This window comes from Exiguobacterium sp. s168, assembly GCF_018619035.1.
GTDB classification, from domain to species: domain Bacteria; phylum Bacillota; class Bacilli; order Exiguobacteriales; family Exiguobacteriaceae; genus Exiguobacterium_A; species Exiguobacterium_A acetylicum.
Map to the genome: position 1 here is coordinate 1 of NZ_JACSNE010000021.1, position 57,351 is coordinate 57,351.

At 47.9% G+C, this 57,351-nt stretch carries 58 protein-coding genes and 1 pseudogene (1 of these 59 only partly in view); 25 read left to right on the forward strand and 34 right to left on the reverse strand.

All coding sequences use genetic code 11. The features are described from left to right. Positions 1-121: 121 nt before the first annotated feature. Positions 122-970, reverse strand: coding sequence for a VOC family protein (locus KNQ15_RS11845; RefSeq protein ID WP_214724902.1), 849 nt, complete (start codon positions 968-970; stop codon positions 122-124). A gap of 121 nt (positions 971-1,091) precedes the next feature. Here KNQ15_RS11845 and KNQ15_RS11850 point away from each other — a divergent pair, with 121 nt between their 5' ends. Together KNQ15_RS11850 and KNQ15_RS11855 are read left to right on the forward strand one after the other, a co-directional pair. Next, positions 1,092-1,442 (forward strand): winged helix-turn-helix transcriptional regulator, encoded by a 351-nt coding sequence (locus KNQ15_RS11850; protein WP_214729633.1) that lies wholly within the window; start codon positions 1,092-1,094, stop codon positions 1,440-1,442. Between the two features lie 103 nt (positions 1,443-1,545). Next, positions 1,546-2,328 carry a nucleotidyltransferase domain-containing protein gene (locus KNQ15_RS11855; protein ID WP_214729634.1) on the forward strand — a complete coding sequence of 261 codons (783 nt, stop codon included), beginning with the start codon at positions 1,546-1,548 and terminating at the stop codon, positions 2,326-2,328. Between the two features lie 51 nt (positions 2,329-2,379). On the opposite strand, the gene KNQ15_RS11860 is transcribed toward KNQ15_RS11855, so the two are convergent. The 3 genes from KNQ15_RS11860 to KNQ15_RS11870 all read right to left on the reverse strand — a co-directional run bounded on the left by KNQ15_RS11860 (position 2,380) and on the right by KNQ15_RS11870 (position 5,650). Continuing rightward, complete coding sequence (locus KNQ15_RS11860; protein WP_052169407.1) at positions 2,380-2,964, reverse strand: DUF4352 domain-containing protein; 585 nt, start codon at positions 2,962-2,964, stop codon at positions 2,380-2,382. 169 nt (positions 2,965-3,133) lie between these two features. Further along, positions 3,134-4,069: an NADP-dependent oxidoreductase gene (locus tag KNQ15_RS11865; RefSeq protein ID WP_214729635.1), complete on the reverse strand. Its 936-nt coding sequence runs from the start codon at positions 4,067-4,069 to the stop codon at positions 3,134-3,136. A 111-nt stretch (positions 4,070-4,180) separates the two neighbouring features. Then, positions 4,181-5,650: a methyl-accepting chemotaxis protein gene (locus KNQ15_RS11870; RefSeq protein WP_214729636.1), complete on the reverse strand. Its 1,470-nt coding sequence runs from the start codon at positions 5,648-5,650 to the stop codon at positions 4,181-4,183. A gap of 154 nt (positions 5,651-5,804) precedes the next feature. On the opposite strand from KNQ15_RS11870, the gene crcB (KNQ15_RS11875) reads away from it, so the two are divergent. After that, positions 5,805-6,203 (forward strand): fluoride efflux transporter CrcB, encoded by a 399-nt coding sequence (gene crcB / locus KNQ15_RS11875; protein WP_214729637.1) that lies wholly within the window; start codon positions 5,805-5,807, stop codon positions 6,201-6,203. Further along, positions 6,204-6,554 carry a fluoride efflux transporter CrcB gene (gene crcB / locus KNQ15_RS11880; protein ID WP_214729638.1) on the forward strand — a complete coding sequence of 117 codons (351 nt, stop codon included), beginning with the start codon at positions 6,204-6,206 and terminating at the stop codon, positions 6,552-6,554. A 53-nt stretch (positions 6,555-6,607) separates the two neighbouring features. On the opposite strand, the gene KNQ15_RS11885 is transcribed toward crcB (KNQ15_RS11880), so the two are convergent. From KNQ15_RS11885 to KNQ15_RS11935, 11 genes are all read right to left on the reverse strand, one after another. After that, positions 6,608-7,462 carry a DegV family protein gene (locus KNQ15_RS11885; RefSeq protein ID WP_058265493.1) on the reverse strand — a complete coding sequence of 285 codons (855 nt, stop codon included), beginning with the start codon at positions 7,460-7,462 and terminating at the stop codon, positions 6,608-6,610. A 70-nt stretch (positions 7,463-7,532) separates the two neighbouring features. Beyond that, positions 7,533-8,561 carry an aldose epimerase family protein gene (locus KNQ15_RS11890; RefSeq protein WP_214729639.1) on the reverse strand — a complete coding sequence of 343 codons (1,029 nt, stop codon included), beginning with the start codon at positions 8,559-8,561 and terminating at the stop codon, positions 7,533-7,535. A gap of 92 nt (positions 8,562-8,653) precedes the next feature. Further along, positions 8,654-10,330 (reverse strand): LytS/YhcK type 5TM receptor domain-containing protein, encoded by a 1,677-nt coding sequence (locus KNQ15_RS11895; protein ID WP_214729640.1) that lies wholly within the window; start codon positions 10,328-10,330, stop codon positions 8,654-8,656. Between the two features lie 178 nt (positions 10,331-10,508). After that, positions 10,509-11,825: a hemolysin family protein gene (locus tag KNQ15_RS11900; RefSeq protein WP_023466825.1), complete on the reverse strand. Its 1,317-nt coding sequence runs from the start codon at positions 11,823-11,825 to the stop codon at positions 10,509-10,511. A 36-nt stretch (positions 11,826-11,861) separates the two neighbouring features. After that, positions 11,862-12,230 carry a MerR family transcriptional regulator gene (locus KNQ15_RS16940; protein WP_149426685.1) on the reverse strand — a complete coding sequence of 123 codons (369 nt, stop codon included), beginning with the start codon at positions 12,228-12,230 and terminating at the stop codon, positions 11,862-11,864. A gap of 156 nt (positions 12,231-12,386) precedes the next feature. Continuing rightward, the gene (locus tag KNQ15_RS11910) at positions 12,387-14,522 is read right to left on the reverse strand and encodes a (Fe-S)-binding protein (protein WP_214729641.1); all 2,136 of its coding nucleotides are present in this window, start codon (positions 14,520-14,522) and stop codon (positions 12,387-12,389) included. Between the two features lie 178 nt (positions 14,523-14,700). Then, positions 14,701-16,035, reverse strand: a complete 1,335-nt coding sequence (locus KNQ15_RS11915) for an alkaline phosphatase (RefSeq protein ID WP_214729642.1) — start codon at positions 16,033-16,035, stop codon at positions 14,701-14,703. A 104-nt stretch (positions 16,036-16,139) separates the two neighbouring features. Then, complete coding sequence (locus tag KNQ15_RS11920) at positions 16,140-16,577, reverse strand: NUDIX domain-containing protein (protein ID WP_214729643.1); 438 nt, start codon at positions 16,575-16,577, stop codon at positions 16,140-16,142. 55 nt (positions 16,578-16,632) lie between these two features. Then, positions 16,633-17,052, reverse strand: coding sequence for a hypothetical protein (locus KNQ15_RS11925; protein ID WP_050677289.1), 420 nt, complete (start codon positions 17,050-17,052; stop codon positions 16,633-16,635). Beyond that, positions 17,042-17,464: a YwiB family protein gene (locus KNQ15_RS11930; RefSeq protein WP_353048917.1), complete on the reverse strand. Its 423-nt coding sequence runs from the start codon at positions 17,462-17,464 to the stop codon at positions 17,042-17,044. The genes KNQ15_RS11925 and KNQ15_RS11930 overlap by 11 nt, the downstream gene beginning before the upstream one ends. A 504-nt stretch (positions 17,465-17,968) precedes the next feature. Next, positions 17,969-19,669, reverse strand: a complete 1,701-nt coding sequence (locus KNQ15_RS11935; RefSeq protein WP_251137680.1) for a glycoside hydrolase family 13 protein — start codon at positions 19,667-19,669, stop codon at positions 17,969-17,971. 347 nt (positions 19,670-20,016) lie between these two features. Between KNQ15_RS11935 and KNQ15_RS11940 the strand changes: the two genes are divergently transcribed. From KNQ15_RS11940 to KNQ15_RS11980, 9 genes are all read left to right on the forward strand, one after another. Further along, on the forward strand, positions 20,017-21,453 hold the full coding sequence (locus tag KNQ15_RS11940) for an NAD-dependent succinate-semialdehyde dehydrogenase (RefSeq protein WP_214729644.1): 1,437 nt from the start codon (positions 20,017-20,019) through the stop codon (positions 21,451-21,453). After that, entirely contained in the window at positions 21,450-23,078 is a 1,629-nt protein-coding gene (locus tag KNQ15_RS11945; RefSeq protein WP_214729645.1) for an acetolactate synthase large subunit, read from the forward strand. Before KNQ15_RS11940 ends, KNQ15_RS11945 begins: the two co-directional genes overlap by 4 nt. Before the next feature lie 5 nt (positions 23,079-23,083). Next, a complete protein-coding gene (gene ytxJ, locus KNQ15_RS11950; RefSeq protein ID WP_214729646.1) occupies positions 23,084-23,410 on the forward strand; it encodes a bacillithiol system redox-active protein YtxJ in 327 nt (108 codons plus the stop codon). A gap of 259 nt (positions 23,411-23,669) precedes the next feature. Then, positions 23,670-25,205 carry a DHA2 family efflux MFS transporter permease subunit gene (locus tag KNQ15_RS11955; protein WP_214729647.1) on the forward strand — a complete coding sequence of 512 codons (1,536 nt, stop codon included), beginning with the start codon at positions 23,670-23,672 and terminating at the stop codon, positions 25,203-25,205. A 118-nt stretch (positions 25,206-25,323) separates the two neighbouring features. Then, positions 25,324-25,620 (forward strand): metal-sensitive transcriptional regulator, encoded by a 297-nt coding sequence (locus KNQ15_RS11960; RefSeq protein WP_029343220.1) that lies wholly within the window; start codon positions 25,324-25,326, stop codon positions 25,618-25,620. A 13-nt stretch (positions 25,621-25,633) separates the two neighbouring features. After that, the gene (locus KNQ15_RS11965; protein ID WP_029343219.1) at positions 25,634-27,763 is read left to right on the forward strand and encodes a heavy metal translocating P-type ATPase; all 2,130 of its coding nucleotides are present in this window, start codon (positions 25,634-25,636) and stop codon (positions 27,761-27,763) included. After that, on the forward strand, positions 27,760-27,966 hold the full coding sequence (locus KNQ15_RS11970; RefSeq protein ID WP_029343218.1) for a copper ion binding protein: 207 nt from the start codon (positions 27,760-27,762) through the stop codon (positions 27,964-27,966). The genes KNQ15_RS11965 and KNQ15_RS11970 overlap by 4 nt, the downstream gene beginning before the upstream one ends. An 87-nt stretch (positions 27,967-28,053) precedes the next feature. After that, positions 28,054-28,278, forward strand: a complete 225-nt coding sequence (locus KNQ15_RS11975) for a hypothetical protein (RefSeq protein ID WP_214729648.1) — start codon at positions 28,054-28,056, stop codon at positions 28,276-28,278. 171 nt (positions 28,279-28,449) lie between these two features. After that, entirely contained in the window at positions 28,450-29,751 is a 1,302-nt protein-coding gene (locus KNQ15_RS11980; RefSeq protein WP_214729649.1) for a protoglobin domain-containing protein, read from the forward strand. Positions 29,752-29,807: 56 nt separating this feature from the next. Here KNQ15_RS11980 and KNQ15_RS11985 read toward each other — a convergent pair whose 3' ends face one another. Together KNQ15_RS11985 and KNQ15_RS11990 are read right to left on the reverse strand one after the other, a co-directional pair. After that, the gene (locus KNQ15_RS11985; RefSeq protein ID WP_214729650.1) at positions 29,808-30,416 is read right to left on the reverse strand and encodes a class F sortase; all 609 of its coding nucleotides are present in this window, start codon (positions 30,414-30,416) and stop codon (positions 29,808-29,810) included. After that, on the reverse strand, positions 30,388-31,176 hold the full coding sequence (locus tag KNQ15_RS11990; RefSeq protein ID WP_214729651.1) for a DUF4397 domain-containing protein: 789 nt from the start codon (positions 31,174-31,176) through the stop codon (positions 30,388-30,390). The genes KNQ15_RS11985 and KNQ15_RS11990 overlap by 29 nt, the downstream gene beginning before the upstream one ends. 221 nt (positions 31,177-31,397) lie before the next feature. On the opposite strand from KNQ15_RS11990, the gene KNQ15_RS11995 reads away from it, so the two are divergent. Beyond that, the gene (locus KNQ15_RS11995) at positions 31,398-31,856 is read left to right on the forward strand and encodes an Lrp/AsnC family transcriptional regulator (protein WP_214729652.1); all 459 of its coding nucleotides are present in this window, start codon (positions 31,398-31,400) and stop codon (positions 31,854-31,856) included. Next, a pseudogene (locus tag KNQ15_RS12005) lies at positions 31,856-32,449 on the forward strand (LysE family translocator). The gene KNQ15_RS11995 and the pseudogene KNQ15_RS12005 overlap by 1 nt, the downstream one beginning before the upstream one ends. A gap of 50 nt (positions 32,450-32,499) precedes the next feature. Here KNQ15_RS12005 and speB read toward each other — a convergent pair. From speB to KNQ15_RS12020, 3 genes are all read right to left on the reverse strand, one after another. Beyond that, a complete protein-coding gene (gene speB / locus KNQ15_RS12010; RefSeq protein ID WP_214729655.1) occupies positions 32,500-33,372 on the reverse strand; it encodes an agmatinase in 873 nt (290 codons plus the stop codon). Positions 33,373-33,486: 114 nt separating this feature from the next. Beyond that, entirely contained in the window at positions 33,487-34,329 is an 843-nt protein-coding gene (speE, locus tag KNQ15_RS12015; RefSeq protein ID WP_023466799.1) for a polyamine aminopropyltransferase, read from the reverse strand. A 144-nt stretch (positions 34,330-34,473) separates the two neighbouring features. Continuing rightward, on the reverse strand, positions 34,474-35,145 hold the full coding sequence (locus KNQ15_RS12020) for an NAD(P)H-dependent oxidoreductase (RefSeq protein ID WP_214729656.1): 672 nt from the start codon (positions 35,143-35,145) through the stop codon (positions 34,474-34,476). A 378-nt stretch (positions 35,146-35,523) separates the two neighbouring features. On the opposite strand from KNQ15_RS12020, the gene KNQ15_RS12025 reads away from it, so the two are divergent. Both KNQ15_RS12025 and KNQ15_RS12030 read left to right on the forward strand, forming a co-directional pair. Beyond that, complete coding sequence (locus tag KNQ15_RS12025) at positions 35,524-37,080, forward strand: BCCT family transporter (RefSeq protein ID WP_047391880.1); 1,557 nt, start codon at positions 35,524-35,526, stop codon at positions 37,078-37,080. Positions 37,081-37,169: 89 nt separating this feature from the next. Further along, entirely contained in the window at positions 37,170-38,015 is an 846-nt protein-coding gene (locus KNQ15_RS12030) for a metallophosphoesterase (protein ID WP_214729657.1), read from the forward strand. A 35-nt stretch (positions 38,016-38,050) separates the two neighbouring features. On the opposite strand, the gene KNQ15_RS12035 is transcribed toward KNQ15_RS12030, so the two are convergent. Both KNQ15_RS12035 and KNQ15_RS12040 read right to left on the reverse strand, forming a co-directional pair. After that, entirely contained in the window at positions 38,051-38,545 is a 495-nt protein-coding gene (locus KNQ15_RS12035) for a YwhD family protein (protein WP_023466794.1), read from the reverse strand. Between the two features lie 65 nt (positions 38,546-38,610). Then, a complete protein-coding gene (locus KNQ15_RS12040; RefSeq protein WP_069940184.1) occupies positions 38,611-39,135 on the reverse strand; it encodes a hypothetical protein in 525 nt (174 codons plus the stop codon). 168 nt (positions 39,136-39,303) lie between these two features. On the opposite strand from KNQ15_RS12040, the gene KNQ15_RS12045 reads away from it, so the two are divergent. Beyond that, a complete protein-coding gene (locus KNQ15_RS12045) occupies positions 39,304-39,489 on the forward strand; it encodes a 2-hydroxymuconate tautomerase (RefSeq protein ID WP_023466792.1) in 186 nt (61 codons plus the stop codon). Positions 39,490-39,561: 72 nt separating this feature from the next. Then, entirely contained in the window at positions 39,562-40,206 is a 645-nt protein-coding gene (locus KNQ15_RS12050; RefSeq protein WP_069940183.1) for an NAD(P)-dependent oxidoreductase, read from the forward strand. 55 nt (positions 40,207-40,261) lie between these two features. On the opposite strand, the gene KNQ15_RS12055 is transcribed toward KNQ15_RS12050, so the two are convergent. The 3 genes from KNQ15_RS12055 to KNQ15_RS12065 all read right to left on the reverse strand — a co-directional run bounded on the left by KNQ15_RS12055 (position 40,262) and on the right by KNQ15_RS12065 (position 43,724). Then, on the reverse strand, positions 40,262-41,440 hold the full coding sequence (locus KNQ15_RS12055) for a NupC/NupG family nucleoside CNT transporter (protein WP_214729658.1): 1,179 nt from the start codon (positions 41,438-41,440) through the stop codon (positions 40,262-40,264). A gap of 122 nt (positions 41,441-41,562) precedes the next feature. After that, entirely contained in the window at positions 41,563-42,420 is an 858-nt protein-coding gene (locus KNQ15_RS12060; protein WP_214729659.1) for a phosphotransferase family protein, read from the reverse strand. After that, entirely contained in the window at positions 42,417-43,724 is a 1,308-nt protein-coding gene (locus KNQ15_RS12065; protein WP_214729660.1) for an HD domain-containing protein, read from the reverse strand. The genes KNQ15_RS12060 and KNQ15_RS12065 overlap by 4 nt, the downstream gene beginning before the upstream one ends. A gap of 145 nt (positions 43,725-43,869) precedes the next feature. Between KNQ15_RS12065 and KNQ15_RS12070 the strand changes: the two genes are divergently transcribed. Next, the gene (locus tag KNQ15_RS12070; protein ID WP_214729661.1) at positions 43,870-44,691 is read left to right on the forward strand and encodes a lipoate--protein ligase family protein; all 822 of its coding nucleotides are present in this window, start codon (positions 43,870-43,872) and stop codon (positions 44,689-44,691) included. A gap of 16 nt (positions 44,692-44,707) precedes the next feature. Then, positions 44,708-45,556: a DegV family protein gene (locus tag KNQ15_RS12075; RefSeq protein WP_029343204.1), complete on the forward strand. Its 849-nt coding sequence runs from the start codon at positions 44,708-44,710 to the stop codon at positions 45,554-45,556. A gap of 68 nt (positions 45,557-45,624) precedes the next feature. On the opposite strand, the gene KNQ15_RS12080 is transcribed toward KNQ15_RS12075, so the two are convergent. From KNQ15_RS12080 to KNQ15_RS12120, 9 genes are all read right to left on the reverse strand, one after another. Further along, the gene (locus KNQ15_RS12080; RefSeq protein WP_029343203.1) at positions 45,625-45,840 is read right to left on the reverse strand and encodes a hypothetical protein; all 216 of its coding nucleotides are present in this window, start codon (positions 45,838-45,840) and stop codon (positions 45,625-45,627) included. Next, entirely contained in the window at positions 45,833-46,243 is a 411-nt protein-coding gene (locus KNQ15_RS12085; protein ID WP_047391915.1) for a hypothetical protein, read from the reverse strand. The genes KNQ15_RS12080 and KNQ15_RS12085 overlap by 8 nt, the downstream gene beginning before the upstream one ends. Continuing rightward, positions 46,243-47,763 (reverse strand): flotillin lipid rafts scaffold protein FloT, encoded by a 1,521-nt coding sequence (locus KNQ15_RS12090; RefSeq protein ID WP_023466783.1) that lies wholly within the window; start codon positions 47,761-47,763, stop codon positions 46,243-46,245. Before KNQ15_RS12090 ends, KNQ15_RS12085 begins: the two co-directional genes overlap by 1 nt. Further along, a complete protein-coding gene (locus tag KNQ15_RS12095) occupies positions 47,760-48,281 on the reverse strand; it encodes an NfeD family membrane protein (protein ID WP_214729662.1) in 522 nt (173 codons plus the stop codon). Before KNQ15_RS12095 ends, KNQ15_RS12090 begins: the two co-directional genes overlap by 4 nt. Next, positions 48,271-48,498, reverse strand: a complete 228-nt coding sequence (locus KNQ15_RS12100; RefSeq protein WP_214729663.1) for a hypothetical protein — start codon at positions 48,496-48,498, stop codon at positions 48,271-48,273. Before KNQ15_RS12100 ends, KNQ15_RS12095 begins: the two co-directional genes overlap by 11 nt. A 152-nt stretch (positions 48,499-48,650) precedes the next feature. After that, positions 48,651-49,853: a multidrug effflux MFS transporter gene (locus KNQ15_RS12105; RefSeq protein ID WP_214729664.1), complete on the reverse strand. Its 1,203-nt coding sequence runs from the start codon at positions 49,851-49,853 to the stop codon at positions 48,651-48,653. Further along, on the reverse strand, positions 49,850-50,983 hold the full coding sequence (locus tag KNQ15_RS12110) for a YfbR-like 5'-deoxynucleotidase (RefSeq protein WP_214729665.1): 1,134 nt from the start codon (positions 50,981-50,983) through the stop codon (positions 49,850-49,852). The genes KNQ15_RS12105 and KNQ15_RS12110 overlap by 4 nt, the downstream gene beginning before the upstream one ends. A gap of 51 nt (positions 50,984-51,034) precedes the next feature. Next, positions 51,035-51,799 carry a TerC family protein gene (locus tag KNQ15_RS12115; protein ID WP_029343196.1) on the reverse strand — a complete coding sequence of 255 codons (765 nt, stop codon included), beginning with the start codon at positions 51,797-51,799 and terminating at the stop codon, positions 51,035-51,037. 164 nt (positions 51,800-51,963) lie between these two features. Next, positions 51,964-52,821: a TerC family protein gene (locus KNQ15_RS12120; RefSeq protein ID WP_029343195.1), complete on the reverse strand. Its 858-nt coding sequence runs from the start codon at positions 52,819-52,821 to the stop codon at positions 51,964-51,966. A gap of 329 nt (positions 52,822-53,150) precedes the next feature. On the opposite strand from KNQ15_RS12120, the gene folE2 reads away from it, so the two are divergent. The 4 genes from folE2 to KNQ15_RS12140 all read left to right on the forward strand — a co-directional run. Next, positions 53,151-54,056, forward strand: a complete 906-nt coding sequence (gene folE2 / locus KNQ15_RS12125; RefSeq protein WP_023466774.1) for a GTP cyclohydrolase FolE2 — start codon at positions 53,151-53,153, stop codon at positions 54,054-54,056. Between the two features lie 109 nt (positions 54,057-54,165). Then, complete coding sequence (locus tag KNQ15_RS12130) at positions 54,166-55,932, forward strand: LytS/YhcK type 5TM receptor domain-containing protein (protein ID WP_214729666.1); 1,767 nt, start codon at positions 54,166-54,168, stop codon at positions 55,930-55,932. Further along, positions 55,913-56,608, forward strand: coding sequence for a LytR/AlgR family response regulator transcription factor (locus KNQ15_RS12135; RefSeq protein WP_214729667.1), 696 nt, complete (start codon positions 55,913-55,915; stop codon positions 56,606-56,608). The genes KNQ15_RS12130 and KNQ15_RS12135 overlap by 20 nt, the downstream gene beginning before the upstream one ends. Before the next feature lie 139 nt (positions 56,609-56,747). Beyond that, positions 56,748-57,351, forward strand: partial view of a carbon starvation CstA family protein gene (locus KNQ15_RS12140; RefSeq protein WP_214729668.1) — the 5' portion only. The gene runs 1,190 nt beyond the window's last position; the window shows 604 of its 1,794 coding nt (coding positions 1-604); it begins with the start codon at positions 56,748-56,750; its stop codon lies beyond the right edge, outside the window.

A 57,351-nucleotide genomic window follows, 5' to 3' on the forward strand; every position in this document is an offset into this window, starting at 1 on the left:
TGCAAAAACACCTCCGATGTTAGTACTTTTTAAAAGTGTACCACTCCGAAGGTGTTTTATATTGTCTCAAAATTTTAGGTTAGCCCACACAGTGTTTTCACTGTAAGGGGATTTTTTTCGGTTACGTTGTCAATCGAGCGGTAATCCCAGCATCATCGGTGACATAGAAATCGCCTGCTTGATCGGTAACGGTATAAGCGGAAGACTTCAACGCCTCGATCGCTACTTGAAGCGTCTCTTGATTCGGATAACGCAGCGTCCAGTAGACAAGTCCGACCGCATCTTCTGGATTCGTTGGTGCATTGACACCCGACCAGACGTTCAGACCGATATGATGGTGGTAACCGCCCGCAGCAACGAACAACGCACGCATTCGCGAAGCGTCAGCGGCAACGTCAAAGCCGAGCGTCTCGACATAAAATGACCGCGCTGCTTCGAGTGTCTTGACGTGGAAATGGACATGTCCCATGACCGTATCGTTCGGCATGCCATACCAATCTTCTTCTCCCGCTTCGACGAGCATGCTTTGCCAATCGACGGGATCCGTCGTCATCTTGACGTCTCCGTTTGCTTCGTACGTCCAGGTCTCACGTGGACGATCGGCATAAATTTCGATCCCGTTCCCGTCTGGATCCGACAGATAAAACGCTTCACTGACGAGATGGTCACCTTGACCAATCTCGATCCCTTGTTCGATCAAATTCCGGATGACGAAACCGAGTTCTTTTCGGTTTGGTAGCAAAATCGCAAAATGATATAACCCGGCGACCGAGTTCGGTGGGAAACGACGGGCATTCGGATGGACTTCAAGCTCAACGAGTGGTGTATCTTGCGCGCCAAGAACTGTGAGCTGATCCGTTTGCGTCAGCACACGTAATCCGAGTGACGTTGTATAAAATGAAATAGAACGATCGAGATCCGTGACGCGTAAACGAACAGGACCGAGTGTAATCTGTGGGTGAATCGACATGTTGTTTCCTCCTTCAATGAAATAGCTCGTACCCCTATTATTACGCGGAAGCGATCGAAGCGGAAGTAGGCACGAATAAGTGGTATAGTATCCTAAACGATACCATGAAGGAGGAAGACCGATGGAAGAGACACCAAGCTGTCGCGTCGAAACAGCACTCGAAATTTTGACCGGAAAATGGAAGCCGTCGATTTTACTCGTCTTGATTACACACGGAACGCTTCGCTTCAGTGAACTGAAACGACAATTACCGAACATTACGCAAAAGATGCTGACGGCTCAACTGCGTGAACTTGAACTGAACGATATCGTCCATCGCGAGATTTATCAGGAAGTTCCCCCCCGCGTCGAGTACTCACTGACGGACTATGGACGGACACTGATTCCTGTTCTTGACGCGATCAATGCATGGGGTGAACAACATGTCATTCATCTTGAACATAAAGAAAAACTCGCTTCTGCTTCCCAATGAGGAATCCATTTCGATGTGATTTCTCATTTTTTATGGAATAAACTGTCTATTATCACGTATACTGACGTAATAGACTTCTGTTTTTGGAAAGGAATGAGTTCCTATGCATCAACTTCATGCGATCGAGCAACTGGTTGCTCGACTCAAACAAGATCCTGCAGTCGAAGCCATCTTCTTGAAAGGATCCTTCGGGCGGGGAGAAGAAGATGTTCATTCAGACATCGATTTGTACTGTCTCGTCTCAGAAGAACGTCAAACAAAATTCTTATCGCGTCGTTTGTCCCATCTTTCTACTTATCGTTCAATCATCTGGAAAGATGAGATCGACATCATCGCACCACAAATGATCGTCGTCTATGATGATTTGTTACATATCGATTTATTCACGGTGACGCTCGATTCGCTGAACCACAAGGATCAATTGCGTGTCTTGTATGATCCACAAGAACAGTTGATGGACTTTACTAATACATGTGACTTAACGCTTTCTGCTCAAGAAGCGACCGATGAAGCAATCGATGCTGTCTGGTTCTTGTTTCAATATAAAAAAGCAGCAGCACGGGGAAATGACTTATGGGCAGTCGAGATGCTCCGAAGCGCCTTGATCAAGTTCGCGAAAGTCTTGCTCCATCATCATGCTCCTGAACGAGCGCAACTCGGATTAAAGACGATTCCGACGACATTGCCAGACCATCCACGCTTTGCGCTTGAAGCAATCTATGACGTCCTGACACCCGCAACGCACGCTGAAGCGGCTCAACGTTATTTGGCTTGTTTAGAAACTGAACGAAACGCGCTCGACCAGACGCTTGCCTCTCATCCAGAGACGCTCGCTTTACTCGATCGATTAACGCCTGAACTCTCGATCCAACAATTAAAGCGATAACGACAAAGGAGTAGCAGGCATTTGCCCGCTACTCCTTTGTCTGCTCACTAATCATCGTGTCAATTGAATCTCCTTCGATTGTCCACCTGCCCAGCCAAAGCCAGATGAGACTTCAAGCATTGGATTTTTGACCTGTTTCGGTAATTCAAAGACGATATTGCCGGTTTTTTCGATGTTCGGATTGATCGTCTCTAAGAAGAAGCCCATCCCGTCTTCATTTGCATAGAGATCAAGTTCCGTATCGGCTGAGTATTCCGTATCGCCGACATTGACTTTAAACATATTGCTGTCGACGAACCGTTCTTCCTTGTCTCCATTTAGAATCGTCAACCCGATGACTAAGAATTGTCCTGACGTTTTCTTTTCGCCGAGGACGTTCGACAACGAATCGACCATCTTGACGTCATTGACGACATACGTCAGTTTCCCGACCTTCACCTGATCGTTGATGCCATAGGTTTTCTTGACCGGCTTCGCCGCTGCTTTTGCTTTCACGGGTTTTGCTTCTGATTTGACTGCTTCTTGTTCGACCTCTACTTTTTTCTCCGGTGCTCCTTGTTCTTCGTCATCTCCTAGATTCCCGAGAATGACTGCGCCAATCACGATAATTCCTGCCCACTTCAATCCTTTTTTCATGTTACTTCCTCCTTTTAATGTGGCTGACTCACGTCTGATAGCCCTAGTATAGGAAGAAGCAACCCCTTATCCTTTACACTTTTTTAACCAGGTCTTTTTTTGTTTCAGGTTAGAAAAATAGATTGACAACACAAAAAAAAGAGCGCTGAATTCAGCGCTCTCTTGCTCCTTATTCTCCTTTGACCCGGATGACGATTTTTCCTTTTGCGTGCCCTTCTTCGCCATAATCATGTGCTTCCTTGATTTGATCCAGATCAAAAATCCGATCAACGACAGGTTGTAGCTCGCCACGCTCGACCGCTTTAGCGATATGCCGCAAACGTTCACCGGTCGGTTGCATGAAGACATATGCAGATCGTGCATTATGTTGCTTCGCTTGCTCTTCATCCGGTGGTGTAGAAATCGAGACGAGCATGCCGTTCGGCTTCAGCATCTGATACAGTTCCCCTTGCTTGTCGCCGCCCATTGTATCGAATACAAAATCGACGTCGCGAACACGATCCGCCGGATTTTCCTGTTTGTAGTCGATGACTTCGTCGGCTCCAAGTGCTTTTACCCAGTCAACGTTTTTCGTACTTGTTGACGTAATAACGTACAAACCATTCGCTTTCGCGAGTTGAATCGCGACGGTTCCGACACCCCCTGATCCAGCACCAATGAAGATCCGGTCACCCGGCTTCGCATCCATCACTTCGAACATGACCTGCCATGCTGTATGCGAGACGAGTGGTAGAGACGCTGCTTCTGCGAAACTGAGCGATTCTGGTTTTTTCACAACTAAATGCGCATCGACTGCAACATACTCCGCATACGTTCCTTGACGAGCGATTTCCGGACGGCTGAAGACGGCGTCCCCGACTTGAAGATCGGAGACGTTCGCTCCGACTTCCTGAATCACGCCAGCAACGTCCCAACCGATGACGAGCGGCATTTCGTAGCTCAACATCTGACGCAAGTAGCCTTCGCGTAATTTCCAATCGACAGGGTTCACACTCGCGGCATAGACTTCGATTAAGACATCATCCGGTCCGATGACTGGCTTTTCCAGTTCTCCAATCTTGAATTGTTCCGATCCACCATACTGTTCAATGTAAGCTGCCTTCATCCGTTGACTCCTCCTTCAATATTCGTTCCCTATCTTCTTCCCCGTCCGTTCCACCGACAAACAGTCTGAAGATGCACAACAGCTCCCCATCGATCGATGAGGAGCTGTTTCTTAGCCATTCGTTTGCTGAAGGGTGGATGCCGTCTCGTTCAAGGCATGAATCGCCTGTTGCAGTTCCATGACTTGACCGACTTGGTGACGTGTCAGACCGGATAACGACTCACTTTGTGCGAGCAAGGCGTTCATGAACGTGTCGAGTTGACCGGCTGCTGTCGTGATAGCAACAAGACTGTTCGTCATCGTCGCGAACTGGGTCTGCGCCGACTGGATCGAACCAACGACTTCCGTTGCATCTGTTTCGATCGTTTGCAACGCTAACTGGCTCTCTGCCATCCGCTCTTCCTGCTCACGTAACAGTGTCGTACTGGCATGAATCGAGTTACCGGTTTGCGTGACGTCCTGATCAACACGTTCGATAATCGCATTGATTTCTTTTGACGCTTCTGCCGTCTGCGCTGACAGGTTGCGAATTTCTTGCGCGACGACCGTGAAGCCTTTTCCGAACTCACCAGCGCGGGCTGCTTCGATCGACGCGTTAAGACTGAGCAAGTTTGTCTGAGCCGCAATTGCATTAATGCTCGACGTAATCGCGACGATTTCTTGGAAACGTCCAGCGAGCTGTCCGAACGACGTGACCGACTCATCCATGCTCGTCGTCAATTGTTGCAAGGATTGTCCAGCTAGACCAATCGTCTGCCTGCTTCGTTCAGCGGTTGTCCGCGATGAGGAACTCCGCTCGAGGGCGCGATCGACTGAAACCGTCACATCCTCCATCCGGTTGACTTGCTGGTCATTCAATTGGCGAATTTCACGAATCGCTTGGACGCTTCCTGCTGCATCATGTGCCAGCTGTTGCATCGCCATATCAACCTGACTGAAAGAATCCTTCGCCGCGTCGACCGTTTCACTCATCTCTTCTGTGAACGTCGTTACTTCCGTTGCTGTTGCTGCCGTTTGCTCAAGGGCGACTTGCGACGTTGCCGCGTAAGCTTCCGATCGCTCTTGTTCTTGACGAACTGCCTGCATGACGTTTCGTCCAAAAACGGCAACGAAGACAGCCGCTGAGAAGATCATCAAATAGATGACATACGCGACGATCAAGTCGAATGTTTTCGTAAAGACAATCGTTCCGTTGGCTGTGAATAACGCCATTTCAAGTAGTCCGAAAATCCCAGCCAGAACGACGAGACGCGGAATCAAATAGACGATTGAAATCGTCAAATAAAGGTAAGCAATCGTCCAGATACTTGGGGACGGTAATGTCGTCAAAACCAAGGCGAGGACGAGATACGTTAATGTCACTTGAACATATTTCCCGCTCGGACGATGTCCGAGGAGGCGGTTGCCGACAAGCAACGCGACCGTCAAAATCAGACCACCGACTAAAAACTGATAGAACACACTGATGGGAACATAATTCATTTGGGCAAATACGAAAATCAACGGATGCGCAATTGTAATCAACGTTGCAATCAGACGGGATAAAATCTTTGTACTTTGTTGCTCGAGGGCAGATACCATCTTGTTCAAACTCCTTCATCATAGTAAAGTCATACAATTGTTTATCGGCAGAATGAATTCAATCGTTAAGTTCCTCGGATGACTTTTTTTCTTGACGCTTTCTTAAAACCAGGAGTACGTTTAACGTAGATTTTTTTTAGAAAAGAGGATTCCTATGCTGTATGTACTCGTAGGTCTCGCAGGTATTCTCGGTGCCTCTGCACGTTATGGACTCGGACTGCTGATTGGCGACTTTACGACTGGTCCGTTCCCGTGGCCCACGCTTGCGATCAACTTGATCGGTAGCTTTCTGCTCGGCTATGCGACACATTTTTTATTTCAAACGAAACTCTTGCATCAATATGTGATCACTGCCATCGGAACAGGCTTCATCGGCTCATTTACGACGTTTTCGACATTTAGCGTCGAGACCGTGACGTTACTCAACGAACGTCATCTAGCGGATGCGCTTCTCTACGTGCTCGTCAGCTTATTTGGTGGTCTGTTCCTGTCTTATCTCGGTTACGCTCTTGGGACAAGACGACTGCGTTACGTGACGAAAGGACGTGACTGAATGACATTACTCGCCCTCGCCATCGGTGCTTTTTGTGGTGCTATCAGTCGCTTTGCTGTCAGTCAATGGATGAAGACGTTTTGGAAACATGAATTTCCACTAGCGACGTTCCTGATTAACGTAATCGGTTCGTTTTTGCTTGGTCTCGTCATCGGTGCGCATCTGGATACGACATGGACGTTACTCTTAGGTACCGGTTTCCTTGGATCATTTACAACGTTCTCAACGTTCAAAATCGAGACGTTGCAGTTATTTCAGGACGGAAATCGTAAAGTACTTACCCTCTATCTCATCTCAAGCTACGGTTTCGGAATTCTTGCAGCTTTCCTTGGAATCACACTTACAGCTTGAACAAAACAAGAGGCGACGGAAAATCCGTCGCCTCTTGTCGTATCCGTTTTAATTTAATCATTCATCCAGAATAGACCAACCGTCTCTGCTCCGGCATGCGTCCCGATTGCTGGTCCGAACGTGCCCTCGAGAATCGTCAAATCCGGGAACTTCGCTGCGACTTGCTGCCGCAGTTCCGCTGCCATTTCCGGTGCCATCGTCGTCGCGACATAAATCCGGTTCTTATAGAACGTGTGCTGACGCATCGATTCATCGATTTGTTTAACCATTTCGATGTAAGCTTTCTTTAAAGAACGTGCTTTTTTGAACGGTACGATTTTTCCTGCTTCATCCGTCGTGATGATCGGTTTGATGCTGAGTAGGTTCGCAAGGAACAAGTCACCGGATGAGACACGTCCACCCCGGCGCATCGTTTCCATATTACCGACGATCATATAGAAATGGGTCTTTTTCGTCAACGCTTGTAAGGCTGCGACGATTTCCTCGACGGATTTCCCCTGTGCCGCGAGCTCCATCCCGTAACGAATGAACTCTTGTTGGTTCTCAAACGCTGTATGCGAGTCGATGATATGAACCGGGAAACTGGCTGCTTCCGCTGCTGATGCTGAACTTTGGACGGTACTTGAGAGCCCATTCGTACAGTGCACTGCAATGGCACAGTCATAGCCTTCTTCTTTCAGACGTTCATATGTTCCAACGAACTCCCCAAAGATTGGTTGTGATGTTTTGGCAATCAGCTTTTTGTCCGCATCTAAGGCACGGAACAATCGCTCGACCGTGATCGCATTCTCTTGATACGCCGTATCACCGAGTAAGATTTGAATCGGTACGACATTGACGCCGATCGCTTCTGCCTCTTCCTTCGTGAAATAGGCCATACTATCGGTCACCCATGCTATTTTAGTCATTTTCCTTAGCCTCCGTTAGATTCTTCTCGCTTTATCCTACCATATACAGAAGTGGAAATCGCAAGAAACGTCATGACATCATCTGAAAATGAAACGATGTACGCTTATGATAGTGCTCATCGGCATGCAAGACGACGGAAGGAAAATTCGGTTGGTTGATCGCATCCGGTAATCCTTGTGTCTCAAAACAGATTCCGAGGTATGGGGTTGCTCGTCTTCCACAAATCGTAAACTCGCCCGACAAATGATTAGCGGTGTAGACGACGACTCCCGGTTGATCCGTCACGACGCGCAATCGCCGCCCGCTGATTGGTTCATCGAGAACGATTTCTCCACCCTCTCTAAGCAGGAAGGGATGATCAACCCCACTACCTGCTTGACGGAGTTGTTCATCTGATGCATGTGTCACTTCATGCAGGGGACGGGTATCGAGAAAATCAAAGACGGTGTCTGTCACCGGGAGAATATCACCGGTCGGTACCGCATCTTTCGTCAACGGAACATAAAAAGGTGCATCCATTCGTAACAGATGCTGTTCAATCGTCGTCTTCGCCTCACCCGTCAAGTTAAAGTACGTATGATTCGTCGGACTGAATGGTGTCGAAGCTGTCGTCTCCGCTTCATAATGGATATGCAGGACGTTCTCGTCCGTCCATTCGAACGTCAGCGTGAACGACAAGTGCCCCGGATAGCCGTTCTCCCCACTCGGACTATCTAAACGTAGAACAAGTTTGTCGTCGTTGATTTCGTGCGTGAACATTCGGTTCGCCCAATTTTCGCTTCCTCCATGGAGGTGATGTTCACCCTCATTTTGTTCGAGTACATACGTCATTCCTTCTAGCGCAAACGCACCATTCGCAATTCGTCCGCCGACGCGTCCGATCGTGGCGCCTAAGTGATGCGGATCATCTTGGTATTCTGATAGGTCGTCAAACGCGAGTACGACATTTTCGATCATTCCATGTTGATCCGGAACCCGGATGGCAAGAATTTTTGCGCCTCGGTTCAAGATATCGATACTATGCCCATGCACATTCTGTAACGTGAATCGTAGCAAGGACTGATCTCCTAGTTGCCCTACTTCTGTTGTCGTAATCATCATTTGCTTCCTCCTGTACGATACATTTTCCTGTTTTCGTATTTACCCTCGGAACGAGACAAAAAAACAACAATGGCAAAAGACCATTGTTGTTACAGAGACGGAAGTGGTAATCGCACTTCGATCCGAGTCCCTTGATGGATGATCGAGTGGACGTGTAATGTTGCAGTCGGACCGTATGTCACGTCTAATGCGCGTCGAATCAGAAACAGGTTCGAATCACCCGCTTCCTTTTGATTCAGTTGTTGCATCACAGCAGGCGGTACACCTTGCCCATTATCCGTAACTTCGATGACCCAGTCTGTCGTCGTCTTGAAGGCACGGACATCAATCCGGTGATGTCGTCCTGCCTTTACGAATGCATGACGTAGTGCATTATCGACGAGCTGTGTCACAAGGAATGGAAAGACGAAGTATTCTTCAACAGCGGTCTCGATATCAAGATCAACCGTGATATCAGCGGAGGTCAGTTGATTCGGGCGACGTCGTGTTCCTTCTAGTGATAAATAGGCCTTCAAGGTCGCCAGTTCCTCGCGTAGTGGATGTTCATCATGCCGCGTCGCTGTCGTCAACAGTTGAAGCAGCGCATTCAGTTGATGTTTCACAGGAGTTCCCGGATCAGCTGTCCGCTGGATTTCTTCGATGATCCCTTTCAGATAGCTGACGTGTAACATCGGTTTCATCTTTCTTCCGTTTAACCGGAGCAACTGATCTTCTCGGTGCATGTGTAGCTCTCGTGCTAATAAACGGACGAGTTGTTCCGTCATCCGCTCGACGGTGTCGTCAAATAGGTCTTTCGAAAAGTAACAGATGACACCTGCCTTTTGACCGTTAATGCGCATCGGATGAAAACTGAGAATTTGTCCCGTCTGCTCGTCTTCCTGTCGGACGGGTTCTTCTGCTTCGATCCATCGTTGTTCCTCACGTCTCGGTTGCTCGCCACAGACTGCTGGTTGCTGGTCCGTCATATCGATGACGACCTCTGTCGCCCCGAGCACGACGATCCGTTGCATCTTTGTCTCCTTCAATAACGTCGCTCCGATCTGCCGTGCGACTTCCGAAGTCAATCCCTGCTTTCGTAAGGGTTGTAATGCTTGCAGTAGACGATCGGATCGCTCGGTCTGGCGGACGAAGAGTGCTCCTTCGAGTCGAAGTTGTGTCCGTAAGATCATGATGAACAGTACGACCCCACATATGTTTGCGAACAGTAACGGAAAAGCGGCACGACTCATCAAATCCAGTGCCTCCGCTGTATCAGGGGCAAGTAATAATGTAATCCCACTTTCGAACAATAATGCCGTCAATACGATACCGATTGGTGGAACGAGCGCATAACCATCATGCAAGCGCCAGCGTTTTCGATACCAGCCGCTCGCAAGTCCAGCGAGCATGGCGATGATCCAACCGGCTTCTGCCCCTAACGAACCGAGTACGTAGCGGTGTAAACCAACCAAACATCCCGTGATGCCGCCGATCACTGGTCCACCAATCAATCCGCTCGTCACGATGACAGCGAGTCGGGTATCGAGCAACAAGGCATCCTTTTCGACAGCTAATCCGAGTAACGGATCAATCGTCGTATCTTGCGAAAGTTCAATTCCTGCGTAGTTCATCAAAATACCGGATGACACGAATGCAAAGAGCAGTGGAAGATTCATTCCGCGGTCCATCTTGAATATGTATCGGGAAATGCGCCACTGGGACAATAAAAAGGCTAACAGTGCTAACATACCTAAACGACTCAGTAAGAATGGGATCTGCTCGAGCACGGAATACCTCCTCGTTTCATAGGACGCGAATCAACAATAAAGTCGTATTAGATTACATTCCCGCTCCTCTCTGCATTCTCCTATCACGACTACCGAAAGTTCGCACAATCCGTCTATTCTTGATTTTTTGACTGATGTGATATAAAAAAGCCGGCTCCTCCATGAGGAACCGACCATCTTATGCTTCTGCTTGTTCAGCTGGATGCAACCAAATCTTGACGCGGTTGATTTGATAGTTCTCCATCTCCATCACCTCGACGGAGAAGTCTGGTGTATCGATATGCTCACCTGGCTGAAGATCAATGTTATGCATCTGAATCCAGCCACCGATCGTATCGACATCTTCGACATTCGTAAAACGAATATTGAAACGTTCTTCCAAGTCAGCGAGCAAGACTGTACCGTCGAGTAGGAACTCGTCCGATTTGACCTGTTCGATTTCTTCGACTTCATCTGCGTCGAATTCATCACGGATTTCACCGACGATTTCTTCGAGTAAGTCTTCCATCGAGACGAGACCTGCCGTTCCACCGTATTCATCGACGACGAGAACGAGATGGGTCCGGGTCCGTTTCATCTTGCGAAGTGTCTCTTGAAGCGACGTCACTTCCGAAACAACCGGTAAATCCTTGATATAATGCGTCACCGGATGCTCATTGCCGTTCGCATAATCCGTCAAGACTTCCTTGACGTTGACGTATCCGAGAATCCGGTCCTTATCGTTTTCTTCTGTGACCGGGTAACGCGTGTACGGATTATCCATGAAGATTTCCATCAGTTCATCTTTCGTCAAACGTTCCGAGATCGTCTCCATCCGCATCCGCGGCACCATCAAATCTTTGACGATGTGCTCATCAAACGCAAAGACGTTTTGCATGAGGGCAAGTTCCGTTTGGTTGATTTCACCACTTTGGAAACTTTGCGCCATGATGATTTTCAATTCATCTTCCGAGTGGGCTTGTTCGTGCCCTGCTGGTTTGACACCGAACAGACCGAGGAATAAGCGCGCTGAACCGTTGAGTAACCAAATGAATGGGTACATGATTTTACCGAACACATAAAGTGGACGGGCAAACAACAATGTCATGCGTTCTGCATACTGAATCGCAAGCGTCTTCGGAGCGAGTTCACCGATGACGACGTGTAAGAACGTTACGGATACGAATGCGATACCAAACGACAAGAGTGTCGAAACAGCAGCAGAGATCCCGAAGTCGTCGAAGACAGGATGCAAGATCTTTTCAACGGTTGGTTCACCAAGTGCCCCAAGACCAAGTGCCGTGACCGTGATACCAAGCTGACAGGCAGACAAGTAGTAATCGAGATCGCCCGCGATCTTTTTCGCGAGGACGGCACTTTTGTTCCCTTCTTGAATCATTTGATCCAAACGCGACATCCGAACCTTAACGACAGCAAATTCCGATCCGACGAAAAACGCCGTCAACGCAATCAACAAGACCACTAAAAATAAATTGATGAATAATATAGTATCCAAAATCCCCTAAACAGGGGTCACCTCCATTGTTTTGTATTAAAGCTGTGCAATCAAGGAAGCAATCAATGTCAGACGTCGGGACAGTTCTAAGCGGATCGCTTGTTTTTCGACGTCCGTCGAATACAACAAACGCTGCTCGAGTCCTTCAACCGTCGCCTGAAGTTGTTTCACTTCCTGATAAATCGTCTCCCCTGTTTTTTGTTCCCGTTCCGTAAAAGAAGCAAGAATCTCTTGCAGGGAAAGTCGTTGAGACTTCAAATATTCAATCTTTTCGATTTGATGAATGACCGATTCGTCATACAGACGGTAGCCAGACGCGGTACGCTCTGGTGTTAACAGACCGAGTGATGTGTAGTAATCGATCGTTCGTTTTGATAAGCCGGTGGTCTCCGCGACCTGACCGATTCGAAGTAACGCCTTCCCAAAAGATTCTCACCTCCTTTCTATAGCTAGTTCTCTTATCTTATCATGTCAAAACCATACAGTAAAACGTCGCGCTTTTTCAGAGAAAAAAAACGACTACTCCCGTTCGCACGAGAATAATCGTTTCATCCCACTTTTTCATACGGTTACGACAGGTTCTTCGACTGGTATACCGACGATTGAGCGTTCTAGTAATTCAACGACATCGTACGTAGCAACCGCCTCGTCGACTTCCTTCGCCTTCGTGCCGTCACTGAGCATCGTCAGACAGTACGGACATGCTGACCCAATGACAGACGGTTGGACCGTCAACAATTGTTCCGTCCGTGCGACGTTGACGCGTGCGCCGACTTTTTCTTCTTGCCACATCATGCCGCCACCAGCACCGCAACACATCCCTTTTTCCCGGTTGCGTTCCGTCTCGACGAGCGTGATGCCTGGAATCTTCTCGAGAATATAACGTGGTGCGTCGTAAATATCATTGTAACGACCAAGATAACACGAATCGTGATAGACGACACGCTCCTTGACTTCATGGAGCGGTGTGATCCGTTTTTCGTCAATCAGTCGTGCGAGCAATTCGGTATGGTGATAGACTTCAACGTCCGGACTCAGTCCGAAGTCGGGATACTCGTTTTTAAATGTATTGTAGGCATGCGGATCAATCGTGACGATCTTTTTGACGCCGTATTTCTCAAATGATTTAATGTTTGCTTCCGCGAGTTCCTGGAACAAAACTTCGTTCCCGATCCGGCGCGGTGTATCTCCTGAGTTTTTCTCATCGTTTCCTAGAATCGCAAACGAGATGTCTGCCTCGTTTAGAATACGCGCAAACGCCATCGCGATTTTTTGACTTCGGTTATCGTACGATCCCATCGCACCAACCCAGAACAGGTACTCGAAGTCTTCGCCCGCTTTTTTCTTCTCCTTTGCTGTCGGAACGACGAGTTCATCACGGTTTTTCCGCCAGTTTTCGCGTTCTTTCCGGTTCATCCCCCATGGATTACCTTGACGTTCGATGTTTGCCATCGTCCGTTGCATCTCCGGATCCATCTTGCCTTCCATCATGACGAGATGACGACGGAGGTCGATGATCTTATCGACATGTTCGTTCATGACCGGACACTGATCTTCACAGTTCCGACACGTCGTACACGCCCAGATCTCTTCTTCTGTAATGACGTTCCCAATCAATGAATCTGGAACGATATCCATCTGTCCGGCTGCTGCGAGTGAAGCGATTTGATTTCCTTGCGATCCTTCGAACGCAAAGGCAGGTGCCCATGGCGAGCGCTGTGTGATGGCTGCCGTTTTCATGTTGAGATGGTCCCGTAATTTAACGATCAAATCCATCGGCGACAACATCTTCCCCGTTCCACTCGCTGGGCACATGTTCGTACAGCGTCCACACTCGACGCAGGCATATAGATCAACGAGCTGTTTCTGATTGAAATCTTCGATTCGGTTGACCCCGAAGCTAAATTCCGCTTCGTCGTCTTCTGCCTCTTCCATGACCGATAGATCAATCGGTGCCAAACGCCCGACTTTCGACGTTCGACCGAGCCAGACGTTTGCTGTACCGGCAATCAAGTGTGCATGTTTACCTTGCGGGATGTAAACCATGAAGCTAAGTAAGAACAGTAAGTGTGCCCACCAGAAGAAAACGAATAATCCAAACGCAACCGATTCCGGCACCCAACTGAATAAGAACGCGATGCTTGAAGCAACCGGTTCACCGAGCGTCGAATGATTCTCATAGACAAGGAAGAAGCCGTTTCCGAACAGGACGGCGACCATCAAACCACCGATGAAGATCAACGCAAGACCTGCCATGAAATTCCGCTTCAAGCGGACGAGTTTCTCAACGTACCGGCGATAAAATCCCCAAACGACAGCAATCAAGATAACGAGCATGACGATTTCTTGGAAGAATGTAAAAATCGGATAAAGCAGACCGAGTGGGACATGCGGAAAACGCTGACCGACGGCGAGTCCTTTCCAGATAAAATCGATCGCTCCGAATTGAACGAGTAAGAAGCCGTAGAACATCATAACGTGGATAGCGCCACTTTTCTTATCTTTTAATAATTTCTTTTGACCGAAGACGTTGACTAAGACTGCGTCCAGTCGTTCTTTGTTCGTCAGTGTCCATTCCGCCTTTTTCCCCCGTTTAATAGCGGCATAACGACTTTTGACGAGTGACGTGAACAGATAGCCCGCATAGCCGATGACGAGTAGGAAGGCAATCCAGTTGATGAGTAAAAACGTATTCATGTTCGAACAAACCCCTTTCCCCCTAAAGCAGTTGTGTTGAAATGAGTATAGCATATAATGAATGGCTATTCATTCATTTTTTTCATTTAGTTTTTACTGCGTCACACAAGCAGATACGTACTCAAAAAAAAATCAAGCGGTGGATCATCCACCGCTTGATTTAATCACGTCCAATACGTCATTTTTTTAATTTCATTGTATTGGCCATCAGAACAGGGATGTCCGTATTTTCATGCAACCCACTGAACTGTTCGCTTTGTGGACCGTACGCGTAGAGCGGAACGTCAACACCTGTATGCACGGCAGTCGTCCAGCCGACATACGCTCGTTTACTGATTATCTCATTCAATGTCATGACGCGTTTCTTCGCATCTACTTTTTGCAACGTCTGAATTTCTTCAGCCGTCAAATCAAACGTCGTTTCTCGTTTGACGACAGAGGCGATGTTCGATAAGTCGTCGTTGAACTGACGAACCATCTCATTCCCCGTCGCCTTGACGTTTTTCAAGACTTCTGGTTTCGCTACGTACTCATCGTATCCACCGACGGACATACCACCTGTATCATGGTCACCGGCGACGACGACCAATGTGTGTTTATCTTTTGCTGCAAAACGAAGCACTTTTTCGACTGCCTGGTGGAACGCTTCTGCATCCTTCATCGCCCAAGCAGCATCATGCGCATGACCCGCCCAGTCGATCTGACTTCCTTCTACCATCAAGAAGAAGCCATCGCGGTCTTTCTTCAATGTTTGCAGGGCTTTCGACGTCATCGTCGCAAGGCTCGGTTGATTCGTGTTTTCCCGGTCCAATTCTGGTGCCATTCCTTCTTCTGCAAACAATCCAAGAACTTTACGACCATCCGTCTCATTCAGACTTTCGAGTGAATCCGCATACTGGTATCCTGCTCGTTCTGCTTTCTTCACTAGATTACCAGCCTCTTGAACGCCACCATTCTTTTGATCAAAAAAGAACTTCTGACCGCCACCAAGTAAGACGTCGACTTTCATTTCATCCATATATTGTTTCGCGATGTCCGCTTCATTCGCACGCGTTGCGACTTGCGATGCAAAAACAGCTGGTGTCGCATGGGTGATGGCTGATGTCGAGACAAGTCCTGTTGCTTTGCCTGCTTGATCCGCCCGATCAAGAATAGACGCTACTTCTTTTCCACTTGGATCCATACCGATTGTTCCGTTGTTTGTTTTTGTTCCTGTTGCCATCGCCGTTCCGGCAGCTGCTGAATCGGTCACTTTCGTGTTTGCCGAATACGTCCGCATCATTCCTTTTAAATGACCGTCGAGTTCCGTCTCCTCGCCTCCTTGATACCAGCGATAATTCGTTGCATAGGCAGCCGAATAACCATCCGGAATCATGAAGATGACATTTTTAACCTTCGCTTGTTTCGTGTTTTGTTTTGCCTCGACTGGCTGAGCCGATTCATATGTATAGCCCGCAACTCCCGTCATAAGCACTGTACCGAGAATACCTGTCGCCATACATTTCTTGTTCATTTGCGTTTCCTCCCTGTTCCCGATGATGGTTTCATCATACCGAGCGAATGTAAATGAACGATGGAGACTGCTTTAAGGAATGTAAAGAAACGATGACAGCCGAGTTACCACTTCATCTCTTCAAACATGTAATAGCCTTTGTGCTGTTCTTCTAAATATGTCGATAACGGAAGACGGACGTCTTCACTCGTGATGTACTCCGCTAACTCCGTTTGATCGATCCACTTCGTCTCAATGATTTCTTCATCGGGATCATTTGGATCAAGTACACCACTCACTTCGCAATCAAAATAAGTCACGAGGCTGTGCGCTTGATAGGTCGGCATGAAGTTCTCCGTTAAGAAAGCAAACGACGACGATGTGACCGTCAAGCCGGTTTCTTCTTCCACCTCGCGACGAAGTGCTTGCTCGAGTGTCTCTCCTGATTCAATCTGTCCACCAGGTAAGCTCCAGCGCTTCTCCTGACCCGATTGATTATTGACGATGAGCAGTTGATCGCCCTTGCGGATGATCGCGACGATGATTCGATAGAGTGGATACATGACGCTTCCTCCTAAAAAGACCACCTTGCCTAAAACAAGATGGTCCACTGAATGTTTATTCTAACCCGAGCGACTGTGGTAGACGGACTGCACGTGCGAAGGCATTTTTATAATCCTTTTTCGCGACTAACTTTTCGACTTCACGGATTGCTGGATGCTGTTCGTCCGCGAACGCACCAAGGATCGTCAAGTAACGCTCGTATACTTGATCGTCTTCCTGACGTGCTTTCAAGAGCGCTGTATACAGCATGACGGTATCTTCGCCGTATAAGACCGGTAATTCTTCATTGATTAAGAGTAGCGTATCGATGGACTCCGGGTCGACCTTCGGATTGTATTCCGTGATGACCTGCTCTGCGAGTCCTTCGAGTTGATCACGCCATTCGTTGTAGCGCGGCTCATCGTTCTCGAGCCATTCAAACCATTCCTCTTCCAACATCTGCTCCATTTGACGTACTGTTTGTTCAAATGCCATTCGTCTCACTCCGTTCCCAAGTTAAATTAATCGTATACGTACCGACTGCTTGTCCATTCATCTTTAATGTATAGCGAAACTGCATCTGCCGCGGTTTCATCTCAATCGTCTCCGTGCCCGTTTCCATCAACATCTGACCGAATTGACTGCCATACTGGCTTTTGGTCGTCTCTCCTAAAATGAAGACATGATGCATCGCAACAGGACCTTTACGATTCAAAGCAATCTGGTCTTTTGACCATTTGATCGTCGTATCGATCGGTTGTTCATCCGGCTGAACGAACTTCACGGCAAAACCGTCTTTTGTTTCGAACAACGTGCCGTCCGCCTTAAGTTCGACCGATTCACGCATCGGACCATCTTCGATCGTCGTCACCTGTCGTAATGACACCGGGTACTTTAATGGTTTCACTTCTATCACCTCATCGTTTAGCGTACACGATTTTTTCGTCTGATGCACCTTCTGCTTACATGCAACAAAAAAACGGATCCGATGTACATCGAATCCGTTCCAGATTGTAGACAAATGGACTGACTCAAAAAATGACGCACCTTTTCACGCCCTTTCCTCAGGCGAGACACAAGCCAGTTTTCCCGCTCCATTCGAGCAGGAAAACGGGTCTTGTTTGTCTTTGACAGCGCAAAATTGCGCTTTTTCCTGTAGGAGTGGCGTGTAACGTGTCATTTTCTTTATAACCGGAAGGAGAATCAGAAAAGCGTTTTGTTCACTCGACATCGCTTCCTAGGGAAAAACAAGCAAGAGCGACCCTGCAGCGAAGCGAAGCGGCGCGATGCTTGTCCCAGGAAAACGATGCGAGACGAACAAAAAAAAGCGCAATCCTTCTCGTTAGAGAACAATTGCACTTATCTTCAGTCTCAAACAGATTCGATGTACTTCGAATCCGTTCAAAACATATTAGCGCACACGGTACAGACGAGCTTCGAATGGACGAAGGACGAGTTCTGTTCCTTCGTGGTGCATCGTCGGATAGTTGCCAAGCAACATATTGTCCGAGTGCAAGATGATGTCCGTATCGATTTCTGCTGTTTCGCCTTTTAAGTTCGTAACGATCAAGAATTGTTCGTCACCAAGCGTCCGTGTATACGCGTAGACTTTCGTGTCTTCCGGTAAGATGAGATCGTACGCGCCGTAAATCAACGTCTCTTCCATCTTACGGATTTGGATCATTCGTTTATAGAAGTTCAAGATTGAATCTTCATCTTGTTCTTGCGACGCGACGTTGATGTCCGCGTAGTTTGGGTTGACACCAAACCATGGAGATTGATTCGAGAAACCACCGTTTTGCTCATTTGTCCACTGCATTGGTGTGCGTGAGTTATCACGGGACGAGTTCCAGATGACTTCCATGATTTCCTCATGTGTTTTCCCAGAAGCAAGTTGCATGTCGTACATGTTTTTCGTCGCGACATCATCATAATCCGAGATGTCCGGGAATTGAACGTTCGTCATCCCGATCTCTTGTCCTTGATAGATGAACGGTGTGCCTTGCATGAAGAAATACATCATCGCAAGCGACTTCGCGCTCTCTTTCCAGTACTGTTCCTCGTCACCCCAAAGGGAGACTGAACGAACCTTATCGTGGTTTTCGAGGTATAACGCATTCCACCCTGTAGCTTCAAGTCCTTTTTGCCATTTCGTCAGCACTTGTTTCAGTTTGACGACGTCGACTCCTTTTTCCGCATCTGCACGCCAGAGATCCATGTGCTCGAATTGGAAGACCATGTTCATCTTACCGTTCTCTTCTCCGACCCAGAGATCCGCTTCTTCCGGTGTGACGCCGTTTGCTTCTCCGACTGTCATGATATCGTATTTCGAGAACGTCTCATCCTTCAACTCTTCGAGATACGCATGGATGCCTTCGACGTTCATATGCATATCGAATGAAGGAACATACGGCATACCAAGCGGGTTCGGGAGATCGGCGAATGATTGATCCTTATTGATGTGACTGATTGCATCGATTCGGAAACCGTCGATACCTTTATCGAGCCACCAGTTGATCATCGTATAGACGGCTTGACGCATATCGCGGTTTTGCCAGTTCAAGTCTGGTTGACGACGAGAGAAGACGTGCAGGAAGTACTGCTCCGTCTTTTCATCATATTCCCATGCTGATCCACCGAAAATACTTTCCCAGTTGTTCGGTTCTCCACCATTGACGGCATCTTTCCAAATGTACCAATCGCGTTTCTCATTGTCTTTTGACGAACGTGATTCAAGGAACCACGGGTGTTCATCCGATGTGTGGTTGACGACAAGATCAAGCAAGACCTTGATGTCACGCTTATGCGCTTCTTCCATCAAGAGATCAAAGTCCGCCATCGTACCGAACTCATCCATGATGTCTTCATAATCACTGATATCATATCCATTATCATCGTTCGGTGACTTGAACATCGGGCAAATCCAAAGGACATCGACGCCAAGATCCTTCAAATAATCCAATTTTGCGATGATACCCGGAATATCGCCGATTCCATCGTTGTTTGCATCGTAAAAGCTGCGTGGATAGATTTGGTAAGCAACTGCTTCTTTCCACCAAGCTCGTGTAATTGTTTGTTGGGCCGTTTCAGGGCGCGGTATCATTTGTGTCATGTGTCGTGAATCCTCTCGTAGGTCAGTCTTTGGGGTGTTGTTTTCATTAGTCAGTTAACTTCTATACATAGCGCAACCGATTGCGCAATTCCTCTACCTTCATCTTATCAAATCCACTTTTAAAGTCAATGTTTCGGGGGTGATTCCACCATTTCACATCAACGGTTGTCACTCTTCGTTCACACTGAATATTTCAGGTCATTTTACATTACATTTACTGAATTATCCTACACTGTTTATCGGTCGATTTCTACCCTTTTGCATAACCTTTCCTTCCGAAAGTGAATCTTTTTTTCTTCGTTCGGGTATACCCTTACCAATGCATGTAAAAAAGGGGGATTTTCAGGATGAAGGGACAATTCTTTATTGGCGGACAATGGCTAGATCACGGACGAGAACGGACAGATGTTACGAATCCAGCTACTGGCGAAGTCGTCGGTAGTGTACCAAACGGAACAAAATCAGACGTCAACGACGCAGTAGAAGCAGCACGGAAGGCATTTCCTGATTGGTCGAAACGGACAGTCTACGAACGTGCCGAACTGCTCGAGAAGTTATATGCGAAGATGATTGAGAAAAAAGATGAACTGGCTCGCCTGATGACGCTGGAAATGGGGAAACCGCTCGCTGAATCAGAAGGTGAAGTGCAGTATGCCGCAAACTTCGTCAAATGGTTTGCAGAGGAAGGAAAACGCGCTTATGGACGTGTCATTCCGACACATGATGCTTCTAAACGACTTCAAGTCATCAAACAGCCGGTTGGTGTCGTTGCTGCGATCACACCATGGAACTTCCCGGCGGCCATGATTACCCGAAAGCTTGCTCCAGCACTCGTCGCCGGATGTACGTTTGTCATCAAACCACCAACAGCGACTCCGCTTACCGCGCTTCGTCTTCTTGAACTCTGTCAGGAAGTCGGGATTCCAGAAGGCGTCGTTAATGCCGTTACAGGTAGCGGGAAAGCACTCGGTGAATCACTCGCGACACATCCACATGTCGATAAGATCACCTTCACTGGTTCAACCGAAGTTGGACGGACGCTGATGGCTCAAGGAGCAGAGACGATCAAGGCGATGTCGCTCGAACTCGGAGGACATGCACCGATTCTCGTCTTTGATGACTGTGACCTTGATTTAGCTGTCGCTGAGACGATTAAGTCGAAATTCCGTAATGGCGGTCAAACGTGCGTCTGCGGAAACCGGATTTACGTATCCGACTCGATCTATGATGCGTTCGTTGAAAAACTCGGGCAAGAGACAGCGAAGCTGAAGACCGGAAATGGTTTGGATGCTGAGACGAAGATTGGACCGATGATCAATAAAGCGGGTTACGATAAAGTCAAAAAACATGTCGATGATGCGACATCCGCTGGTGCACGAGTCGTCACGGGCGGAACAGGAACGACGGATGAGGAGAACGATGTCTATTATTATGAAGCAACCGTTCTCGCGGACGTAAAACCCGGCATGCTGATCATGAACGAGGAGACGTTCGGACCTGTTGCTCCCGTCCAGCGTGTCAGTTCTGATGAGGAAGCGGTTCGTTACGCCAACCAGACACCATTCGGTCTCGCTTCGTACGTCTTTACAAAGGATTACGCGCGTGCCATTCGTGCAATCGAGAGGCTTGATTATGGAATCGTCGGCTGGAATGATGGCGTTCCTTCTGCTGCGCAAGCACCATTTGGTGGAATGAAACAATCCGGTCTCGGACGCGAAGGTGGTAGTGAAGGACTCGAAGCGTATCTCGAGACGAAGTACATTTCAATCGGTGGACTAGCGTGAACGCGGCGGATTGGTTCGTCCAATGTTTAGAGGCAGAGGGCGTCACGCATATCTTTGGTGTTCCCGGTGAGGAAAACATCACATTACTCGAATCACTCAGTCGTTCGTCGATCACCTTCATCACGACACGTCACGAAACGAACGCCGCGTTCATGGCAGCGATGTTCGGTCGCCTGAGTGGACGACCGGGTGTCTGCCTATCGACACTTGGTCCCGGTGCGACCAATATGATGACCGGTATTGCAAGTGCGACGATGGATCATTCCCCTGTCGTCGCGATCACTGGTCAAGGAGCGACAGCACGGCAACACAAAGCATCGCATCAAATGTTTGATCTCGTAGACCTCTATCGTCCGGTCACGAAGTCCAGTACGTCCGTTCTGTCAGCGGAGGTCATTTCAGAAATCGTTCGACGTGCCTTTGCGACAGCAAAAAGCGAAAAACCAGGGGCAACCCATATCTCTTTTCCAGAAGACATCGCAAAACAAGAACGTGATCAAGCAGCGACACCCTTGCAACAAGATAGCACGCCAACACATCTCCATTCCTTGACGATTGATGATCCCGATGCCTTACGTCTGATCGAACGAGCAAAACGTCCGGTCATCATTGCTGGATTTGGCATCCATCGGCAGCAAGCACTCGATGCATTTCGAGCATTCGTCGAAAAGCTTCAAGCTCCCGTCGTCGAGACGATGATGGGAAAAGGAGCGATTTCTTCACACCATCCGCTCGCTGCACACACGATCGGTTTACCAGACGTCGATTACAACCAGCGGATTCTCGATGCGAGTGACCTCATCATTACGGTGGGCTACGATATTACGGAGTTACCTCCGCAAAAATGGAACCCGAAAAAGACACCGATCGTCCATTTGGATACAAATCCTCACGAAATCGATGCTTATTATCCGGTTGTCGCGAACCTAGTCGGACCACTCGTCGATATGCTGACTGTATTGACTCCTTTACTGCCCGAGCGTGCGTGGAACGACTGGCAACAAGATCGCGATAAATTACGCGACGAAATTCAAGAAACGTACTCGCTTGCCCTGCCTTTACACCCTCAAAGTATCGTTCGTGAACTCGAACGAACCGTCGGGGAGGATGGCATGGTCTTCTCAGACGTCGGCGCACACAAAGTCTGGCTCGCACGCCATTATCAAACGACACGTCCAGATCAATTATTCATTTCCAACGGGTTTGCTTCGATGGGCTATGGTTTATCGAGTGCGCTCGCAGCCAAACTATTGTATCCGGACCGGCGAATCGTCTGTGCCGCTGGAGATGGTGCCTTTTTGATGAATGGTCAGGATCTCGAGACCGCCGTTCGTTTGAAGCTTCCACTTGTCGTGTTGATTTGGCGTGACGGTACCTATGGACTGATTGAATGGAAACAACAACAAGCGTATGGGCGGTCGTCCTACATCACGTTTGACAATCCAGACCTCGTTCAACTGGCTCATGCTTTCGGCGCACTCGGTCTCCGTGTCGGTGAACATGGCTCCCTCGCACATTGTCTTGACCAAGCATTTGCAAGTGATGGACCCGTTTTGATTGACTGTCCGGTCGATTACCGGGAAAATCTAAAGTTAAGTGAACGTCTCCGGACGTATGGAGGGTGATATACATGACACAACCACGTAAACTGCAATCTATTTCTGATTTTGATCAATTTGCGTCCGAACATACCGCGTTCGTGATTTGCAAACACAGTACGACATGCCCGATCAGTGCCGCAGGATTCTCGGAGTATACGAAGTTCGCGGATGAAACGTCTGTTCCAACGGCGTATCTTTTCGTCCAAGAAGCTCGGACCTTATCGAATCACATCGCTGAACACTATAATGTCCGACATGAGTCGCCACAAGTTCTTTTCATTCAGGACGGCAAATCTGTCTGGACAGCATCTCACTACGACATTACAAAGGATGCACTCGAAACGAACGTTCAGTAACGCTAATTATGAAACAAGCTTCTGGCTGTTTCAAACTGAAGACAAAGCGCAATTTTCCTCTAACGAGAAGGATTGCGCTTTTTTATTTCCTACGAATCATTTTCCTCATTTAGAAAAACGCTTTCAAAACTACATAAAAAATAAAATTACCTTTCTTAGCTATTATTATTTGTAATTCGAACTAAATCGGATTAAGATAAACTACAGATAGAACGACCGTATAGAAATCTGTACCGTTAGTTTAGTTAGGAGGATATTCATGCAACAAAGTGCAACTCACACAGCTCGAGCTCCTTACGGCATCCTCGCCGTTTTGATGATCGGGGCATTCATCGCTTTCTTAAATAATACCTTGCTCAACATCGCCCTTCCTTCAATCATGAAGGATCTAGCGATCGAACCAGCTACTGCTCAATGGCTGTCGACTGGTTTCATGCTCGTCAATGGTGTCTTAATTCCGACATCTGCTTTCTTGATTCAAAAGTATTCGGTTCGTCGCTTGTTCTTACTTGCGATGACCCTCTTCTCGACCGGAACGATTCTTGCCGGATTCGCAGATGTCTTCTCTGTGTTGCTCGCAGGACGGATGATTCAAGCATCTGGTTCTGCGATCATGATGCCGTTACTGATGAACGTCATGCTCGTCAGTTTCCCGATTGAAAAACGCGGAACCGCAATGGGATTCTTCGGATTAATCATGATGGGGGCCCCAGCGATCGGACCGACGTTGTCTGGTTGGATCATCGAGCACTACGATTGGCGGATGTTATTCCACTTCATCACACCAATCGCCTTGATCGTTCTCGTCGCTGGTTTCTTCTTACTTCGTGACGTCAAGGAACGGTCTGCCACTCGGATCGATCTCGCTTCCGTGGCACTTTCGTCACTTGGTTTCGGTGGCTTACTGTATGGATTCAGCTCAGCTGGCTCTAAAGGTTGGGACAGCTTCCACGTCTACGGTGCGCTGATCGTCGGAGTCATCGCACTCGTGACATTCATTTACCGTCAGCTCCATATGGAACGTCCGATGCTCAACTTCAAGATTTATCGTTACCCGATGTTCGCCTTGTCTTCTGCCATCTCGATGGTCGTCACGATGGCGATGTTCTCGGGCATGTTATTGCTTCCGATCTATGTCCAGACGATTCGCGGTATCTCACCACTCGATGCGGGTCTCATGCTGTTACCGGGTGCCATCTTGATGGCCGTCATGTCACCGATCAACGGGAAACTGTTTGATAAGATTGGTGGTCGTCCTCTTGCGTTAACTGGTTTGTTCATCACAGTCGTTACCAGTTACTACTTCAGTCAGCTTGAGATGGATACGACGTATACGCATCTGATCGTCCTGTATTCATTGCGGATGTTCGGGATGTCAATGGTCATGATGCCAGTCTCGACGAACGGTTTGAACCAGTTACCAACACGCTACTATCCACACGGAACAGCGATGAACAATACGTTGCAACAAGTATCCGGTGCGATTGGTACCGCCTTGCTTGTTACAATCATGTCGACGCATGCGAAGACACGTGGAACAGAACTCGCGGCTGAAGCAGCGAAGAACATGACGAGTCAACCGACAGCTGAAGCGGCTGCTGCTTTAAAACAGCAGATTACGATGCAAGCAACGCTTGACGGAATCAACTATGCGTTCTTCATCTCGACGTTCATTGCTGGTCTAGCATTCGTCCTTGCTTTCTTCATTAAACGGGCGACACAAGCTGAAGACATCATTAGCGATCAACGTTCATTAAACGAAACGATCGTCAAACCACAAGTTTCCAATCAATAAGTACAAAAGCAGTCGCCTCTCGCGACTGTTTTTTTATTTCTTAAGCTAAATACTGGTACCCCCCATACCTATATGTTACAGTAAAGATGACAACAAGATCACCAAAGGAGGTACGACTATGACACACGATCATCCCGTCGTTCCACGAACGAACGAAGAACAAGATGCGTTGATGAAACGACTAAAGCGCATCGAAGGACAAGTCCGCGGGATTGCTAACATGGTCGCTGAAGATCGGTATTGTATTGACATTTTGACGCAAACGGCATCAATCCAAGCAGCTTTGCGGCAAGTCGAACTACAAATCATCGAACGCCATGTCAAGATGTGCATGCATGAAGTTGCCACCCGTCAAGACAGTACGGACGCTTACGTCGAAGAATTGATGGCGGTCATCGCTCGATTGAAAAAGTAAGGAGGGTTTTCTGATGTCAAAAACGATTGAGTTTGATATTGAAGGCATGACGTGTGCCGCCTGCTCTGCCCGGATTGAAAAAGTCCTCAACCGGATGGACGGGGTTGAAGCAACGGTCAACTTGCCGCTTGAAACCGCTCGTGTCTCGATTTCTGATGCCTATGACGATCAAGCGATCATCGAAAAAATCCGAAAAATCGGCTACGGGGCAACGGTCAAACAAGCACCACACGCAACAAAATCGAATCGCCGGATGCTGTATCGCTTTATCATCGCGGCCCTTCTATCGTTACCGCTGCTTGCGAGCATGCTGACGCATATTCCGAACAGTCCGTTTCATCTTCCATTCTTGATGAATCCGTGGCTACAGTTTGCTTTAGCAACACCAGTACAATTCATCATCGGAGCGCCCTTCTACAGCGGGGCTTATAAAAGTTTACGGAGTGGGAGTGCCAATATGGACGTTCTCGTTGCACTCGGGACATCGGCAGCCTACTTTTATTCCGTTGCTGAAATGCTACTCGTCTCTAATATGCCTCACCTTTACTTTGAGACAAGCGCGATTCTGATTACACTCGTCCTGCTCGGTAAAGTTCTCGAAGACCGTGCCAAACAACAGACGACAGGAGCAATCAAAAGCCTGCTCTCCCTTCAAGCGAAGGAAGCCGTCGTCTTAGAGGATGGACAGGAACGAACTGTCTCCATCGACGCGATTCAAACTGGTATGATCTTACTCGTAAAACCCGGGAACAAAATTCCGACAGATGGTGTCATTCGGGCTGGCGACGCGTATCTCGATGAATCGATGTTGACTGGTGAATCCGCGCCTGTTCATAAAACGGTTGGGGAATCCGTCATTGGTGGTACGCTGAATACGAACGGATCTTTACAAGTCGAAGCGACAAAAATCGGACAAGCGACAGTTCTCTCGCAAATCATTCGTGTCGTCGAACAAGCGCAGACTGAAAAAGCACCGATTCAACGACAAGCCGATCGGATTTCTGGTGTGTTCGTGCCGATCGTCGTTGCCATCGCGCTTCTGACGTTAGCCGCTTGGTGGATGTTCACCGGTTCCTTTGCGGAAGCGATTCGTCCTGCCATCGCGGTGCTCGTCATCGCTTGTCCATGTGCGCTCGGGCTTGCGACACCAACTTCGATCATGGTTGGAACCGGAAAAGGGGCGGAACGAGGTATTCTCTTCAAGGGCGGTGCTCAACTCGAGAATCTTCAACATGTCGATGCTGTCGTCTTTGATAAGACCGGAACACTGACAGTCGGTCGCCCCATCGTCGTCGAAACGTTCGGTACGGAGACAGCGCTCGATTTCGCTGCTGCGCTTGAACGGCAATCGGAACATCCCCTTGCTCGCGCCATCACAGCAGAACGGGATGTCGTCTTTGATATCGAACGATTCCACGTCGAATCAGGACATGGGATCACGGGACAAATCATGGGACATGATCTCATCGTCGGATCGGCGCGAATGATGCAGGAACGCGGTCTTACTCTTCCCGACTGGACATCACTTGGAGCGACACTCGTATATGTTGCTGTCGACGGAAAAGTCGTTGCCGGATACGCCATCCGTGACGCGTTGAAAGATTCAGCGAAAGAAACGATCCGGCGGTTGCGCCAGACAAAAGAAGTGTATCTCTTGACCGGTGATCGTCGGGAAGTCGCCGAGCATTTAGCAGAGGAGCTTGGACTCGATCCAGCGTTCGTCTTTGCTGACGTCTTACCTGTTGAAAAGGCTGATGTTATTCAATCACTTCAACAAACGAAACGTGTCGCGATGGTCGGAGACGGTATCAATGATGCCCCTGCTCTTGTAACGGCGGACGTTGGCATCGCGCTCGGTAGCGGCACGGATGTTGCCCTTGAAGCAGCCGACGTGACATTGCTTGGACACGACTTAAAACAAGTTTTACTTGCGATCGAGTTGAGTGAGCAAACGATGAAAAATATTCGTCAAAATCTTGTCTTCGCACTTGGCTATAATACGATTGGCATTCCGGTCGCTTTTCTCGGGCTGCTTGCCCCATGGCTTGCGGGCGCTGCCATGGCATTCAGCTCTGTCTCTGTCGTGACGAATGCGTTACGATTAAAACGTACCCCACTATCTGAAGGAGGAACATCATCATGAAAGAAACAACATTATCTGTTATCGGTATGACATGCAATCACTGTAAAGCGAGTGTTGAATCCGCTCTATCTGAAGTCGAAGGTGTGCAACAGGCAACTGTCTCACTCGAACAAAACCAAGTGACCGTACAGCATGAGGACGTTTCACGTGAGCGTCTCGTCGATGCGATTGAAGAGATCGGCTATGATGTGCCGACTGCATAATTTTTTTAAGCCAAACTGCTTCTAACTCGCAGTTTGGCTTTTTTATTTTTTGAAAAGCGGGAATGTACGGAGTAAGGAGGGGTTCGTATGGTACCGAAAATCGAATTCGTAGAACACTTCGACGACAACAAAGGAAAACGATTTAAAATCGAACTTTGGAATCTCGGAACCTTCACATTCAGTGCCGAGTCAGCTCGTGGACCTGTCACCCGTTTCACCTCCATTGACATTCAATTCGTTCAAGCTTGCGTTCAACGAATGCGCTCGATTGCGGACGCCAAAAAAGCATTTCAGGAAGATCAACCGGTCTAATCCTGCATATTTTTTATTCTCCTCATGGCACTTGCCATGAGTTTTTTTGTTTCCGGTCAATGTTTTTCAATATTCTCGTCTTTTTTTCGAAAATCAGTATCACTTCGTCAAGATGAACCGATAAGAAACAGACATCAATTTATTCACATCTTGAGTATTGGAGGCAACTACGTGCGTAACCCTTTTAAAAGTAAGACTACTTCAGCTTATCAAGCTACAATCGGCTTTCCTGATTCCCGTCTCATTACAAAGACGGCAGATCCTGATCTCACATCCCGTCTCGTATACATGGGCTATACAGAAGAACAGCTACAGACACTCAAATCGATGGCGCCTGTCGTTCAAGGTATCTTAGATGAAGTCCTCGAGCAAGTGCTTGACCATCTATTATTGAATCCCGAGATGGCAACGATCGCGAAACAATCATCGACACGCGAACGACTGAAGAAAGTCTTCGCCGACTACTTCACGAGTCTACTGACAGGAAATATGGATGAGTCGTTCCTTGCGATGCGAACACGGATGGGACAGACGCATAAACATAACTTCGTTCCCGTCACGTGGTTCATCGCTTCTTACGCAGCGTTTCAGACGTTGTTGATTCCAAAAATCGTCGAACACTATCAACATGACCCAGCCCAACTGACGACAGCTGTGCTTGCATTGACTCACGCGATGAACTTGGATGCTCAAATCGTGACAAGTCAATACGTCGATTCTCGCTTAAACGAAGTGACGACCGCGAACGAGTCGCGCCGTCAACTTTTGACAGACGTCGTTCGTGTCAGTCAAGAAGTTGCCAGTTCCGTCGAGCACACGGATCATGCCATCATTGAGACGAGCCGTCGCGCCTCACAAGTATTAGCAGAAACAGCTCAGACAGAGCAGACGAGTCAGCAGCTTGTCCAAATGACGATTGCCAACGAACGACAGATGCAACAGATGGAGCAACAATTCGCTCAATCGACACAACAAGTCGGTACTTCGCTTGAAAGCATCCATGAATTGAAGACGACGTCGGATGACATCGTCCAGATGACGCAAAGCATCGAAGCGATCGCCAATCAGACGAACTTACTCGCGTTGAATGCTTCGATCGAAGCAGCACGTGCCGGTGAACACGGTAAAGGTTTTGCTGTCGTCGCGACGGAAGTCCGAAACCTTGCTGAAAATGCCAAGTCATTAAGTAGTAGCATCAATGGTCTGATTCAAAAGAACAATGGTAATATCACACAACTCGTTTCTCAGATGGAAGACATCACACGCGCCAACACCGCATCGCAGCAAGAATTGCAACAAGTGAAACAAGGAATTCAAACCGTTAAGAGCGAGATGGAAAACTCCCTCACCTTATTTGAACGTAACAAGGAAAACCTTGGACAAATCGTCGAGACGATCCAAGGACTCAGTAAGACGACACAAGGCTTGACGACACTGACGACGGACCTTGTCGCTGCTTCCGAAACACATTAAAAAATAGGCAATTCTTATTCTCGGTTTTAACCGAAATAAGAATTGCCTATTTTACTTTACTCGTCTTGTTCTGCTGTGACGACAAGACGCTGATCGTATCCTTTTGATTCTGAAAACGTACCAATACATGAAATGAGCGTCAGTTTATTCATGACGGTTGCACCGAAGATTGATCCAACAGGTGCTTCATCAACAGGATAGGACATGACGTTCGTCACCACGTATGATACCTGTTGTCCTGCTTTCCCCGTCACTTCAATCCGTTGTCCTTCTTTCAACTTGGCTAAATCATAAAAAACAGCGGGACCTTCTTGATCATCCAAGTGTCCAGCTAGTACGACATTTCCGGTTTGTCCGGCTTTTGCTCCGTACTTGTACCAAGCGACCTGATCGGTCTGTTTCGGAACATCCATCCGTCCTTGTTTATCCTTCCCGACGACTTCGATGTTCGCTTTCACATCGAGCGTCGGAATCGTAATACGTGTTGGTATGAACGACTCTTCGTCCACCTTTTCGGATGGAGTGGACGAAGAAGACGTCGTTGTTTCGGTTTGTTTTGATTTTTCCGGCTTTGTAGCATCTGGAGGTGATCCCGATTGACATCCGGCTAATACGAGTAAGAGAAGAAGACTACTCTTAAGCGTTTTGTTTACGACGGACGACATATGCTGTTCCTACTAACAAGGCAGCTGCTGCTGCAACGGCCCATGGTGTAGCAGAAGCCGTATCAGATGAACCACCAAGTCCTGTTTCTGGCATTGATGCCATTTCACCACCGTCTGGGATCAAGAGGACTTCAAATGCTGGTTCGCCTTCAAGTAATCCAATTGCGAGTGCTGTATAGTTTTTGCCACTGTCGAGTTTGACACCATCCAGTGCTTTGACGACATCCGTTGCGCCTGCAGGACGGACTTCAAGATCATACGTACCTGCATCGAGTGTACCGTAGTCAGAGACTTTCGAGAATTCAAGATTACTGAAGAGTGGGTCTCCACCTTTTGGTGCGACATCAACAGCTGGTGCATCTGGTGCAAAGTGTGCGACACGAACCATTGATTTTCCATCTTCGCCTTTACCGTTGTCTTCCATGACCGCGAGTTTGATGTCAGCTAGTTTGCCGATTGCTGCGACCGAATAGAATTTACCAGCTTCTACGTTGAGTGTTTGAGAGAGCACAGGATCTTTTGTTGTTCCTGCAGCGAATACTTCTACTTTATGTTCGCCAGATGGTAGTGTGAGGTAATCCGTGACATCTTTGAATTTTGCTCCTGATACCGCTTTTTTGCCATCGACCGCGATATCGACTGCCGGAGCATCTGGTGAAGCGTGAATGACACGAACCATTGCGTGATCTGCCGCGCTTACTGGTAATACAAATAGCGCAAACAGTAGCGTAGCGGTCACAAACGATAAGAGTTTCTTCATCTTTTTTCCACCTTTCTGATTGTCAAATGTACATCGCTCTCAAACCAATGTTCTTACACTTCTGAACATTTCCTTCGTGGTGACATCTTAAACTTAAGACACTGCCGTAAATGTGTAAAGATTTCAGTGTGCTATGAACTTGTTCTACAAACACATTGACTTTTTATTTCTTTTCGAAATAAAATATTTTTTAAAAACAATAGAAAAGAAGGTTAAAACCTATGGATTCTTACGATTTAAAAATTATTAACTTTTTGAAAAGGGATGCCCGAATGAAATGGTCAACACTTGCACAACACATCGGCTTATCGGCACCGGCTGTTGCGGAGCGCGTCGCGCGCTTACAAGAGCAAGGTATCATCCTTCAGTTGACGACTGTCCTTGATCCCTCCACATTCGACTATCGATTAGCTGCCTTTGTCGCTGTTTCACTCGAGCGACCGGAACATCGAGCACCATTTCTGAAACGAGTTCAAGAACTTGAACATGTTCTTGAGTGTCATCATATTGCGGGTGACGATGACTATTTACTCAAAATACGCTGTCGGGACACGGAACAGCTTGATGAAATCATCACCTACCAGATTAAAGGGCTACCAGGAATCCTACGGACGAAAACGACGATCATCATGCGGACGGAAAAGGAATCGTTCCATTTTCCGTTACCCGAGATCGACTGATGTTTGCGACTGGTTTTGGAATCGGGTTTGCCTTAGCCGCCCCCGTTGGTCCAATCGGCCTCTTATGCATGCAACGAACGCTTCGACATGGACGAATTTCCGGCATCGTTTCCGGACTCGGAGCCGCAACGGCAGACTTCACTTATGGATTGATTGCATTGTCCGGTTTTTCGCTTGTCCAATCCCTAATCACTCAAGCACACTGGATGCAACTGATCGGCAGTCTGTTTTTGTGTTACATCGGCTAATCGATGTTTCAAGCTTCTTCGAACGCCTCGATTTCCGATACAGCCTCGTCACGGTTAAGTGCCTATCTGTCCGTCTTACTCCTGACGTTCTTGAACCCGATGACAATCACACTGTTCCTGGCGTTGTTTGCACGCTTTGAGTTAACAATGATGAACGGACAAGATGCCTTTTTGTTTCTAATCGGTATTTTTCTTGGTTCTGCCGCTTGGTGGGTCATTCTAGCGAACATCACGCATCTGCTCAAACATCAGCTTGCGACACCCACTTTACGTATCATTCAATGGACGTCTGCCAGTCTAATCATCGGATTTGGTGCATTCGGGGTCATTCAGTTCTTCCTCTGAGCAAAACAAAAGAGACCGACAGCACGTCTGGTCTCTTTTTTGTATTTTACTTATTTAATGAATCCAATCATCATTTCGCGTAATACTTTCGCTGCCGCGATCGCTGTCATATCCGACTGATCGTACGCTGGGCATACTTCTACCAAATCCGCGCCGATGACGTCGACGTCTGCTCGTGCGATCATGTGAACGACTTCGAGTAGTTCCTTCGTCGTCACTCCACCGATTTCTTGTGTCCCTGTTCCTGGTGCTGCTGACGGATCAAGAACATCGATGTCGATTGTGACGTAGACCTTTTTACCGGCAAGTGTCGGAAGAACTTGACGAAGCGGCTCGACGATCTCGTATTTGAAGAGGTTGTAGCCTGACGTCTTCGCCCATTCGAACTCTTCTTTCATCCCTGAACGAATTCCGAATGAATAACAGTTCTCTGGTCCGATCAAGTTTGCGATCTTCTTGAGTGGCGTCGAGTGCGACAATGGCTCTCCTTCATACTCGTCACGTAAGTCTGTATGCGCATCAAAGTGAAGTACGACGAAATCATCGTAGTGTTTATCAAACGCTTTGACGACCGGCCACGTGACTAAATGTTCGCCACCCATACCGAGCGGGAACTTGCCTGCTGTCAGTAACGAATCGACGTATTCTTCAATCATATCAAGTGATTTTTGGGCATTCCCGAATGGTAACGGGATATCTCCCGCGTCAAACAACTTCGCGTCGGCGATGTCACCATCTAAGTACGGGCTATATTCTTCTAGACCAAGTGAGACTTCACGGATACGTGCCGGACCGAATCGTGAACCGGGACGGAAACTGACCGTCCAGTCCATCGGCATGCCGTATAAAATTCCTTTTGCATCCTCGTGAGTCGATTGACTCGCGATAAAGACTTTTCCTGAATATGCTTCATCAAAGCGCATGATCCATTCCTCCTGTTCATTTGCCGCTTGCTGATGCAAACGCCTGTTTACCTGACAACAGAGCGATTTCGAAGATCGAAACCGCTCTGTTCATGTGTGCTATAGTGACTGAGCTCAGCCGTTCGTCAAATCTTTAACGAACTTCGGAAGCGCGAAGGCTGCCGTGTGAAGCTCAGGCGTGTAATACTTTGTGTCGATCTCGTGGAAACGCTCTGGTGCAACTGCAAGCGGATCATGTTTCTTCGATCCGATCGTGAACGTCCAAAGACCACTTGGGTATGTCGGAACGTTTGCGATGTAGAGCTTCGTGATCGGGAAGATTTCTTTGACGTCGCGTTGAACATCACGGATCAAGTCTGGTGTGAACCATGGGTTATCCGATTGTGCGACGAAAATGCCGTCCTCTTTTAATGCTTTTGAAATACCAGAGTAGAAGCCTTTCGTGAACAAGTTGACCGCTGGACCAACTGGTTCAGTCGAGTCGACCATGATGACATCATACTCGTTTTCTGCTTCTGCGATATGCATGAATCCATCCCCAACGATGACTTCGACGCGTGCATCGTCCAATCCACCTGCGATGTTCGGGAGGTATTTTTTCGAATACTCGATGACTTTTCCGTCGATTTCAACTAAAACCGCTTTTTCGACGGACGGGTGTTTCAAGACTTCACGGATGACTCCGCCGTCTCCTCCACCAACGACCAGAACCGATTTTGGATTCGGGTGTGTGAACAATGGGACGTGCGCGACCATCTCGTGGTAAACGAACTCGTCCTTATCTGTCGTCATGACCATTCCGTCAAGTAACAACATCGTACCGAACTCGTCCGTTTCAACCATCTCTAGGCGTTGAAACTCCGTTTGTTCGCTCTCATAAACGTGGTTGACACGGAATGTGATACCGTAATCTTCCGTTTGGTGTTCCGTGAACCATAACTTTAATTTTTGTTCCATTTGCGATAGAACCCCTTTCTTTCATCAAGACAAAAGTTGTTCGTATGCGAGTGGCGTTTACGGCGCTTCTTAATCATACAAATGCGAGTATACCGAATTTCGAAAGAAACTTCTATATAATTCGAAAATTTTTGTCTTTCGTCTTTACTCGACGAACGTCACGATTTCATCGAGCGGACGACGTTGCTTTTCACGTTTTGTTTCGTCTGCTCGGTAACCGAACGCGACCATGACCGGCACCGTGAAAACAGAACGATCGAGCAGTCCACGATCGACGAGTAATTGCTCGACGGCTTGCTGGTCGAATCCTTCGATCGGGCATGAATCCACACCGATTTGTGCTGCCGTCGACATCATGTTCCCGAGTGCGATATAAGCTTGTTTTGCTGCCCAGTCTTCCATCGCTTTCGGGTTATCACCAATCGCGAAATCCTCTTTTAAAAACAGACCATAACGCTTCGTCCGTCCGGCTTTCGCTTCTTCGGATAAACCAAGGAAGTCCATCATCTGCGTGACATGTGGACCATCTGCCTGCATTTGCTCCCCTATCCGGGCGAGGAATAAGACAAAGTGACTCGCTGTCGGCAATTGTCCTTGCGCCCCCCAAGAGACTTCTTTTAATGCTTCACGAATTTCTGGATTTTGAATGACGAGCATGTTCCATGGCTCATAACCGAACGAGCTCGGTGACAGACGCGCTGTTTCTAAAACGAAACGAAAATCTTCTTCTGGGATCATTTGACCGTTAAATGCCTTTGTGGCATGACGAGATTGAAATGCTTCGAGAATCGCTTGTTTTTGTTGTTCTTTTTCCATGGGAAATGCCTCCTTCAAAATGATGACTGCTTTTGTTATATCAAATCTGATTTCAGACTGCCTCTGATTTGCTCATATCAAGCTTTACGTTAGTTTTAAGACGAAACGGGAAATAACAGTATTAACGTTTTCTTTTTCTTTATTTCCACATTATTTTAGATACGCATGATTGAGCCCTTTTTTGCTCTCCCTTCCTTGTAAATCATTGGTTTTTTTGTTCTCATTTCCCGGTCGATTTGCTTTTCCGCTCAAATGTTTGTTACGGTAGTACCCTGCGTGATTAGGTTTTGTTATCGGATTGACGGGGTAATGATAATGTCGTTGCCATCATTTGATACAAAACAACTATGTAAAATTCGAAAGAAGGTGTGGAACACGATGGAAAATAATCGAAAAAGTAAGATCACAAAAGTCTTTATGGTATCCGTCATTTTCTGTGTGCTCTTTACCATATGGGGAATCTTACCGGAATCCCTAATCGGTGCAGCTAGTCTCGGAAATGTCACAGCTAAAGCACAATCCTTTGTCTCTAACGGATTTGGCTGGCTTTATCTACTCGGCATGAGTGCTTTTTTAATCATTGCTATCTTTTTAATCTTTTCCCGCTTCGGTTCAATCCGACTCGGTAAGGATTCGGACCGTCCTGAATATGGTCTCATTTCTTGGTTTGCGATGCTTTTCAGTGCTGGTATGGGAATCGGGCTTGTCTTCTGGGGTGTCTCAGAGCCATTGACGCACTTCCATACGCCACCAGTCGCAACAGACGATCCGACGGAAGCAGCACGCCTCGCAATGCGCTATTCGTTCTTCCATTGGGGACTCCACCCTTGGGCCTTATACGCGATCGTCGCGCTTGCTATCGCGTACTCGACATTCCGAAAAGGACGTCCTGCTACGATTGGTGACACTGTCGCTTCATTGATGAAGCCTCGGTACGCTTCTGCCGGTAAAGGTACTGTCGAAGTACTTGCTATCGTCGCAACGGCATTTGGTGTCGCGACGTCACTCGGTCTCGGTGCGCAACAAATCTCAGGTGGGCTCAACTTCCTGACAAGTAGTATTCCAAACACATTCACGACTCAAATCATCATCATTGTCGTCGTTTCGATTCTCTACATGATCAGTGCCGCGTCAGGTCTCGATAAAGGAATCGTTCGTCTCAGTAACGCCAACATCGTTCTTGCCGTTCTGTTGATGATCGGTGTCCTCTTCCTCGGACCGTTCAGTTTCATTATGGACCTCTTTGTGCAAACGACAGGGGCTTACCTGCAGAACTTACCCGTCATGAGCTTCCGGGCTTCTGCTTTTAACCCAGATGAACGTGAGTGGATCAACGGTTGGACGATTTTCTACTGGGCTTGGTGGATTTCATGGTCACCATTCGTCGGTACGTTCATCGCCCGCGTCTCAAAAGGACGGACGATTCGTGAGTTCGTCATCGGCATCATGCTTGTCCCAACCATCTTTGGTCTCCTTTGGTTCTCGGTCTTCGGTGGGTCAGCGATCTGGAACGAATTGTTCCAAAACGTCAATTTGATTTCGACCGTTAACGATAAAGGGGTCGAAACTGGAATGTTCGCTCTGTTTGAGACATTCGGTGGCTTAGGTACGTTCCTTAGCATCGTCGCTGTCTTCTTGATCACGACGTTCTTCATCACTTCGGCTGACTCCGCGACGTACGTTCTCGGTATGCTATCGTCTGGCGGTAGCCTGATGCCAAGCTTACGCATCAAGCTTGCTTGGGGTGTCATCCAGTCTTCGATCGCTGCCGTCTTACTTTATGCCGGTGGATTAAGCGCCTTACAAGCAGCCGCTGTTCTAGCCGCCTTCCCGTTCATCTTCGTCGTCGGAATGATGGTCATCGCCTTGTTCAAGGACTTGTCAGATGAACCCGATGCGCAAAAAGAAGTCACAGATTTAAAACAAGATGCTTAAATTGAATTGATTTCCTCCTTCCGTCGCATGCGGAAGGAGGTCTTTTTTGTTATCCTGAATTATGCTGAGTAGAAGAAATGAGGTGGCTTATGCGAAAACGTACACGCTGGCTAGTATCCCTTGGTGTCCTCGCCTTAGGAAGCTGGTTTTTATATCGTGAAAATAACGTCATTGATGTCTCACGGATGACGGTCACGTCGAATCGCTTACCGGAAGCGTTTGATGGCTATCGCGTCGTGCAGGTCGCAGATTTACATGGCAAAGCGTTTGGGAATGAACAAGAACGACTACTGAACAAGATTGATCGCGAAAAGCCGGATCTCGTCGTCATGACAGGTGATTTGATTGACTCGAGGCGAAACGGTGAAGAGGCCGCCCTTACACTCATGAAAGCGCTCGTTGATCGATATCCGGTCTACTTCGTCACCGGGAATCATGAGGTGCGACTCAATCTAACGATTTTGCCGAAGCTTGAGCAACTGGGTGTCACCGTTCTCCGGAATGAATCGCGCATCATCGAATACCAAGGTCAATCGATTTCGTTACTCGGTATCGATGATCCGACGACGACACGATGGCGCGAAGGTCTGTCGGAACCGGATGGCATTCGTCAAAGTCTCGATCAAGCATTGCAAGACGTCTCACCTGATGCGTTCCAGCTCTTGCTTGCGCATCGTCCGGAATATAAATCTTTGTATGCCGAGCGTTCCATTGATCTCGTTTTGTCTGGTCACGCCCACGGTGGACAGATTCGTCTGCCGTTTACGGAAGGTCTGTATGCGCCCGGTCAAGGATTCTTTCCAACCGTGACGGCCGGTCGCTATCAGGAACAGCAGACTGAACTGATCGTCAGTCGTGGTCTCGGGAACAGCCTGTTTCCGTTTCGTCTGTTCAATCATCCGGAACTCGTCGTCTTAACGCTGAAACGACCATGAAAAAAGAACGTGTGCCGCGGCACACGTTCTTTTGTTTAGACCAACGCTTCATGTAGAGCAGCGTCAGCATTTTCCCACATCTCAGGTTTATGTGTCTGTAAGAAATCACGTAACAATTCTTTTGAACGCTCATCCATGTGATCGACAACAATTCGTCCTTTAAGGGATTTATCCATTTTATTGACATGATCAGCGAGAATCTTGAATCCGCGACGTGCTTCCGCATCGACTAACAGATCGCAGGCAGCGACACCGCCGTAATAGAAGCCTTCAGGTTTACGACCGACTGTCACCCAAACGATCCAGTACAGTTTACCGTTTGGCGTATCGGCTTTATCCGTCGTGAACTTGACGCGTTTCTCGATGGCTGCTTTCGCGTGCATCGCGCCCATATCGATGTAAGCTTCGCCGTCTTCCGGAGAAATGATGACGGGTGACATACTATTTAAGCTGAGTGTTCCGACACCAAATCCTCCGTGACCGTCTGTAGAGTTATCTGAAATGATATTAAAGTTAATCTTTTTTTCCATCGTGTTTTGTCCCCTTTTAATCCTGTTGCTTCTATCATACCGTATTCCGATGTGTCTGCAACCAGTCACTCGTAACGAAGTAACTGTAATTGTTCCTCTGATGCTCGGCGAATCGTCGGGAGACGGTAACACGTCATGGACGCAATCTCCTCATGCGCCGGAGGATTGACTTCTTCGAGATGAAGCAAAGCGCGGTCAAACAGGGTTTGCGCCGCACGACCGAACAAGAAGAGACGTTCTAGTGAAGAACACCGCGACCGAATCGCACGTAACTGATGCGCGAGTTCTCTCACTTTCGCCTCGACCTCTTCTTCCATGTCAGCTGTCGGTTTTCGATTTTGAAACAACGGTTTGAAACGTACATCGTCTTCAAGCAACGTCAACATCCCGTATCGCTTTGCTTCTTTTTGATTCAGCAGTTGAGCGAGCTCTTTATCCGTTACGAGTCGTCCGAATGGAATGTTTTGTTCAAAGACGATATCTGCGACTTCGAGTCCTTTTGCACCAGACAACGGATAATTCGTATCCTCCAGTAACGCCCGATCAAAAATCAGTAACGTATGAATCTTCTTCCGTATGATTGCGTCCATATGTCTCTCCTTTTCTGCCGTATGTGTATGACTACCTTCGCTTCCGACAAGAATAGCTCCTACCTTATACCCTTCTTTTTCGAAAACGATGTTCGAATTGACGAATCCCCTATCGAATGCGCTATACTGATGGCGTATCGTCATCAAGCTAGAGGGGGAAATGAAGTCATGCCATATGTTACGGTTAAAATGTTATCGGGTCGTACAGTCGAACAAAAACGTGCTTTGATTGAAAAAGTTACGGAAGCGGTGTCGGAAACGACAAATGCTCCAAAAGAAAACATTACGGTCTTCATCGAAGAGATGGAAAAAACAGATTACGGTCAAGCTGGCGTCATGTTCGCTGATAAATAAACAACAAGAGACGTCCGGTCGCTACCGCACGTCTCTTTTTCCCATCTACTTGATCTTTAAGGAGGAATTCTCATGACTACTGTTACTGTACTTGGTGCGACCGGTCGAACGGGTCGCCCTTTAATTGATCGGTTATTAGAAGACGGCTATGATGTCCAAGCACTTGTGCGTTCCACGTCACCGGACTTACCCGTTCACGATCGCCTTCATATCCTGACAGGAGACGCGACCAACCCGGACGATCTTGAACAGGCGCTCGCAGGGAGTAAAGCTGTCTTCAGTTGTCTCGGAACTGATCAACAACAGGTCCTTTCGACAGCGATTCCACATCTCGTCACGAAGATGAAGGAAGCAGGCATCGAACGAATCGTCTTCATTGGTACGGCAGGCATTCTCGATGCGTCAGAAGAACCTGGGAAGTATCGTTTCCAATCGAGTGAGTCCCGTCGCCGCTCGACGATTGCAGCAGAGGATCACTTGAAAGCTTATCTGACGTTAAAGGATGCAGACGTCGACTTCACCGTCATCTGTCCAACACAACTGACGGAAGACAACGCACTTGCTGCTGACGACCTCTTGATCGAGACAACACGCTTCACTGCACCGACAGGTCCGATTCCTCGGGAAAACGTCGCGCAGTTCGCTTACGAAGTCTATCGTGACGGAACCCATCATCGGGTTCGCGTCGGGATTGCTTCGCATGGATCAACTGAGTGAAAAACAAAAAGAGCAATGGATCAGCAGATCCATTGCTCTTTTATATGTGTAACGATTACAGCAAGACGCTGACGACGATTGCCGTCAAGACACTGACGAGTGTTGCGCCGTAGAGTAACTTCAGACCAAAACTAGCCGCAACGCTTCCTTGGCGGTCGTTCAACCCTTTAACCGCTCCAGCAATGATTCCGATCGACGAGAAGTTCGCGAACGAGATCAAGAAGACCGATACGATTCCGAGTGTGCGTTCCGAGAATTCTTTTGAGTATTCTGGAAGGCTCAACATCGCAACGAATTCGTTCGTGATCAATTTCGTTGCCATGACACTACCGGCACTGACAGATTCCGCCCATGGAATACCCATGATGAAAGCGAACGGTGCAAAGATATATCCGAGGATTTCTTGGAACGAGATGTTTAGAACCATCAAGAAGATATCGTTGACCATTCCGATCAAGGCGTTATAACCGATCAACATTGCACCAACGATGATCGCTACTTTGAATCCATCCATGATGTATTCGCCGAGCATTTCGAAAAACGTTTGTTTTTCTTCGACGATTTCAAGGATATCTTCTTCCGGGTCAACCGTGTATGGGTTGATGATCGAGACGATCATGAACCCACCGAACAAGTTCAAGACGATTGCTGTAACGACATATTTCGGTTCTACCATCGTCATGTATGCACCGACAATTGACATCGAAACCGTCGACATCGCTGACGCACACAATGTGTAGAGACGATTTGCTGGTAATTGACCAATTTGTTTTTTGACTGTGATGAATACTTCTGATTGTCCGATCGCAGCTGAAGCAACCGCGTTGTAAGACTCAAGACGTCCCATACCGTTGACTTTTGATAGGACGAAACCGATACCGCGCATTAAGAGTGGTAAAATCTTCGTGAATTGTAGAATCCCGATCAAAGCAGAGATGAAGACGATTGGGAGCAAGACATTGATGAAGAATGGTTGTGCGCCTTCGTTCGCTAAACCACCGAAGACGAAATCAATTCCGATCGCCGCATAACTAAGCAGTTTTTCAAAGACTTTCGCGACGCCACGAATGACGATATATCCGAACGATGTATTGAGTAAAATGAACCCAAGTACGAGCTGAAGAACTAGCATGACCGCAAGCGGTTTCAATTTGATGCCTTTACGGTTACTGCTGACAAGGAGTGCCAAGCCGAAAACGATAGCCAGTCCGAGTAGTGCGATAAGATATTTCATGAAGTACCCCTCTATCTATTAGTTGTTTATCAGTTGTACATTCGTACGATGTCTGACGTTTAATCTCTTTCCAAGTAATAGAATAATCAATATTCCGAAGAACTACAAGAGGAAAAGTTCATTTAGTAACCGCTTTCGTTATTTTCATAGACTTTCAAGACAAACTTTTCCAAGCGTTCCCGAACATTGTCCTGACTAAGGTTTTGCCTTCCATATGCTTTCCACCCCGGATAGACGTCAATCGTTTCAGGTCCAAAATCAAAAACAGCCCGAATATCCCACGCGTGATCGTAGGAATGTTTCGTCTGCTCGCAGTAACTTTTTAAAAAATGATCCGCTATCTCAACAGATTCGAGCAAGGCAAGATTCAAACGACAATGCGCAAGGTCGACTTCAATGGGTCCTACACACGCATTCACCCAATCAATCGTATGGCACGTTTCATTTATTTCGTATAACACATTGACCGGATGAAAATCCCGATGAATGAAACGAATACGTTGACTTTCGACCGGTTCGATCGCCAGTAGCTGACGCCATCTCTCCGAATGCTGCGTCCACGTCGGGACGTGACGTTCCGTCGTATACGGTTGATAGACATAACGCGATTCTGGTATCGGTAGTGCATGGATCGCAGCAAGCACCTGTGCCAATCGTTCGACATATCGCTCATCCACCTGATCGATTCGGATCTCTCCCGGCGAGCGGGTCATATATAACCACGGCGGTATTTCGTCCCTGACATCCGCTTGATAGTCCAGTACATCTGGTGCCAAATCACCTGCTGCTTGTAACGCAAATACTTCATGTAAGACGAGATCGGGTTCTTCTCGCAACCAGTCTTGATTCGTATGGACCCGAAGAATTCCCTCACCGACTCGCAAAACGAGGGAGGAAGTCGCGCCTTTTAGGACTTCGACCTCTCCTCCCTCCTGTTCAAGCTGTTGCAAGATTTTCGTAAGGACAGCGGACGATATCATGACGTCACGCTGCCAATCAATAACTGGTCGATCTGCATCTTCTCGTTCGCATGTTCGCGCAAGTCGTGTAAAATTTCTTGCGGGAAGAACAGCTTCTCATCCGTCTGGCGTGACGTCGCGATGGCTTGAACGAGCGGTGAAACTTGCGAAATCTCTTTCATCTGCCCATCCTTCATCTGTAACATGATCGGTTGTTTGCTGATTTCACCGTTATCTCCATATAAATCATAAGGAAGACGACTGAGTTTATCTTCAAGCAGATAGTACGTCGGCTTCAAGCCGATTGCCTCAAACAACTCGCACAGTTTATCGTGGACGAGTTCACGTTTTTCAGCCGGATAATCAACATACTTGAACAACTTCCGGTCAACGAATCGCCTCGAGAGATCAGCAAGGATTGGATCCTGCTCATTCGCCCACTGCTGAAAATAAAAGTAGACGATCGTCTCATCGAGCCCAAGGAAATCACGCAACTCCATCTTCTGATCAAATAGCGGCATCAAATGGATCGGTGCGATTGCAAATGGATAACCGGACAGGTACAACTCCTGCGCCCGCTCGAGAATGGCTTTTAATAGGTAATCACTCGAACGTGTCACCGGATGCAGGTAGACTTGCCAATACATCTGATAACGCCGCATGATGTAGTCTTCGATCGAATGCATTCCAGACTGTTTGACGACCATCTGATTCGGCGCGGGACGCAATACTCGAAGCATTCGCTCAAGATCGAATTTTCCATAGCTGACACCGGCAAAGTGCGCATCGCGCAATAAGTAATCCATCCGGTCGACGTCGAGTTGTGAACTAATCATCGTGACAAGCAATTGATTCGGATGCGTCTTATTGATGATTGAAGCTACCTCTTCCGCGAATCCGTCTCCGACTTGGTCGAGAACTTTTTTGATTTCTGTATCCCCGAGGATGATCCGCTCCGTCCACGTCTCGTGATTAACACCAAAGACATTCTCAAACGCGTGCGAAAACGGCCCGTGTCCGACATCGTGTAAGAGGGCTGCAACGAGCGTCAACTCCCGGTATTGATCGTCCCAATCGGCGCGACCGTTGAAGACATCGATCAGTTGCCGCGTGATTTCATAGACACCAAGCGAATGATGGAACCGTGTGTGTTCCGCCCCGTGAAACGTCAAAAAGGATGTCCCCAGTTGCTTGATCCGGCGTAGTCGCTGAAATTCACGTGTCCCGATTAATTGCCAAATCAACTGATCGCTGACATAGATATAGCGATGAACGGGATCTTTGAAGACCTTCGTTTCCTTTAATTGTCCTAATGATTGATACATATGTTTCTCTCCTTTAAATCGAGTCTATGTCGTTGTTGTTCGGTTTTGTTTCCTGGGATTCCTGTCTCGCGCGGTGCTTCGCACAGAAACTTTACACACCCTGTGCTATAATGATGTCGCAAATCTACAATAAAGGAACGAGCCTATGGGAATCGAACTCTTAAAACAAGAACATTATCGTATTTTTGATCAAACGTCACTCGGAACTGCTTTCCATGCGACACAATCGTTTGCGATGGACGATACATTATGTGCTTCCGTTGCGACAGAAGGAGCAGCACTCCGCTCTTGGATTCACCACGAAACTGTCGTCCTCGGCATCCAGGATGCCCGTCTTCCTCATCTTGCTGACGGTGTAGCCGTCCTGCATGAACATGGTTTCTCGCCCGTCGTCCGCAATTCAGGTGGTCTTGCCGTCGTCCTCGACGCCGGTGTTTTAAATATTTCACTCGTCCTACCGGAACGCGGCGGCATCGATATCGACAGTGGTTACGAAGCGATGCTTGCGCTCGTCCGTCGTATGTTCGCACAAGAAACGGACGCAATCGTAGCTGGTGAAGTCGTCGGATCGTATTGTCCCGGTTCTTATGACTTATCGATTGCCGATAAAAAATTCGCTGGTATCTCCCAGCGTCGTGTTCGTGGCGGAGTTGCCGTTCAAATCTACCTTTGTGTCAACGGAAGTGGGAGTCAACGCGCCGCTTTAGTCCGTGACTTTTACGCGGCAGCGCTTCAAGGTGAGGCGACGAAATTCGTCTATCCGACCGTCGTTCCGGAAACGATGGCGTCCCTCGAAGAACTACTCGGCATCTTATTGACGGTCGAGGAATGCTTACGTCGTGCGTATGAGGCGTTACTTGCGCTCGGCGCTGATTTGACACCAGCTACTTTGACGGAACTCGAGAACGAGCGATTCGGCGTCAACTTGAGTCGGATGCTTGATCGAAACGAAAAAGCCCTAGGTTAAGAAAGGAGAGAACGTGATGATCCGATTGATCACAGACAGTGGTGCTGATGCACCAAAAGACATGTTAGATGCATATGATTTTACGGTCATGCCGTTCGGCGTATTGATCGACGAAGACACGTTCTTCGATGGAGAATCGATATCTCCGAAACAACTATATGATAAGATGCGTGACGGTGCAGCACCGAAGACATTCCAGGTCGAAGTCAGCCGGATGGTCGAGGTGTTCACGCGTCACTTTGAACAAGGGGACCCCTTCCTCTACCTCGCTTTCTCAAGTGAATTATCAGGAACGTATCAAACAGCGAAGATGCTCGCAGATGAACTCGCCGAAAAGTATCCGAACGTTCCTTACCTCGTACTCGATACGAAAACAGCTTCGACAGGACAAGGATTGTTCGTTCTCGACGTCGCAGAATACGCACAAACGCATTCGTTCGAAGAAACAGTGGCTTACGCTGAAGCCAAGGTAAATACGATTCGTCATCTGTTTACAGTCGAATCACTTGAATATTTGATGCGCGGTGGACGCGTTTCTCGTGCCAGTGCCTTTATTGGTGGTCTCTTATCGATTTTGCCACTCTTGACAGTCGAAGATGGAAAGTTGATTCCAAAAGAAAAAATCCGCGGTCAGAAAAAAGTCATGAACCGGATCGTCGAGTGGATGGAAGAAGCACGTCCAGCGATTGACGGACACCGGATCATGATTGGTCACGGGGATTCGATCGAACGGGCAGAACAGTTAAAACAATTGATTGAAGCTCATTTTTCACCAAGCGAAGTCATCTTGACGATCGCCGGCGCAGCCATCGGTTCACATACAGGACCAGGACTCGTCGTCATTGGGTATGACCTTCCACGTTAATGGCACTCATTCCTATCCTATAGTACGACAAAACGGGACAGACTCTGTTTAGAGCCTGCCCCGTTTTTTTATGAATTGTATCCGAAGAACAGTAGTGCCATGCTTAAGCCGAGCGAGGAGACGATAAACACGATCGCCATCCCACCCATTCCGAAGACTAACAGCTTCGGTAAATCACGTCGCTTCTTAAGAAGGGCAGTCAATAACCCAACGTTAATCAAGAAGACGACGAGGAACGGAAGCAACAGCATCCAACGCTCTTGCAGTAGAAATAAACTATCCATTTCTTTGCTCCCTTCCTTCAGACTCCGAGAACGGTTGGAATAGATCAAGACATAAAAAACGGAATAAGACATAAGCGAACAGAAGAGTCGACACTACTTCGAACCCAACGTATCCGACGTCACGCCACGTGATTCCTGTCGTCACCCCAGCGAACCAGTACGGGAAGTCGACCGTCAACAGACTGCACATCAAAGCGAGAACGGCCTCCTGACGTGTTTGTCGATCGTAAAGTGAGTAAGATACCTTCTTTATATTGAATATATTCGCGATTCCGTCATCCGATGTGTATCCTTTGATGATTCCAATGACGCCACCTAGTACCGCCAGTGCATACCATGGAAGCGGCCAAGCAACGTGGAAAAGCAGGAGTGCGAACACAATCAATAAGACGCGGATTGCCATCAGTCTTCTGTTTTCGACGCTGCCACCGCATCATGGGAATTCAAGTTGACCGTCAACGGTTTTGCCGTTCCTTTACCGGAGAAGTTCTCGATCAACTCTTTGACATCTAATCCTGACGACGCTTTTAACGTCTCTTGCAGTGATGCCATCAAATCTGTCGCGTAACCGGTGACACGGTTCGCACCGCCACCTTCACCGCTACCTGTATCGACGACTGTGATCTTATCGATGTTACCGAGTGGTGCTGCAATTTCTTTTGCGTACTCTGGCATCATCCGAATGACCATGTCGAGAATCGCTGCTTGTCCGAATTGTTCGAACGCTTGCGCGATTTTTTCTTTTGCTTCTGCTTCCGCAAGACCTTTCAAACGAATGATCTCCGCTTCCGTCTCACCTTGTGCCCGCTCAGCGTCCGCTTTCGCGAGACCATCGAGACGAATGCGTTCTGCATCGGCTTTTGCTGATGCCTCGATCCGGTATTTCGTTGCATCTGCTTCCGCATATTGCTTCGCACGATCCGCTTGGGCAGCCTGCTCAATCGAGTAACGATCGGCATCGGCGCGTTTTTTGACTTCCGCGTCGTATTGTTTCTCACGACGGAGAATCTCGCGTTCTTCAAGCTCGATTTGTTTTTGACGCTCGATGATTTTGATCTGCATCTGTTGCTCCGTGACTTCTTGTTGCGCACGTGCGTTTTCGAGATCATACGCTTGGTCGGCTTTCGCCTTCGCGATATCTTGTTCGCGGCGATAATCTGCCATCTTCAACTGATTTTCTTTTTCCGCTTCAGCGATTTCCGTTGCACGTTCGAGTTCTGCTTTTTTCGCATCTTTTGAAGCTTCCGCCCGTTTGATGCGTGTCTCTTTTTCCGCGTCTGCCGTTGCGATGTCGGCATCACGGCGAACCTGTGCGATCCGCGGTTTCCCAAGTGATTCTAAGTATCCGTTCTTGTCACGGACGTCTTTGATCGTAAACGAAACAATGACGAGTCCCATCTTCGCAAGATCTTGTGATGCGACCCGCTGGACTTCTTGCGAGAACTTATCACGGTTCTTATAAATTTCTTCGACGGTCATCGATCCAAGAATCGAACGCAAGTGTCCTTCGAGGACTTCACGTGCTTCTCCTTCGCGCTCTTCTTTCGATTTTCCGAGGAACTGCTCCGCTGCCGTCGCAATTTCAGAAATTGAGCTACCAATCTTGATGATCGCTGTACCGTCTGCCATGACCGGTACACCTTGCTCCGTGTAGACTTCGGGTGTCGTGACTTCAAGCTTACTTGATAACAAGCTTAGCGGTGTCGCTTGTTGGAAGACAGGTAACACGAACGTCCCGCCACCACGAATGATTTTTACCCGGTTACCGGACTCATCGGTATTGACGTTGCGTCCTCCGAGATAACTCCCCGATACGATCAGCGCTTCTTCCGGACCAACTGTTCGGTACTTCGTAATGAATAAGACGATCAACGCAACGATCAATGCGACCGCGACGATTGATACGATTAACACTGGATTCATGTAAACATCTCCTTTTTCCATTGTTGGGGGTACGTCACGACAGACGCGACGCCTTGTTTGATCTCGATGACGAGCACCTTCGTGCCTTGTGGTAGGGCAGGTCCTTCAAACAGAACGGCTGACTTTGATACGCGTCCTGAGACGTCATCAAGTAAGATTTCACCATATCCTTCAGTCGGAATCGGCACGATGACGGTTGCACTGCGTCCTTCTAGCATCTGTTCCGAAAATCCAAGCGACTGTTCGGCTTGTGCCATCGGAACGAATAAGAAAATATGCATCAGCGTCGTCACTAATAACGCAATCACACTGCTGATGATTAGAATCAACAGCGAACCAAGCGGACTTAGCTGTTCGAGCCCGAATCCGATCGCTGACGTGATGATGACAAAAGATAAGATCAACGTGGGATGAAAGATTTGATCGATGCCTGGAATGACGTCTGAGAATAGGACGGACACAAACACACCGCAAGCAGCAGCCGCTAACGCATATAAATAAAGTGTACTAACGTCCATCTTTGTTCACCTCGATGTAAGGATGTGAGCCATACAGTTCGTGGTAAGCCCTTTGATAAGCAGTCCGGTTTTCCTCAAACAATAAACGAGCCAATTCTTTGTCTCGTTGATCGATTGCCTCTTCTTGACGGCGTAAGTATTTTTTCTGTGCGGCAAAATGACGTGCTAATCTTGCCTCAATCGACGGTTCTCGTTCACGCTGCAACTCCTGTTTCATCGCTCCACTCCTTTCTGAAGTACTGGCTTTCTTTCTCTTCTACGCTTATTTTTTAGAAAATGTTTCAAAATGAATTCCATTTATTTTCCTTTCATTAAAAGAAAAAAACGTTCGTCCCATACAGAGGACAAACGTTTTTGAATAATTAGCGTTTATGAACGATTCGGTCGACGAACAATCAGACCATAATAGAGAATGAGCGCCAGGCAATCTAAGGTCATGATGATCAACCCCATCGGAACAGCCGATTGCTCTCCCATGATCCCGACGAGTGGTGACACGAGCGAGCCGACGAGCATCGGCAAGAGCCCTAGAAGAGCCGAGGCACTGCCTGCCGTTGCTCCGTAATTTTGCATCGCTAAGGTAAAACCGAGCGTCGAGATCAATCCGACGCTTGAAACGACGAAGAATAGTGGAATCATGACGAAGATCAGCTGCTCCGTTAACGTCAAGGCGAGGAACAATAAGATACTCGCACTCGCAACGATCGTCAAACTGATTCGCATCAGCCGCTCTGAATCGACACGACCCGCAAGACGACCGGCGATTTGTGCTGCTAGGATGATTCCGATTCCGTTTAAACCGAACAAAAAACTGAACTGTTGCGGCGAAGCGCCATAAATATTTTGTAAGACGAACGGTGAACCGGAGATGTAGGCGAACATCGCGCCCATGACGAATGCTTGCGCGAACGCATAGCCAATGAAGACGCGATCCGTCAACAAACGTCCGAACGTCTTCAACGTCGTTGTCAGGTTTCCTTCAACACGTCTATCAAGCGGAAGCGTTTCCGGTAAACGGAGTGCGACAGCAAGTAACATCATCGTGCTTAAAATCGCAAGCAAGTAGAAGACGAAATGCCAATCACCGAACCGAAGAATTTGTCCACCGATGACGGGTGCGAGAATTGGTGCTGTTCCGTTGACGAGTGACAAGGCAGCAAAAAACCGCGTCAATTCAGGTCCGTCAAACAAGTCACGAACGATTGCCCGGGAAATGACGATTCCTGACGCTCCAGCTGCCCCTTGGATGAATCGAAGCGCGATCAACACTTCGATTGTCGGTGCCATCGCACAGGCGAGAGACGCGAGCAGATATGCGAGCAGAGCAACCATCAACGGTCGTTTACGACCGCGAACGTCACTCAGCGGACCAACAATCAACTGTCCGAGTGCCATCCCAAGCATACAAGCGGTCAAACTCAATTGGATTAGTGATGCACTCGCATCAAATGAGCGTGACATATCCGGAAAAGCAGGTAGATACATGTCGATCGAGAGCGGTCCAAGTGCAGCGAGTGAACCGAGGATCAAGATCAACGTTAAGCGACGTGAGGTCATGGTTTCTTTCGTCATGACGTCACGTAATCCAAATCATGCAGGACATAAGCGAGGAAAAAGACGACCGATGGATTTTCATATGTCATCTGAACCTTTTTGAGTTGTGCGCGGTAACCGGTCTCATACTCGACCCCGTTCAACTTCCGTTCCATATTCATTTTAATCAATGCGTCGAGTTTATCGATCACATCGACCATCTGTCCCTCGTATGTCTCGTCTTTTGCTTCAACGACGAACCGACGGAACGGTGCTCGGATTTCTTTCGGTAGATTATTAATCAACGTCTCTCCTTCTGCCCGTTCGTAAGCTTCGAAGGCTGCTGCTGTGACCGGTGTCGCATGTTTGACAGGTCCAAGAACATCTCCTGTCGTTCCTTCAACGAGATCATGACACAAGAGCCGCGAGACGACTTCTTCGATGTCGATCGTGACGCCGTACTTTTCTGATTCAATCAGACCATTGAAGATACCAAGCGAGGCTGCTCGAAACGCATGTGTCGCGTCGTTATCATCAATCGTGTTGAAACGTCCTTTCCAGCGCCGAATTGTATCCATCATCAAGACGTTTTCAATGAAATGAGACATCTCATCCTCTTCCATGACCGACTGTGTCAAGCGCCGGACCGAAACAAGTGGATGTCGTTCCAGAACAGCCTGCAATTCTGCTGCCTTTTGTTCGAAAAAGACGGACTCTGTCATCCGTGCTTCCCTTCGTGCGTACAACATCGCATCGAACGTATCAATCGCTTCGACGATCCGTCCTTCCGGTGATTCATCTTCTGCATGTACGAGGTATGTCGTGAACGCTGGTTGAAGCGACTTTGAGAGTAAGGCAACGAGCTGTTCACTTGCTTGTTGTTCCATTGCCTGAATGTGTGCATGTAACGTTGGCTCTTTTTTTGTCCGGTGTTTAATGGGTCCGGTAATGACTTCATTCATGTCATGGAATAGAGCTTTTCCGAGCAATGTCAGGCGATCGACTGGTCTTTGCCCGTCTACTTCTTCTAAATAGCTTGCCATCAAACTGAATAAGGCAACACGAAAGCTGTGACTGGCTGCGTTATCCGGAAAACGTGGTGCATATTCATCCCACCGTGGAACGTTTTGCATCCGCGTCAGCATCCGAATGAAATTACCGTTTTGCATGAAATCTCTCCTAACGAAAGACGGACAGAGAGTACCCTGCCCGCCATTGTATTATTTTGCTGATTTGGTTGAACTACTTCCGCTACGGAACCAACCAATGATTAAAATCAGGGCAAGTACGACCCAGAAGATCGTTTGCCATAGTGTACTCTCTGGAAACTCATGCGGCAAGACGTCGATTGACGGATGCGCAAGTGTCATGACGACCAGTTTTACACCAACCCATGCGACGAGCCAAAAAGCAGCTTCTTCGATACCTGGTCGCTTTTGGAGCAAGACGACGAACCAGCTCGCGAAGTAACGCATGATAACGAGACCGATGATCCCACTGAAGAAGACGACCCAAAATTGTCCTGTATTTAGACCACCGATTGTTCCACCAATCATCGGTAATGTCGTCGCCATGGCGACAGCGGCAAGTGTCGAGTCGACAGCGAACGCCAAGTCAGAGAACTCGACTTTAACGACCGTCCACCAAAAATTCGGCGAGGCTTTTTGTGAAGCAATCGTGTCCGGTACTTGGTGTTTATTCGATCGTGCCTCGACGATTCCTTTAAACGCGACGTAAAAGAGGTATATCGCCCCAAGTGCTTGAAGCTCCCAAATCGTCGCTAAGTACGAAGCAAAGAAGATTGCGACGAAACGTAAGACGAGTGCTCCGACCAGACCATAGAAAAGTGCTTTTTTGCGTTGATCGTCCGGTAACGGTCGGACCAGGACTGCCATGACCATTGCATTATCAGCAGAAAGTAACCCCTGCAAAATGATCAGTACGAGCCCGACGGTCGCATACTGTGTAATTAATCCAATATCCATACTAACGAATCCCCTTTTTTGTTCAGTCTATTCATTATATGCCGGTCGACCGGAAAGAAAAAGATACAAGCTCAGCTCAAGTACTTAACCTTGTGTTTTATTCCCATTGTTTAAGAAAACCTAACACAAAAAAACGACCCGTCATCGACGGATCGTTCCATTTCTTATAAGTTTTGATCGACTTTCTTTTCAGCATCTGGATTTGGTTTTGTTTTTGGTGAAGAGAACCAACCCCAAAGAGCAAGACCGACCATGACTGTCCAGAAGAATGCCTGCCACGGTGTACTGTGGGCGAATCCTTCAGGAAGTTTTAAGGCTTCAAAGATTGTTCCTTCGATCGATGCATGGTATTTCGGGTGCTCGAGCGCAAGAACGGCTAACTTTACACCGACCCAGGCAACGATTGCAAAGGCTGCTGTCTCAAGACCTGGGCGATCTGCAAGTAACTTAACGAAGACACGTGCTGCGAAACGCATCAAGACGACCCCCATCAAACCACCTGTTAAGATGACGATGAAGTGACCCGTGTTCAAACCACCGATTTCGCCTGATCCCCAGTTTGGAAGGGCAACGGCAAGGGCAACGGCAGCAAGAATCGAATCGACAGCAAACGCTAAGTCTGCGAATTCGATTTTCGCGACTGTCCGCCAGAATTCACCTTTTGAAACTGGCTCTTCCGACTTCGGTTCTGCATCTAGCTCATTTTCAGCCCCATGATTTTCACCGAGCTTTCTGGCTTTAACGGTCTTATAAATATGCCGTAGTCCCATGATGAGCAAGTACGCTGCTCCAAGTGCTTGGATTTGCCAAATATCGACGAGGAACGAAATCGCGAACAATGCCGCGAATCGTAAGACGAATGCTCCAGCTAGTCCATAAAAAAGTGCTTTCTTTTGTTGTTCTCCTGGTAAGTGCTTGACCATGACCGCGAGTACGAGTGCATTATCCGCTGAAAGTAATCCTTCAAGCGCGATCAAGACGAGTACGACCCAGGCATACTGTAATAGTAACTGCCAATCCATCTCTGTCATCCCTTTCTTTAACTACCTGTAAAATAAAAAAACTTCAATTATTGACCATGACGAAAAAACAATGATTACACGTTCACCTGAACATATAGTATAGGATAGTATACCCGATTGCAAGTAAGTTATTCCTCTAAATATGGAAACTGTCGATTTTGAGTCGTGCGAGTTTCGTTTATCGGATGTTCGTGATAAAATTCAAGACAATACTTCTAGCGATGAAAAGATGAAACACATTTGCGGAATCATCAGACTTGCTCGTCTCTAGCATTCCTGTCATGTTATTACTATTGAAACACTACAAAAGGACAAAGGGGCCAATGAATATGTCTACCTACCCGATTACGTTACCAACAAAAGAAGAGCGCCATAAGCTGTTCGGTTCGGTACCACCGATCAAAGGAACAAAACCGACTGAAAAAGATAAGATGGTCGACTTGCAAAATACACCAAAGAACTTCCTGTTCGCACTAGACGCTGTTGGAATCTCAAACGTCAAACATCCTGTCGTCATCCAAGACGGAGACAAAACACAAGCGACAGTCGCGACGTTCGAACTGTCAACGTCACTCGTGCAAGACCGTAAAGGGATCAACATGAGCCGTTTAACGGAACAACTTGATCAATACCATAATGAAGGTTGGACGGTCACAAACGAGTCACTCATTCAATTCGCGCGTGATTTAGCAGACCGCATGGAACAAACGGAAGGTCAATTGACGATCCGTTACCCATGGTTCTTCACACGTAAAGCACCTGCAACAGGTCTTAGCGGCTTGATGAATGCCGAAGTATGGCAAACGGTCAGCGTCAACACGGAAACAGACGAAGCGACGTTGTCTGTCGGCTTGACGATCAACGTCACGACACTTTGCCCATGTTCAAAAGAAATCAGCGAATACAGTGCTCACAACCAACGTGGTTACGTCACGATGGAAGCATCGTTACGTGATGAAGCAGAAGACTTTGACTGGAAACAATCATTGCTTGATGCTGCGGAATCCAATGCCTCAGCGCCACTTCACCCAGTACTCAAACGTCCGGATGAAAAGCGCGTAACAGAGATGGCATACGAAAACCCACGTTTCGTAGAAGATATGGTTCGTTTGATTGCTGCTGACTTGTACGAAATGGACCCAATCGCTTCGTTCTACGTCGAATGCCGTAACGAAGAAACGATTCACCAACATGACGCGATCGCACGGATCACGTTCGATAAAGACGCACAATAAGTAAGTCTGCCGTACTCCCTCTTAAACCGAGTGAGTACGGCTTTTTTGTGTGCCGGCATTGCTCTCCGTTTTGCGAGCGTTTACACTTAACTCGAATGGAGGAATGCACATGTTGGAACTGATTCCTTTTTTACTCGAACGACTCGGTATCATGATCATCTTAGCGTTCATCCTCGCCCAGTGGGGACCGACACGACGGCTGCTGCGTCAACCGGAAGCAGGCTGGCAATTTCGTGTCCTCGTCCTGTTTTTTGCAACGTACGGCATTTTAAGTAACTATACAGGGGTCAAAGTCGACTTAGCTGAATTCTTACCTCATGCTTGGCTCGAAGAAGTCGACGGGACATCAGCGATTGCAAACACACGAACGATGATCGTCGTCATCAGCGGATTGCTCGCTGGTCCGCTCGGTGGATTGATGACCGGATTGATTGTTGGGGTTCACCGGTATTCCCTCGGCGGATTCACAGCGTTCGCTTGCGCGCTTTCCACCGTCATCGCCGGTGGTGTCAGCGGTCTCTTACGATCCTATTGGCGCGACCGCCTCAGTAGCCAAGCGTTATTGCCCGTGTGTCTGACGGCTTTTTTAATGCTGTTTGAAATGTCATTAATTTTACTATTCGCCCGCCCCTTTGATGCGGCAGTCGAACTCGTCCAGTTCATCTTCGTACCGATGACACTGATCAACGTCCTCGGTGTCTGGTTGTTCTTATCGATCATCCGTCTTGCTGCACGAGAAGAGGAAACGGTTCGGGCACGAGAAGCAGAACGGTCGTTGCATATCGCCGATTTGACGCTTCCGCATCTGACGCGTGGTCTACATATCCATACGGCAGAAGCTGTCGCAGAAATTCTGTTGCAGCAAACACGAGCCGAAGCCGTCTCACTGACAGATCGTTCCGTCATCCTGGCCCATATCGGTATCGGGAGCGACCACCATCAAGCTGGGAGTCACTGGACGACGAAACCGACCGAGCATGTCTTGCAAGACGGACAAGTCCGTCTTGTGACAGAACGACTCGATATCGGCTGTCCCGTAACGGATTGTCCGCTTCAAGCTGGCATCATCGCTCCGCTCATCGTCGGGGAAACGACGATCGGGACGTTGAAAGTCTATTATCCGCATGCCGAATTACTCGACGCGGTTGAAGTCGAACTCATCGAAGGATTAGCGAAACTGTTCTCGACACAACTGGCACTCGGGAACGCAGAGCGGCAAGCCGGTTTACTGAAGGATGCCGAGATTCGGGCACTTGAAGCACAAATTCATCCCCACTTCCTGTTTAATGCGATTAATACGATTTATGCACTGTGCCGGACGGATGTCGAACAGGCACGCACCTTGTTGCTTGAATTGTCGACGTTCTTCCGTAGTAACCTCCAAGGCGCACGATCGACAAAAATTCCGCTCCAAAAGGAACTCGAACACATCGAAGCATACACATCGCTTGAAGCCGCTCGTTTTCCGAATCGTCCGTTTCTTGATATCGATTTAGCAGACGAGACGACGGCTTTACTCGTTCCACCGTTCATCTTACAACCGTTGATCGAAAATGCATTCCTTCATGCGTTTTCTTCTGAACAGACAGGATATGTCGGTGTGACGGCATGGTGTGAGGCAGACCAGCTGTGTCTCGAAGTCGTCGACAACGGACGCGGGATTGACGCTTCGCGCCTTGCTCGTCTCGGTCGAGAAGTCGTTCCGTCCTCGGGCACCGGTACCGCATTATTCAATACGGCAGAACGGATTCGAAGTTTATATGGTGAAAAGGGACAGTTTACGATCACGAGTGACGGTCAAAACGGCACGACGATCGCGATTCGTCTCCCGATTGAAGTCAGAAAGGAGATTCAGCATGCGCACCTTGTTGATTGAAGATGAACCGCTCGCACGCGATGAGCTCCGTTATCACGTGACCGCAGCCGGTCTTGAAGTCGTCGGGGAAACCGGCAGTGTCGAGGAAGCTGAACGACTCGTTCGCTCCCTTCAACCCGACTTAGTCTTTCTCGATATCGAGCTAACGGACGGAAGCGGTCTTGAAGTCGCCAAACGCTTGAAATCGATGCCACGCCCTCCGGCTCTTTTGTTTGTGACGGCATATGATGCTCATGCGCTTGAAGCGTTTGAGCTCAATGCCTATGATTACATCTTGAAACCGTATGATCCGGCACGGATTGTCCGTGCGATTGAAAAAGTTGCGCGACCGCTTCCGAAAAAAGCACCTCGACTTGAACGTTTAGCCGTTGAGACGGGCGAACAACTGAAATTATTGTCTCCTCAAGATATCGATTACATCGTCGCTGAGAACGGGAAGACGAAGATCGTCACGGAGCACCATGCGTATCCATCGAACGAGACCTTACTCGAACTCGAACGAAAGCTTCAAGATCATCGCTTTTTACGAGTTCATCGCTCGTACCTCGTCAACTTATCAGCAATCGATGCAATCGAACCTTGGTTCAACGGAGCCTATAATTTAAAAATTCATCAGATTGATGTGCCAGTCAGTCGGACGTATGTCAAACTACTGAAAGAAGCGCTCGGTATTTGAGCGCTTCTTTTTTGTGATTCAAGGTCCATTTTCAACCTTTCATCGAACGAAACCGACAACTCATCTAAAAATCAAAGAAAGCGCTTCCATAACTTGTATACTAAATCCATCATAGTTCATTCAAGAGGAGGAATTTTAGATGAGCGCTACTCCAATCGTTATTGCTGTCATCTGTATCTTATTAATCGCGTATCGTCTCTACGGAACGTTCATGGCTGCGAAAGTCTTAAAAATCAAAGATGATCGCGAAACGCCCGCTCATAAATTAGCGGATGGAAAAGATTACGTCCCAACGAACAAATGGGTCTCGTTCGGACACCATTTTGCGGCAATCGCTGCTGCCGGTCCACTCGTCGGACCTGTCCTTGCTGCACAGTTCGGATATCTCCCTGGCTTACTGTGGCTCTTGATCGGTGCCGTCATCGGTGGAGCGGTCCATGATATGGTTGTTCTTTTTGCCTCGATGCGCCAAGACGGTCAGTCGCTGTCTGAAGTCGCTAAAAAAGAGCTGGGACCAGTCGCTGGTTTTTGTGCCGGTCTGGCGATGCTCTTCATCATCACGATCACGATGGCCGGTCTATCGATGGTCGTCTTGCACGCCCTGGAACATAACCCATGGGGTACATTCGCTGTCTTCTCGACGATTCCGATCGCGATGTTCGTTGGGATTTACTTACGTAAAGGTGGCAATTTAGCACTTGCTTCAACAGTTGGTTTTCTACTTATTCTAGCTGCGATTGGTT

What these genes read in the sequence shown, in the direction of transcription:
- KNQ15_RS11845 (WP_214724902.1), bottom strand. Translation starts at nt 970, where the DNA reads ATGTCGATTCACCCACAGATTACACTCGGTCCTGTTCGTTTACGCGTC.
- KNQ15_RS11850 (WP_214729633.1), top strand. Translation starts at nt 1,092, where the DNA reads ATGGAAGAGACACCAAGCTGTCGCGTCGAAACAGCACTCGAAATTTTG.
- KNQ15_RS11855 (WP_214729634.1), top strand. Translation starts at nt 1,546, where the DNA reads ATGCATCAACTTCATGCGATCGAGCAACTGGTTGCTCGACTCAAACAA.
- KNQ15_RS11860 (WP_052169407.1), bottom strand. Translation starts at nt 2,964, where the DNA reads ATGAAAAAAGGATTGAAGTGGGCAGGAATTATCGTGATTGGCGCAGTC.
- KNQ15_RS11865 (WP_214729635.1), bottom strand. Translation starts at nt 4,069, where the DNA reads ATGAAGGCAGCTTACATTGAACAGTATGGTGGATCGGAACAATTCAAG.
- KNQ15_RS11870 (WP_214729636.1), bottom strand. Translation starts at nt 5,650, where the DNA reads ATGGTATCTGCCCTCGAGCAACAAAGTACAAAGATTTTATCCCGTCTG.
- crcB (WP_214729637.1), top strand. Translation starts at nt 5,805, where the DNA reads ATGCTGTATGTACTCGTAGGTCTCGCAGGTATTCTCGGTGCCTCTGCA.
- crcB (WP_214729638.1), top strand. Translation starts at nt 6,204, where the DNA reads ATGACATTACTCGCCCTCGCCATCGGTGCTTTTTGTGGTGCTATCAGT.
- KNQ15_RS11885 (WP_058265493.1), bottom strand. Translation starts at nt 7,462, where the DNA reads ATGACTAAAATAGCATGGGTGACCGATAGTATGGCCTATTTCACGAAG.
- KNQ15_RS11890 (WP_214729639.1), bottom strand. Translation starts at nt 8,561, where the DNA reads ATGATTACGACAACAGAAGTAGGGCAACTAGGAGATCAGTCCTTGCTA.
- KNQ15_RS11910 (WP_214729641.1), bottom strand. Translation starts at nt 14,522, where the DNA reads ATGAATACGTTTTTACTCATCAACTGGATTGCCTTCCTACTCGTCATC.
- KNQ15_RS11915 (WP_214729642.1), bottom strand. Translation starts at nt 16,035, where the DNA reads ATGAACAAGAAATGTATGGCGACAGGTATTCTCGGTACAGTGCTTATG.
- KNQ15_RS11920 (WP_214729643.1), bottom strand. Translation starts at nt 16,577, where the DNA reads ATGTATCCACTCTATCGAATCATCGTCGCGATCATCCGCAAGGGCGAT.
- KNQ15_RS11925 (WP_050677289.1), bottom strand. Translation starts at nt 17,052, where the DNA reads ATGGCATTTGAACAAACAGTACGTCAAATGGAGCAGATGTTGGAAGAG.
- KNQ15_RS11935 (WP_251137680.1), bottom strand. Translation starts at nt 19,669, where the DNA reads ATGACACAAATGATACCGCGCCCTGAAACGGCCCAACAAACAATTACA.
- KNQ15_RS11940 (WP_214729644.1), top strand. Translation starts at nt 20,017, where the DNA reads ATGAAGGGACAATTCTTTATTGGCGGACAATGGCTAGATCACGGACGA.
- ytxJ (WP_214729646.1), top strand. Translation starts at nt 23,084, where the DNA reads ATGACACAACCACGTAAACTGCAATCTATTTCTGATTTTGATCAATTT.
- KNQ15_RS11955 (WP_214729647.1), top strand. Translation starts at nt 23,670, where the DNA reads ATGCAACAAAGTGCAACTCACACAGCTCGAGCTCCTTACGGCATCCTC.
- KNQ15_RS11960 (WP_029343220.1), top strand. Translation starts at nt 25,324, where the DNA reads ATGACACACGATCATCCCGTCGTTCCACGAACGAACGAAGAACAAGAT.
- KNQ15_RS11965 (WP_029343219.1), top strand. Translation starts at nt 25,634, where the DNA reads ATGTCAAAAACGATTGAGTTTGATATTGAAGGCATGACGTGTGCCGCC.
- KNQ15_RS11970 (WP_029343218.1), top strand. Translation starts at nt 27,760, where the DNA reads ATGAAAGAAACAACATTATCTGTTATCGGTATGACATGCAATCACTGT.
- KNQ15_RS11975 (WP_214729648.1), top strand. Translation starts at nt 28,054, where the DNA reads ATGGTACCGAAAATCGAATTCGTAGAACACTTCGACGACAACAAAGGA.
- KNQ15_RS11985 (WP_214729650.1), bottom strand. Translation starts at nt 30,416, where the DNA reads ATGTCGTCCGTCGTAAACAAAACGCTTAAGAGTAGTCTTCTTCTCTTA.
- KNQ15_RS11990 (WP_214729651.1), bottom strand. Translation starts at nt 31,176, where the DNA reads ATGAAGAAACTCTTATCGTTTGTGACCGCTACGCTACTGTTTGCGCTA.
- KNQ15_RS11995 (WP_214729652.1), top strand. Translation starts at nt 31,398, where the DNA reads ATGGATTCTTACGATTTAAAAATTATTAACTTTTTGAAAAGGGATGCC.
- speB (WP_214729655.1), bottom strand. Translation starts at nt 33,372, where the DNA reads ATGCGCTTTGATGAAGCATATTCAGGAAAAGTCTTTATCGCGAGTCAA.
- speE (WP_023466799.1), bottom strand. Translation starts at nt 34,329, where the DNA reads ATGGAACAAAAATTAAAGTTATGGTTCACGGAACACCAAACGGAAGAT.
- KNQ15_RS12020 (WP_214729656.1), bottom strand. Translation starts at nt 35,145, where the DNA reads ATGGAAAAAGAACAACAAAAACAAGCGATTCTCGAAGCATTTCAATCT.
- KNQ15_RS12025 (WP_047391880.1), top strand. Translation starts at nt 35,524, where the DNA reads ATGGAAAATAATCGAAAAAGTAAGATCACAAAAGTCTTTATGGTATCC.
- KNQ15_RS12030 (WP_214729657.1), top strand. Translation starts at nt 37,170, where the DNA reads ATGCGAAAACGTACACGCTGGCTAGTATCCCTTGGTGTCCTCGCCTTA.
- KNQ15_RS12035 (WP_023466794.1), bottom strand. Translation starts at nt 38,545, where the DNA reads ATGGAAAAAAAGATTAACTTTAATATCATTTCAGATAACTCTACAGAC.
- KNQ15_RS12040 (WP_069940184.1), bottom strand. Translation starts at nt 39,135, where the DNA reads ATGGACGCAATCATACGGAAGAAGATTCATACGTTACTGATTTTTGAT.
- KNQ15_RS12045 (WP_023466792.1), top strand. Translation starts at nt 39,304, where the DNA reads ATGCCATATGTTACGGTTAAAATGTTATCGGGTCGTACAGTCGAACAA.
- KNQ15_RS12050 (WP_069940183.1), top strand. Translation starts at nt 39,562, where the DNA reads ATGACTACTGTTACTGTACTTGGTGCGACCGGTCGAACGGGTCGCCCT.
- KNQ15_RS12055 (WP_214729658.1), bottom strand. Translation starts at nt 41,440, where the DNA reads ATGAAATATCTTATCGCACTACTCGGACTGGCTATCGTTTTCGGCTTG.
- KNQ15_RS12060 (WP_214729659.1), bottom strand. Translation starts at nt 42,420, where the DNA reads ATGATATCGTCCGCTGTCCTTACGAAAATCTTGCAACAGCTTGAACAG.
- KNQ15_RS12065 (WP_214729660.1), bottom strand. Translation starts at nt 43,724, where the DNA reads ATGTATCAATCATTAGGACAATTAAAGGAAACGAAGGTCTTCAAAGAT.
- KNQ15_RS12070 (WP_214729661.1), top strand. Translation starts at nt 43,870, where the DNA reads ATGGGAATCGAACTCTTAAAACAAGAACATTATCGTATTTTTGATCAA.
- KNQ15_RS12075 (WP_029343204.1), top strand. Translation starts at nt 44,708, where the DNA reads ATGATCCGATTGATCACAGACAGTGGTGCTGATGCACCAAAAGACATG.
- KNQ15_RS12080 (WP_029343203.1), bottom strand. Translation starts at nt 45,840, where the DNA reads ATGGATAGTTTATTTCTACTGCAAGAGCGTTGGATGCTGTTGCTTCCG.
- KNQ15_RS12085 (WP_047391915.1), bottom strand. Translation starts at nt 46,243, where the DNA reads ATGGCAATCCGCGTCTTATTGATTGTGTTCGCACTCCTGCTTTTCCAC.
- KNQ15_RS12090 (WP_023466783.1), bottom strand. Translation starts at nt 47,763, where the DNA reads ATGAATCCAGTGTTAATCGTATCAATCGTCGCGGTCGCATTGATCGTT.
- KNQ15_RS12095 (WP_214729662.1), bottom strand. Translation starts at nt 48,281, where the DNA reads ATGGACGTTAGTACACTTTATTTATATGCGTTAGCGGCTGCTGCTTGC.
- KNQ15_RS12100 (WP_214729663.1), bottom strand. Translation starts at nt 48,498, where the DNA reads ATGAAACAGGAGTTGCAGCGTGAACGAGAACCGTCGATTGAGGCAAGA.
- KNQ15_RS12105 (WP_214729664.1), bottom strand. Translation starts at nt 49,853, where the DNA reads ATGACGAAAGAAACCATGACCTCACGTCGCTTAACGTTGATCTTGATC.
- KNQ15_RS12110 (WP_214729665.1), bottom strand. Translation starts at nt 50,983, where the DNA reads ATGCAAAACGGTAATTTCATTCGGATGCTGACGCGGATGCAAAACGTT.
- KNQ15_RS12115 (WP_029343196.1), bottom strand. Translation starts at nt 51,799, where the DNA reads ATGGATATTGGATTAATTACACAGTATGCGACCGTCGGGCTCGTACTG.
- KNQ15_RS12120 (WP_029343195.1), bottom strand. Translation starts at nt 52,821, where the DNA reads ATGGATTGGCAGTTACTATTACAGTATGCCTGGGTCGTACTCGTCTTG.
- folE2 (WP_023466774.1), top strand. Translation starts at nt 53,151, where the DNA reads ATGTCTACCTACCCGATTACGTTACCAACAAAAGAAGAGCGCCATAAG.
- KNQ15_RS12130 (WP_214729666.1), top strand. Translation starts at nt 54,166, where the DNA reads ATGTTGGAACTGATTCCTTTTTTACTCGAACGACTCGGTATCATGATC.
- KNQ15_RS12135 (WP_214729667.1), top strand. Translation starts at nt 55,913, where the DNA reads ATGCGCACCTTGTTGATTGAAGATGAACCGCTCGCACGCGATGAGCTC.